Origin of the sequence: Thioclava dalianensis, assembly GCF_000715505.1 — a bacterium.
GTDB classification, from domain to species: domain Bacteria; phylum Pseudomonadota; class Alphaproteobacteria; order Rhodobacterales; family Rhodobacteraceae; genus Thioclava; species Thioclava dalianensis.
The window spans coordinates 1-55,772 of sequence record NZ_JHEH01000003.1; the positions used below are offsets into that span (position 1 = coordinate 1).

At 62.5% G+C, this 55,772-nt stretch carries 58 protein-coding genes (1 of these 58 running past the window's edge); 32 read left to right on the forward strand and 26 right to left on the reverse strand.

Features of this window, described 5'->3' with window-relative positions; genetic code table 11:
* Positions 1-524: 524 nt before the first annotated feature.
* Both pssA and DL1_RS02975 read right to left on the reverse strand, forming a co-directional pair.
* Positions 525-1,256: a CDP-diacylglycerol--serine O-phosphatidyltransferase gene (gene pssA, locus DL1_RS02970; protein WP_038062296.1), complete on the reverse strand. Its 732-nt coding sequence runs from the start codon at positions 1,254-1,256 to the stop codon at positions 525-527.
* A 32-nt stretch (positions 1,257-1,288) separates the two neighbouring features.
* Positions 1,289-1,987 carry a phosphatidylserine decarboxylase gene (locus tag DL1_RS02975; RefSeq protein ID WP_038062299.1) on the reverse strand — a complete coding sequence of 233 codons (699 nt, stop codon included), beginning with the start codon at positions 1,985-1,987 and terminating at the stop codon, positions 1,289-1,291.
* Positions 1,988-2,203: 216 nt separating this feature from the next.
* Here DL1_RS02975 and DL1_RS02980 point away from each other — a divergent pair, with 216 nt between their 5' ends.
* The 3 genes from DL1_RS02980 (at position 2,204) to DL1_RS02990 (ending at position 3,754) form a co-directional block, all read left to right on the forward strand.
* The gene (locus DL1_RS02980; protein ID WP_038062302.1) at positions 2,204-2,473 is read left to right on the forward strand and encodes a (2Fe-2S)-binding protein; all 270 of its coding nucleotides are present in this window, start codon (positions 2,204-2,206) and stop codon (positions 2,471-2,473) included.
* Positions 2,448-2,933, forward strand: coding sequence for a bacterioferritin (gene bfr / locus DL1_RS02985; RefSeq protein WP_038062306.1), 486 nt, complete (start codon positions 2,448-2,450; stop codon positions 2,931-2,933). The genes DL1_RS02980 and bfr overlap by 26 nt, the downstream gene beginning before the upstream one ends.
* Before the next feature lie 248 nt (positions 2,934-3,181).
* Positions 3,182-3,754, forward strand: a complete 573-nt coding sequence (locus tag DL1_RS02990; protein ID WP_038062309.1) for a CHAP domain-containing protein — start codon at positions 3,182-3,184, stop codon at positions 3,752-3,754.
* Positions 3,755-4,022: 268 nt separating this feature from the next.
* Here DL1_RS02990 and DL1_RS21145 read toward each other — a convergent pair whose 3' ends face one another.
* From DL1_RS21145 to DL1_RS03005, 4 genes are all read right to left on the reverse strand, one after another.
* Positions 4,023-4,454, reverse strand: a complete 432-nt coding sequence (locus DL1_RS21145) for a GFA family protein (RefSeq protein ID WP_074854917.1) — start codon at positions 4,452-4,454, stop codon at positions 4,023-4,025.
* 245 nt (positions 4,455-4,699) lie between these two features.
* Positions 4,700-5,200 (reverse strand): 30S ribosomal protein S9, encoded by a 501-nt coding sequence (rpsI, locus tag DL1_RS02995; protein WP_038062311.1) that lies wholly within the window; start codon positions 5,198-5,200, stop codon positions 4,700-4,702.
* A gap of 2 nt (positions 5,201-5,202) precedes the next feature.
* Entirely contained in the window at positions 5,203-5,664 is a 462-nt protein-coding gene (rplM, locus tag DL1_RS03000) for a 50S ribosomal protein L13 (RefSeq protein WP_038062314.1), read from the reverse strand.
* Positions 5,665-5,909: 245 nt separating this feature from the next.
* Positions 5,910-6,347 (reverse strand): PaaI family thioesterase, encoded by a 438-nt coding sequence (locus tag DL1_RS03005; protein WP_038062317.1) that lies wholly within the window; start codon positions 6,345-6,347, stop codon positions 5,910-5,912.
* 63 nt (positions 6,348-6,410) lie between these two features.
* Here DL1_RS03005 and DL1_RS03010 point away from each other — a divergent pair, with 63 nt between their 5' ends.
* From DL1_RS03010 to DL1_RS03055, 10 genes are all read left to right on the forward strand, one after another.
* Positions 6,411-7,202 (forward strand): enoyl-CoA hydratase, encoded by a 792-nt coding sequence (locus DL1_RS03010; RefSeq protein WP_038062320.1) that lies wholly within the window; start codon positions 6,411-6,413, stop codon positions 7,200-7,202.
* Positions 7,203-7,395: 193 nt separating this feature from the next.
* Positions 7,396-7,707: a virulence factor gene (locus DL1_RS03015; RefSeq protein WP_038062323.1), complete on the forward strand. Its 312-nt coding sequence runs from the start codon at positions 7,396-7,398 to the stop codon at positions 7,705-7,707.
* A 13-nt stretch (positions 7,708-7,720) separates the two neighbouring features.
* A complete protein-coding gene (locus DL1_RS03020; RefSeq protein ID WP_038062326.1) occupies positions 7,721-8,602 on the forward strand; it encodes a methylenetetrahydrofolate reductase in 882 nt (293 codons plus the stop codon).
* Positions 8,603-9,586: a methyltetrahydrofolate cobalamin methyltransferase gene (locus tag DL1_RS03025; RefSeq protein WP_038062329.1), complete on the forward strand. Its 984-nt coding sequence runs from the start codon at positions 8,603-8,605 to the stop codon at positions 9,584-9,586.
* 42 nt (positions 9,587-9,628) lie between these two features.
* Positions 9,629-10,774 (forward strand): amidohydrolase, encoded by a 1,146-nt coding sequence (locus DL1_RS03030; RefSeq protein ID WP_038062332.1) that lies wholly within the window; start codon positions 9,629-9,631, stop codon positions 10,772-10,774.
* Positions 10,775-11,492: 718 nt separating this feature from the next.
* Complete coding sequence (locus DL1_RS21870; protein ID WP_038062334.1) at positions 11,493-11,660, forward strand: hypothetical protein; 168 nt, start codon at positions 11,493-11,495, stop codon at positions 11,658-11,660.
* Between the two features lie 10 nt (positions 11,661-11,670).
* A complete protein-coding gene (locus DL1_RS03040; protein ID WP_038062336.1) occupies positions 11,671-12,852 on the forward strand; it encodes a vWA domain-containing protein in 1,182 nt (393 codons plus the stop codon).
* 418 nt (positions 12,853-13,270) lie between these two features.
* Positions 13,271-13,963 carry a M48 family metallopeptidase gene (locus DL1_RS03045; RefSeq protein WP_038062837.1) on the forward strand — a complete coding sequence of 231 codons (693 nt, stop codon included), beginning with the start codon at positions 13,271-13,273 and terminating at the stop codon, positions 13,961-13,963.
* Positions 13,964-14,021: 58 nt separating this feature from the next.
* A complete protein-coding gene (locus DL1_RS03050; protein WP_038062338.1) occupies positions 14,022-15,257 on the forward strand; it encodes a hypothetical protein in 1,236 nt (411 codons plus the stop codon).
* On the forward strand, positions 15,254-16,618 hold the full coding sequence (locus tag DL1_RS03055; RefSeq protein ID WP_038062340.1) for a cytochrome P450: 1,365 nt from the start codon (positions 15,254-15,256) through the stop codon (positions 16,616-16,618). The genes DL1_RS03050 and DL1_RS03055 overlap by 4 nt, the downstream gene beginning before the upstream one ends.
* Before the next feature lie 15 nt (positions 16,619-16,633).
* Here DL1_RS03055 and DL1_RS03060 read toward each other — a convergent pair whose 3' ends face one another.
* Positions 16,634-17,134: an Lrp/AsnC family transcriptional regulator gene (locus tag DL1_RS03060; protein ID WP_038062343.1), complete on the reverse strand. Its 501-nt coding sequence runs from the start codon at positions 17,132-17,134 to the stop codon at positions 16,634-16,636.
* Between the two features lie 171 nt (positions 17,135-17,305).
* On the opposite strand from DL1_RS03060, the gene trxB reads away from it, so the two are divergent.
* The 3 genes from trxB to DL1_RS03075 all read left to right on the forward strand — a co-directional run bounded on the left by trxB (position 17,306) and on the right by DL1_RS03075 (position 20,719).
* Positions 17,306-18,256 (forward strand): thioredoxin-disulfide reductase, encoded by a 951-nt coding sequence (trxB, locus tag DL1_RS03065; RefSeq protein ID WP_081856239.1) that lies wholly within the window; start codon positions 17,306-17,308, stop codon positions 18,254-18,256.
* Positions 18,253-18,732, forward strand: a complete 480-nt coding sequence (locus DL1_RS03070; protein ID WP_074854916.1) for an RES family NAD+ phosphorylase — start codon at positions 18,253-18,255, stop codon at positions 18,730-18,732. Before trxB ends, DL1_RS03070 begins: the two co-directional genes overlap by 4 nt.
* Positions 18,733-19,003: 271 nt before the next feature.
* Complete coding sequence (locus DL1_RS03075) at positions 19,004-20,719, forward strand: bifunctional sulfate adenylyltransferase/adenylylsulfate kinase (protein ID WP_038062349.1); 1,716 nt, start codon at positions 19,004-19,006, stop codon at positions 20,717-20,719.
* A gap of 59 nt (positions 20,720-20,778) precedes the next feature.
* Here the strand turns inward: DL1_RS03075 and DL1_RS03080 are convergent, their stop codons facing one another.
* The 8 genes from DL1_RS03080 to DL1_RS03115 form a co-directional block, all read right to left on the reverse strand.
* Complete coding sequence (locus DL1_RS03080) at positions 20,779-21,390, reverse strand: GNAT family N-acetyltransferase (protein ID WP_143081678.1); 612 nt, start codon at positions 21,388-21,390, stop codon at positions 20,779-20,781.
* Positions 21,391-21,395: 5 nt separating this feature from the next.
* Positions 21,396-22,463, reverse strand: coding sequence for a threonine aldolase family protein (locus DL1_RS03085; protein ID WP_038062352.1), 1,068 nt, complete (start codon positions 22,461-22,463; stop codon positions 21,396-21,398).
* On the reverse strand, positions 22,460-22,909 hold the full coding sequence (locus tag DL1_RS03090; RefSeq protein ID WP_038062355.1) for a YcgN family cysteine cluster protein: 450 nt from the start codon (positions 22,907-22,909) through the stop codon (positions 22,460-22,462). The genes DL1_RS03085 and DL1_RS03090 overlap by 4 nt, the downstream gene beginning before the upstream one ends.
* Before the next feature lie 40 nt (positions 22,910-22,949).
* Entirely contained in the window at positions 22,950-23,888 is a 939-nt protein-coding gene (locus DL1_RS03095; RefSeq protein WP_038062357.1) for a bifunctional riboflavin kinase/FAD synthetase, read from the reverse strand.
* 29 nt (positions 23,889-23,917) lie between these two features.
* Complete coding sequence (locus tag DL1_RS03100) at positions 23,918-24,361, reverse strand: MaoC family dehydratase (protein ID WP_038062844.1); 444 nt, start codon at positions 24,359-24,361, stop codon at positions 23,918-23,920.
* A gap of 128 nt (positions 24,362-24,489) precedes the next feature.
* A complete protein-coding gene (locus tag DL1_RS03105) occupies positions 24,490-25,368 on the reverse strand; it encodes a TIGR01459 family HAD-type hydrolase (RefSeq protein WP_038062360.1) in 879 nt (292 codons plus the stop codon).
* A 252-nt stretch (positions 25,369-25,620) separates the two neighbouring features.
* A complete protein-coding gene (locus tag DL1_RS03110; RefSeq protein WP_038062363.1) occupies positions 25,621-26,541 on the reverse strand; it encodes a manganese-dependent inorganic pyrophosphatase in 921 nt (306 codons plus the stop codon).
* A gap of 76 nt (positions 26,542-26,617) precedes the next feature.
* On the reverse strand, positions 26,618-27,619 hold the full coding sequence (locus tag DL1_RS03115) for a TraB/GumN family protein (RefSeq protein ID WP_051693280.1): 1,002 nt from the start codon (positions 27,617-27,619) through the stop codon (positions 26,618-26,620).
* A gap of 182 nt (positions 27,620-27,801) precedes the next feature.
* Here DL1_RS03115 and groES point away from each other — a divergent pair, with 182 nt between their 5' ends.
* Both groES and groL read left to right on the forward strand, forming a co-directional pair.
* Positions 27,802-28,089: a co-chaperone GroES gene (gene groES, locus DL1_RS03120; protein ID WP_038062366.1), complete on the forward strand. Its 288-nt coding sequence runs from the start codon at positions 27,802-27,804 to the stop codon at positions 28,087-28,089.
* Between the two features lie 64 nt (positions 28,090-28,153).
* The gene (gene groL / locus DL1_RS03125; protein WP_038062369.1) at positions 28,154-29,800 is read left to right on the forward strand and encodes a chaperonin GroEL; all 1,647 of its coding nucleotides are present in this window, start codon (positions 28,154-28,156) and stop codon (positions 29,798-29,800) included.
* Positions 29,801-29,911: 111 nt separating this feature from the next.
* Here groL and DL1_RS03130 read toward each other — a convergent pair whose 3' ends face one another.
* The gene (locus DL1_RS03130; RefSeq protein ID WP_038062372.1) at positions 29,912-30,214 is read right to left on the reverse strand and encodes a YciI family protein; all 303 of its coding nucleotides are present in this window, start codon (positions 30,212-30,214) and stop codon (positions 29,912-29,914) included.
* Positions 30,215-30,319: 105 nt separating this feature from the next.
* Between DL1_RS03130 and DL1_RS03135 the strand changes: the two genes are divergently transcribed.
* The 9 genes from DL1_RS03135 to DL1_RS03175 all read left to right on the forward strand — a co-directional run bounded on the left by DL1_RS03135 (position 30,320) and on the right by DL1_RS03175 (position 39,181).
* A complete protein-coding gene (locus tag DL1_RS03135) occupies positions 30,320-31,075 on the forward strand; it encodes an SDR family NAD(P)-dependent oxidoreductase (protein WP_038062375.1) in 756 nt (251 codons plus the stop codon).
* 1 nt (position 31,076) lies between these two features.
* Entirely contained in the window at positions 31,077-31,745 is a 669-nt protein-coding gene (locus DL1_RS03140; protein ID WP_038062379.1) for an HAD family hydrolase, read from the forward strand.
* On the forward strand, positions 31,742-32,704 hold the full coding sequence (locus DL1_RS03145) for a sugar-binding transcriptional regulator (RefSeq protein ID WP_038062382.1): 963 nt from the start codon (positions 31,742-31,744) through the stop codon (positions 32,702-32,704). The genes DL1_RS03140 and DL1_RS03145 overlap by 4 nt, the downstream gene beginning before the upstream one ends.
* A 132-nt stretch (positions 32,705-32,836) precedes the next feature.
* Positions 32,837-34,156: an ABC transporter substrate-binding protein gene (locus tag DL1_RS03150; protein ID WP_038062385.1), complete on the forward strand. Its 1,320-nt coding sequence runs from the start codon at positions 32,837-32,839 to the stop codon at positions 34,154-34,156.
* An 83-nt stretch (positions 34,157-34,239) separates the two neighbouring features.
* The gene (locus DL1_RS03155; RefSeq protein WP_038062388.1) at positions 34,240-35,112 is read left to right on the forward strand and encodes a carbohydrate ABC transporter permease; all 873 of its coding nucleotides are present in this window, start codon (positions 34,240-34,242) and stop codon (positions 35,110-35,112) included.
* 3 nt (positions 35,113-35,115) lie between these two features.
* Positions 35,116-35,946 (forward strand): carbohydrate ABC transporter permease, encoded by an 831-nt coding sequence (locus tag DL1_RS03160; RefSeq protein WP_038062391.1) that lies wholly within the window; start codon positions 35,116-35,118, stop codon positions 35,944-35,946.
* 10 nt (positions 35,947-35,956) lie between these two features.
* The gene (locus tag DL1_RS03165; protein WP_038062394.1) at positions 35,957-36,952 is read left to right on the forward strand and encodes an ABC transporter ATP-binding protein; all 996 of its coding nucleotides are present in this window, start codon (positions 35,957-35,959) and stop codon (positions 36,950-36,952) included.
* Positions 36,952-37,713, forward strand: coding sequence for an L-iditol 2-dehydrogenase (locus DL1_RS03170; protein ID WP_177195333.1), 762 nt, complete (start codon positions 36,952-36,954; stop codon positions 37,711-37,713). The genes DL1_RS03165 and DL1_RS03170 overlap by 1 nt, the downstream gene beginning before the upstream one ends.
* Position 37,714: 1 nt before the next feature.
* Entirely contained in the window at positions 37,715-39,181 is a 1,467-nt protein-coding gene (locus DL1_RS03175; protein WP_051693281.1) for a mannitol dehydrogenase family protein, read from the forward strand.
* A gap of 57 nt (positions 39,182-39,238) precedes the next feature.
* Here the strand turns inward: DL1_RS03175 and DL1_RS03180 are convergent, their stop codons facing one another.
* Positions 39,239-40,057: a VOC family protein gene (locus DL1_RS03180; RefSeq protein ID WP_038062399.1), complete on the reverse strand. Its 819-nt coding sequence runs from the start codon at positions 40,055-40,057 to the stop codon at positions 39,239-39,241.
* Positions 40,058-40,183: 126 nt separating this feature from the next.
* Here DL1_RS03180 and DL1_RS03185 point away from each other — a divergent pair, with 126 nt between their 5' ends.
* Positions 40,184-41,077 carry a LysR family transcriptional regulator gene (locus DL1_RS03185; protein ID WP_038062401.1) on the forward strand — a complete coding sequence of 298 codons (894 nt, stop codon included), beginning with the start codon at positions 40,184-40,186 and terminating at the stop codon, positions 41,075-41,077.
* 22 nt (positions 41,078-41,099) lie between these two features.
* Here DL1_RS03185 and DL1_RS03190 read toward each other — a convergent pair whose 3' ends face one another.
* The 7 genes from DL1_RS03190 to DL1_RS03220 form a co-directional block, all read right to left on the reverse strand.
* The gene (locus DL1_RS03190; RefSeq protein ID WP_038062404.1) at positions 41,100-41,450 is read right to left on the reverse strand and encodes an H-type lectin domain-containing protein; all 351 of its coding nucleotides are present in this window, start codon (positions 41,448-41,450) and stop codon (positions 41,100-41,102) included.
* A gap of 96 nt (positions 41,451-41,546) precedes the next feature.
* A complete protein-coding gene (locus tag DL1_RS03195) occupies positions 41,547-41,948 on the reverse strand; it encodes a F0F1 ATP synthase subunit epsilon (RefSeq protein WP_038062407.1) in 402 nt (133 codons plus the stop codon).
* 9 nt (positions 41,949-41,957) lie between these two features.
* Positions 41,958-43,376, reverse strand: coding sequence for a F0F1 ATP synthase subunit beta (atpD, locus tag DL1_RS03200; RefSeq protein WP_038062409.1), 1,419 nt, complete (start codon positions 43,374-43,376; stop codon positions 41,958-41,960).
* 20 nt (positions 43,377-43,396) lie between these two features.
* The gene (locus DL1_RS03205) at positions 43,397-44,275 is read right to left on the reverse strand and encodes a F0F1 ATP synthase subunit gamma (RefSeq protein ID WP_038062411.1); all 879 of its coding nucleotides are present in this window, start codon (positions 44,273-44,275) and stop codon (positions 43,397-43,399) included.
* Between the two features lie 21 nt (positions 44,276-44,296).
* The gene (gene atpA / locus DL1_RS03210; protein ID WP_038062412.1) at positions 44,297-45,826 is read right to left on the reverse strand and encodes a F0F1 ATP synthase subunit alpha; all 1,530 of its coding nucleotides are present in this window, start codon (positions 45,824-45,826) and stop codon (positions 44,297-44,299) included.
* Positions 45,827-46,387 (reverse strand): F0F1 ATP synthase subunit delta, encoded by a 561-nt coding sequence (locus DL1_RS03215; protein ID WP_038062413.1) that lies wholly within the window; start codon positions 46,385-46,387, stop codon positions 45,827-45,829. It lies immediately after the preceding gene.
* A 324-nt stretch (positions 46,388-46,711) separates the two neighbouring features.
* Positions 46,712-47,470, reverse strand: a complete 759-nt coding sequence (locus DL1_RS03220; RefSeq protein WP_038062414.1) for a methyltransferase domain-containing protein — start codon at positions 47,468-47,470, stop codon at positions 46,712-46,714.
* 62 nt (positions 47,471-47,532) lie between these two features.
* On the opposite strand from DL1_RS03220, the gene gloB reads away from it, so the two are divergent.
* Positions 47,533-48,303 carry a hydroxyacylglutathione hydrolase gene (gene gloB / locus DL1_RS03225; protein ID WP_038062416.1) on the forward strand — a complete coding sequence of 257 codons (771 nt, stop codon included), beginning with the start codon at positions 47,533-47,535 and terminating at the stop codon, positions 48,301-48,303.
* A 21-nt stretch (positions 48,304-48,324) separates the two neighbouring features.
* Here gloB and DL1_RS03230 read toward each other — a convergent pair whose 3' ends face one another.
* On the reverse strand, positions 48,325-49,416 hold the full coding sequence (locus DL1_RS03230) for a transglutaminase-like domain-containing protein (RefSeq protein ID WP_038062854.1): 1,092 nt from the start codon (positions 49,414-49,416) through the stop codon (positions 48,325-48,327).
* Between the two features lie 204 nt (positions 49,417-49,620).
* Here DL1_RS03230 and DL1_RS03235 point away from each other — a divergent pair, with 204 nt between their 5' ends.
* The 3 genes from DL1_RS03235 (at position 49,621) to DL1_RS03245 (ending at position 54,491) form a co-directional block, all read left to right on the forward strand.
* Positions 49,621-50,868, forward strand: coding sequence for an HPP family protein (locus tag DL1_RS03235; RefSeq protein WP_162178731.1), 1,248 nt, complete (start codon positions 49,621-49,623; stop codon positions 50,866-50,868).
* 324 nt (positions 50,869-51,192) lie between these two features.
* The gene (gene clpA / locus DL1_RS03240; protein ID WP_038062418.1) at positions 51,193-53,517 is read left to right on the forward strand and encodes an ATP-dependent Clp protease ATP-binding subunit ClpA; all 2,325 of its coding nucleotides are present in this window, start codon (positions 51,193-51,195) and stop codon (positions 53,515-53,517) included.
* 8 nt (positions 53,518-53,525) lie between these two features.
* Complete coding sequence (locus DL1_RS03245; protein ID WP_248642580.1) at positions 53,526-54,491, forward strand: M23 family metallopeptidase; 966 nt, start codon at positions 53,526-53,528, stop codon at positions 54,489-54,491.
* 17 nt (positions 54,492-54,508) lie between these two features.
* On the opposite strand, the gene DL1_RS03250 is transcribed toward DL1_RS03245, so the two are convergent.
* On the reverse strand, positions 54,509-55,772 hold the 3' portion of the coding sequence (locus tag DL1_RS03250) for a cation:proton antiporter (protein ID WP_051693283.1). The gene runs 617 nt beyond the window's last position; 1,264 of the gene's 1,881 nt are visible here — the last part of the coding sequence; the start codon falls outside the window, past its right edge; its stop codon occupies positions 54,509-54,511.

The window sequence follows — 55,772 nt, forward strand, 5'->3', positions numbered from 1 at the left end:
CACTTGGGGCGCTACCTGCCAACCTCAGCTCTAGATTGTCCCGCCATCCCAACCCCTCAAGGCCGCTCCGGCGCCCCGTCGCTGCGTTGCCGCCGCTTCGGTAGGGCGGTTTCTACGGATAGTGGCCGGAGCTTGCAACTGCTTTTTTCACCCGAAATGCATTTTTTCTCTCCGCCCCCTACTTTACTGGCCATATCTTTTCGTTTTGCCTGAATTTTACGCATCTGGGATTGGGGGAATAACGTGCATCCAGCCTCCTGACCCTCGGGCAGCGATTCACTTTTGGACAGACTCGCCCGGTTTTTGCCGAAACAAAGCTCTGTTCTAGGACGCGACTCGGCCTTTTGGGGCAGCTCTCGCGACGCGACTCGGTCAATCTGGAATTTCGAAAGTCTGTCGCGGCTCTTTGAGCTGACTCGAAAGACAGTTCAGGCGAGAGGCGCGATGCGTTATCTCGCAATGCAGCGCAGGCATGAAGTGGCCCGCATAGAGATAGAGAGACGGCCCCGGCTGGGGCCGCGCGCTCAGCCGCGCAGGATCATGCCGCGGGCACGCCAGATCGCGGGCACCAGCAACAGCGCATAGATCACCACAAGGATCACCATCAGGAGCCAGATCTTGGTAAAGATCATACCCACCGCGATCACCGTCCCGATCAGCGCGTAGCTTACTGCGCCGCGCGGGATCTTGAGGGCCTTGGGCGAGAAAGTCTTGATCCGCGAGATCATCAGCGCGCCCACAAGCCCCAGCCAGATCGCGACCAAGACCGGCACGGAGCGGGCATCGCCGATTCCGGACAGCGTGATGAAGAGCGGCAGCAAAGCCAGCAGCGCCCCTGCAGGTGCGGGCACCCCGGTAAAGTGACGCATCGAGTCGGGCTCGGAGCGCATCACGTTGAACCGCGCAAGCCGCAGACAGGCCGCCCCTGTATAGATCAGCACGAAAATCCAGCCGAACGCATGGGTCTCGCCCAAGGCAAAGCGGTAGACCAGCAGGCTGGGCGCTACGCCAAAGCACAGGAAGTCCGAGAGGCTGTCCAGCTCGGCCCCGAAATCGGAGGTGGCATGGAGCCTGCGCGCCAGAAGACCATCGAGCCCGTCGATAAGTCCGGCCAACAGGATCAGAACCACCGCGAATTCGTAGCGGTCGCCCATCGCAAAGCGGATCGAGGTCAGCCCCAACCCCATCCCGGCAATCGTGACGAGGTTCGGCACGAGCTGCAAAAACGGCATCCGGTCTTTTTCATGCGGCTCCATATCGCGCTCCCCTGCCCGGTTTGTTGGGCTCTTTACCGAACGCCGCCTTGGCGTTGCTGTTCCGTGCCGTCGAGATCGGCGATCACCGTCTCGCCCGCGCACATCGTCTGGCCGATGCAAACCAAAGGCGCCACGCCCTCGGGCAGATAGATATCGAGCCGCGAGCCGAAGCGGATCAGCCCGAAGCGCTCCCCGCTCATCAGGCTCTGGCCTTCCTTGCTCCAGCACAGGATGCGGCGGGCGACGAGCCCGGCAATCTGCACCACGCCATATTGGCGCCCATCGGGCAAGGTCACGGCCAGACCGTTGCGCTCATTGTCCGAGCTGGCCTTGTCGAGCGCTGCATTAAAGAACTTGCCGGGGCGGTAGGCGACCTTCGAGATCCGCCCCCCGGCGGGAAGCCGGTTCACATGGCAGTTGAAGACCGACATGAAGACCGAGATCCGCATCATCGGCTGATCGCCCAGCCCCAGCTCGACCGGCGGGACGGCAGGCTCTAGCAGCGAGACGACCCCATCGGCGGGCGAGACCATCAGCCCTTCGCGCACCGGCGTGACCCGCTCGGGATCACGGAAGAAGTAATAGCACCAGACCGTGAGCCCCACCCCGATCCAGCCCAGCGGCTCCCAAAGCAGGAACAGGACGAGCGTAATACCCGCAAAGATCGCCACGAATTTGCGCCCCTCGGGGTGCATCGGTTTGACGAAGGTCGAAAGCATGGAGACAGACATGGGGCCTCTTGAGGTTGTTCTCTGCGTGCTTAGCGCAGATGCGGCGCAATGGGAACGGGGCTTGCGCAGACGCGCCTGCGCCCCCGAACCACGGCTTAAATTCCACCCAAAGATACCGTCGCAGAAATTCCCGCGCAGTATTCCCGATTGATTTTGTCGGATTGACATTCCCGACTGTTTCACTCACATAAGGCGCAAGAGCCAGCGAGAGTGCCCATGATCATCTGTCATTGCCAGCGCATCAGTGACCGCGACATCAATGCCGCCATTGACTGGATGCGCGCCTCCGATCCCTCCACGATCATCACGCCCGGCAAGATCTACCGGGCGCTTGGGAAACGTGCGGATTGCGGCGGCTGCATGCCGCTCTTTCTCTCGACGATGAAAGCGAATACGAATCTCAAAGTCCCGGCAGAATTGACCGGACTTCGGACGACGGCACAGATGGAAGGACAGGCTGATGAAGGGCGACGAAAAGGTAATTGAGTACCTCAACGCGGCATTGCGCAGCGAACTGACCGCGATCTCTCAATATTGGGTCCATTTTCGGATGCAGGAAGACTGGGGCCTGGCCAAAATGGCCAAGAAATCGCGCGCCGAGTCGATCGAGGAGATGAATCACGCCGACAAGCTGATCGAGCGGATCCTGTTTCTTGAGGGCCACCCGAATCTGCAACGGCTCGATCCGCTGCGCATCGGTGAAGGGCCGCGCGAGACACTCGAATGTGACCTTGCCGGTGAGCATGATGCGCTGACACTCTATCGCGAGGCGCGCGATCACTGCGAAAGCGTGCGCGATTACGTGTCCAAAAACCTGTTCGAAGCGCTGATCGCGGATGAGGAAGGGCATGTGGATTTCCTCGAGACCCAGCTCGATCTTTACGACCGGATCGGTGCGGAACGCTTTGCCATGCTGAACGCCGCGGCGATGGACGAGGGCGACTAGACCCGCCCTGCCCCCATTGTCACGGAGTTAAGGCGCCCTTCGGGGCGCCTTTTTCTTGGCGTGTTCGAGAGGGCGCAAAACCCCCTCTGTTGTCCGCGCGCAAAAGGTTCCGAAAATCTCTCTGAAACCTTACAAATTGGCAAGAATCCGCCAAGCCCCCGAGTTCGCGAGAAAACAAAGCTTCCCGGACCGCCGCCTTTTTGCGTAAGACAACGCAACGATGGGCAGCAACCAATAGCAAAAATCGCATGATGAGCATCCAAAACAACATCGCGGCACGGGCAGGTCGCATTTCTATTCTCGGTCTCTTCCTCGTCTCTCTCGCCGCCTGTTCCGGGACAACAGGGCTGTCGCAAGACAAAGAGATGAACTTTGCGAATGCGGGCAAGATCGACCCCAAGCGCAAGGAAATGGCGATCTCGGTCGCCAAGGAAATGCGTGAGCGCCGCGAGCGCGTGTGGTGCGTGCCTTTCGCGCGCAACATCTCGGGCATCGACATTCGCGGCAACGCGCGAACCTGGTGGACCAAGGCCAATGGCGTCTATCAGCGCAGCCACACCCCCAAAGTCGGGGCCGTCATGGCCTTCAGTTCGAGCAGCAAGATCCCGTTGGGCCATGTCGCCGTGGTCTCAAGCGTGGAATCGCCGCGCCAGATCAGCATCGATCACGCCAACTGGAAGCGCAATCAGGTCTCGCTCGACATGACGGTTGTGGATGTCTCCAAGAAGAACGACTGGAGCGCCGTGCGCGTGATGAGCCACCCCAACACGCTGGGCAGCGTCTACCCGGTCTCAGGCTTCATTCTGGCCTCGCGCGACTGAGCCGCGAGACGACAGCCACCAAACCCAACGCACCCAAAACGCGGCCCCCTCAGGCGCCGCGTTTTTTATGGGCTCGTCGCACCCTGCCTTGTCGAGTACTCCAGCATGAGACAGGCGCTCCGGTGCCCCCCTCCAAGAGATTGGCATGACGTATCGGAAGAGCCATTGCCTCCGCGATGGGCAAACAGAAAGCCCTCATCCGCCGCGCAGACCGTGAATGACCGCTATGCGGACCAAGCTGATATTACTCAATCCATCGTTTCGAATTTCAAGGCACCTTCAAGAATGCAGTCGCTGTCGCTGCAGGGCGTTCAAGATCATCGTCGATATGGAGCCAAGGGAGGCGTTCCGCCTCGTGTGCATGCACTTCGGGTGACAGGCTTCCAGCTTGGTCGATAACGCCCAGTGAAATGAAGATTTGATTTGGCAGATACTCGTACGCCCCTGCAAGCGACGAACCACATTTGTCACAAAAATATCTTTTAACACCGGGGTTTACGCTGACGCTTTTGCCTCTATTCGGCTTGAATGTAACCGCGTCCACATCAAATGCTGCGAAGGCGGCAACGGGTGCACCCGTTGCACGGCGGCAATCGTCGCAATGACAGTAGGCAACAGCTTGCGGCTCTGATGAGCTACGGAAGGTTATCGTGCCACAGTAGCATCTACCAGTGATCGTATCCGGGTAATAGTTCACCATAACAACATCATTCCCTGCGTTGCTTGGCGTGTCAACTTGGCCTCGAAGCCGACTTGCGGTGAAGCGGCAGGCCGCGCGCTTGGTCACTTGGTGCGCGCGTCGCTCTCGGGCCTTACCCGGCAAAAATGGCAGGCTCAGTTCGCAATTTGGATACGCAAGCACAAAGCCGCCACCCAAGCCCTAGGCACAAACGCAAAACGCGGCCCACAAGGAGCCGCGCATCGCAATCTTGGTATCGCTGAGGATCAGCGCTTGGAGAACTGGAAGCTCCGGCGTGCCTTGCGGCGACCGTATTTCTTCCGCTCCACGACGCGCGAATCGCGGGTCAGGAAGCCAGCAGCTTTGAGCGCTGCGCGCAGGCTGGGATCGTAAAGCTGAAGCGCTTTCGAGATGCCGTGCTTGACCGCACCAGCTTGGCCCGAAAGACCACCGCCTGCGACGGTCGCGTAGACGTCAAACTGACCTTCCACATTTGCGATGCCGAAGGGCTGGTTCACGATGAGCTGCAGCACGGGACGCGCGAAGTATTGCGACATCTCTTTGCCGTTCACTTCGATCTTGCCGGAGCCGGGCTTGATCCAGACGCGGGCGACCGCGTCTTTCCGCTTGCCGGTGGCATAAGCGCGACCGAGCGCATCGCGCACGGGCTCACGGGGAGCTGCGGTTTCGGTTTCAGTCGCGACAGCGGCGTCAGAGCCGGACACGACCGATTTCAGGTCGTCGAGAGTCTTGATATCGTCAGACATAATCAGCTCCGGGTGTTCTTCTTGTTCATCGACTTGACGTCGAGAACTTCAGGCTGTTGCGCTTCATGCGGATGATCGGCACCGACGTAGACGCGCAGGTTCGACATTTGCGCACGGCCAAGACGGTTGCGCGTGATCATACGCTCTACGGCCTTGATCACCACGCGCTCGGGATGCGCGCCTTCGAGGACCTGACGCGCGGTGCGCGATTTGATCCCGCCGGGGTGACCGGTGTGCCAGTAGTAGGTTTTGTCTTCGCGCTTCTTGCCCGTCATCTGCACCTTGTCGGCGTTGATGACGATCACGTTGTCGCCCATATCCATGTGCGGCGTGAAGGTGGCCTTGTGCTTGCCACGCAAGCGCATTGCGACGATCGATGCCAGACGGCCCAGCACGACGCCTTCAGCGTCGATGACGAACCACTTCTTTTCGATCTCCGCGGGTTTTGCGGTATAGGTTTTCATTGTTTCACGGCCCTTTTGGGGGGGTTGTCGAATTCTGATGGCGGCTTTTCGACGATTTTCATGCACAATTCAAGCCCCGGGACCTGAAATTTCCACATATAAAACAACACCTTAAAAAATAGGTATTAAAATACCCCAGATACTTCAGCGCTTGTAGCATGCCAACACGGCTCAAAAATAGAGAGCCGAGGCGCGCGTCGGCCCTCTCGCGCCCGTATGTCCGCGATCGTGATGCCCCTGAGATCTCAGCCCTGCGGCTCGGTCGCCCCGGGCGGAATCGAATAGGTCATGCTGGCGCGCGCGACAGGCCGATCATCGCCTTCGGAGTAGATCAACGCATCGCCCACCGCCAGCACACGGCCAAGCTTGAGGATGCGGATATGGGCCAGCAGATCGACCCCCGATTTCGGTTTGCGCATGAAATCGATCGAGGCATTCGTCGTCACCGCCAGCGGCACCCGCCCGATCCGCGCCAGGATCGCGAAGTAGATCCCGACATCGGCCAGCGCAAAAATATTGGGGCCCGACACCGTGCCGCCCGGGCGCAGATGGCGCTCATCGACTTTGAGCCGCAGCACAAGAAGTTCCTCATCCATCGCCTCGATCGCGAAATCGCCCTTTACCTGCGCGAATGCCTGCTCGACGAATTCCGTCAGCTCCGCGCGGTCCAATACTAGCGCCATGCTCGCCCCTTCCCTCTCATCTGTCTCCGTCCTAGAGTTTTCGAGAAAGAGGAGGGAGTTACAATGACCGAACTGGTAATCCGAGAAGATCGCGGCGCAATTGCCCATCTGACCCTGAATGCGCCGGGCTCGCTCAACGCCCTTTCGGATGCGATGCTCGCGGCGCTGAAGGACAGGCTGAATGCGCTTGCGCAGGACGAGACGATCAAGGTCGTGATCCTCAAGGGCGCGGGCAAGGCGTTTTGCGCAGGCCATGACCTCAAGGAGATGCAGCGCGGACGCGACAGCGCCGATCAGGGCCGCGCCTATTTTGCCGATCTCTTCGCGCGCTGCGCCGAGGTGATGCAGATGATCCCCGCCCTGCCCCAGCCCGTGATCGCACAGGCCCACGGGATCGCGACCGCCGCAGGCTGCCAGTTGGTCGCAAGCTGCGATCTGGCGGTGGCCGCCGAAGGCACCCGCTTTGGCGTGAACGGCGTCAATATCGGGCTGTTTTGCTCGACACCGATGGTGGCGCTCTCGCGCAATGTGCCGCGCAAGGTGGCCTTCGAGATGCTGACCACGGGCGAATTCATCGATGCCACCCGCGCCCGCGAGGTTGGACTGATCAACCGCACAGCCCCCCATGAGGCGCTCGAGGCCGAGACCGAGGCGCTTGGGCAGACCATCGCGGGCAAGCTGGGTGCAGCCGTGCGCATCGGCAAACGGGCGTTTTACGACCAAGCCAATCTCGATCTGGCCGCGGCCTATGACCACACGGCCGCCGTGATGGTCGAGAACATGCTGTGGCGCGACACGAACGAGGGCGTTCAGGCCTTTATCGAAAAGCGCAAACCCGACTGGGCCGAGGACTGATCCCCCAAAACGCCCGCAGCAGTTGAATTCCGCTCATCATCTTACCGCGGATTATTCCAGTGCCGCGATATGGCCCCGGGCCGCCGCGATTGGTAACAAGATGCCATCGCGTCGGTCCGATGCGACCAAATGTCGAAATTGCACCGCGCTCAAACAGATTTTTCGCGCACACTAGGCTCAGGAGAGAGACGTCATGGCACAGATCACCCTCGTTTATTGGCGCGACATCCCAGCCCAAATCATTGCGGGCAAGGGACGGCGCGGGGTCAAAAAGCCCCTGCCCGAGCGCTTTGAGCAGGCGATCGACCGGGCGGCGATGAAAATCGGTGCGCGCGACAGCGATGCCTATCTGGCAGAGTGGCGCAAGGTCCCTTCGGGCGAAGAGCCCGGCGAGGATGCCGAAGCCGCCGAGGCCGCGCTGGCACGTATTCTCTCAGACTATGACGACGCGCGGTTGCGCGCCTTGATTGCCAATGACGGGTGGAACGCTCCGCCCGCATCCTGAGGGAGACACGCGAATGGCTTTGGTGAATTTCCGCCGTGACGTGGCGCGCGCGCCGGTTGACGCCCGGATGGCGGCCCTGCTTGAAGGCTGCTCGATGGAGGTGATGCCGCGCACCGCCGCCAAGATCGAGAGCTTCCGCGCGCTGATGCCCAAAGGGACCCGCGTCTATATCGCCCATATCGAGGGCACGCCCTTTGAAGACATGCTTGCAACCGCCAAACGCCTGCGCGCCGAGGGCATGGAGCCGATGCCGCATTTCCCCGCCCGGATCTTGCGCGACGCAGCCCAGCTCAACGACTGGGTGACCCGCTACAAGGGCGAGGCTGGCGTCACGCAGGCGCTGTTGCTGGGCGGCGGCGTCTCCAAACCGCATGGCGATTTCCACTGCGCGATGCAGATGATCGAAACCGGCGCCTTTGACGGCTTTGCGCGCCTTCACGTCGCAGGCCATCCCGAGGGCAACCGCGATATCGACCCGCAGGGCGGCGAGGCCGAGGTGATGGCAGCGCTCCGCCTCAAACAGGATTTCGCAAATCGCACCGATGCCGATATGGCGATTGCCACGCAATTTGCCTTCGAGGCCGGCCCGATCCGCGACTGGGCGGCGCGTCTGGAGGCCAATGGCATCGACATGCCGATCCATCTGGGCGTGGCGGGCCCCGCCAAACTACAAACGCTGATCAAATTCTCCATTGCCTGCGGCGTCGGCCCCTCGCTCAAAGTGTTGCAAAAGCGCGCCCGCGATGTGACCAAGCTGCTGCTGCCCTTCGAGCCCACCGAGATCCTGAGCGATCTGGCCGCCAATCGGCCCGCCAATATCGAAGCCGTGCATTTCTTCCCTCTGGGCGGTATCACCGCCTCAGCGACCTGGATCAACGAACAAAAAGGCCCGTAAATGACCCGCACCGTCCTTGAATCGAAATCCAAGACCGTCACCATCGGCTTTGACGAGCCCTTCTGCGTGATCGGTGAGCGGATCAATCCCACGGGCCGCAAGAAGCTCGCCGCTGAACTCGAACTGGACGATTACTCGACCATTGAGCGCGACGCGATCGAGCAGGTTGCGTGCGGGGCTACGGTTCTCGATATCAATTCGGGGGCGGTCTTCACCAATCGCATGGCCTCCGATCCGCGCTATGCGGACAACAATTTCGTCGAACCGCCGCTGATGCGTGAGCTGTGCGCCCGCGTTCAGGCGCTGGTCGATGTGCCTTTGTGCATCGACAGCTCGGTGCCCGAGGCGCTTAAGGCCGGGCTTGAGGCCTGTCAGGGCCGCCCGCTGGTCAATTCGGTCACAGGCGAGGAAGAGCGTCTTGAGACAGTGCTGCCGCTGATCGCCAAATATAACGTCCCGGTTGTCGCGATCTCGAACGACGATACGGGCATTTCCGACGATCCCGAGGTGCGCTTTGCCGTGGCCAAGAAGATCGTCGAGCGCGCAGCCGATTACGGCATCAAGCCGCATGACATCGTGGTCGATCCGCTGGTCATGCCGATCGGCGCCAAAGCCACTGCCGGGCGTCAGGTGTTCGAGCTGGTCGCCAAGCTGCGCGACGAGCTGGGCGTGAACACGACCTGCGGCGCCTCCAACATCTCTTTCGGTTTGCCGGGGCGGCATGGCATCAACGCGGCCTTCCTGCCGATGGCCATCGGTGCGGGTATGACAAGTGCGATCATGAACCCGGTGCGTCCGGCTGAGATGGAGGCCGTGCGCGCCGCCAACCTGCTGATGAACCACGACGAAAACGGCTCTGACTGGATCCGCTTCGCGCGCATCCTTGAGGCGATGAAGGAAGGTGCGACGCTGGCCGAGGCCTCGCAGGCCGCAGGCGCAAGCACCCGCGGGGGCCGCTCGGGCCGTCGCCGCGCCCGCGTTTGAGCCCCTCTTGCGCGCCGTTGCGACGGCGCGCATCATACCCCCATGCTGACCTCTTCCGATATTGCTGAACTCACCGCTTTGCGGCGCGATCTGCATCGCCGCCCGGATCTGTCGGGGCGCGAGGCTGCGACCGCCGAGGTGATCTTGGCCGCCCTGCGCGCGCTGTCGCCCAATCTCGTGCTCACGGGTCTGGGCGGTCACGGTCTGGCGGCGCTGTTTGACAGCGGCACGCCCGGTCCAACGGTGCTGTTTCGCGCCGAGTTGGACGGGCTGCCGATCCCCGAGCGCTCGGACAACGCGTGGCGCTCGCAGATCGACGGGGCGGGGCATCTCTGCGGCCATGACGGGCATATGGCGATGCTGCTGGGCCTTGGGCGCGTGCTCTCGCGCAAGCCTCCGGCCACCGGGCGCGTGGCCCTCCTCTTCCAGCCCGCAGAAGAAATAGGCACCGGCGCGCGCGCCGTGGTCGATGATCCGGCCTTCACCCGTATCGCTCCGGATTTCGCCTTTGCGATCCATAACTTGCCGGGCCTGCCGCGTGGCCATGTCGCGACCCGGACGGGGCTGATGAATTGCGCCTCGATGGGGCTTGCGATCCATCTTGAGGGCAAGACCGCCCATGCCGCGATGCCACAAGACGGGGTCTCGCCCGGCCCTGCGGTCGCCGCCCTGATCAATGCTCTGCCCGCGCTGGGTCCGGGTGGGGTGCTTGACGATAGGTTCCGGCTCGCGACCCTCACCCATGCCCAACTTGGCGCGCCCACGTTCGGCGTGGCCCCCGGTGCGGGGCTCGTGCATGTGACCCTGCGCGCGGCGCGCGATGCGGCATTGGCAGACCTAGAGGCGCAGGCCCGCGCCTTGGCCGCGCGGGAGGCAGAGCGCTTCGGGCTGCAGCTTCGGATCGAGACCTGCGACCCGTTCGCCGCCTCAGTCAATGCAGCCGAAGCGGTGGAAATTGCCCGCAGCGCGCTTGATCACCTCAAGATCCCGCATTCGGAGACGGGTGTGCCGATGTATGCCTCGGAGGATTTCGGGCTGTTTGGCCGCGATGCGGTCTCGGCGATGCTCTGCCTTGGTGCCGGAGAAACCCAGCCCGCGCTGCACAATCCCGATTACGATTTTCCCGACGCCCTGATTCCGGTGGGCGTTGCGATCTTCGCACAGATCGCGCGGGACATTCTGGGCTGACGCGGGTGCGCGCCGCGCCTGCCCCTGCGTCGTTCGCCCCCGTGATTCTCACGCGATGCCAAGCAGCGTTGAGCGGGGCGCAGGCAGGGGCCGCACGCGCCCGCCCCACGCCCCAAAGCTGCGCGATGCGCAAGCCTCAGAGGCAGAATTTTCCGGCCTGAGACGCACATTCCACAGCTCGGATTTTGACCGCTCTATAAAGCGTGTTTTTTCAAGGGCCGAGCTACCATATCTTGGATCAAGTCGAAAATTTAGACTTTTAGGACAATCCTCTACTGGCCCTTCTTAACGTGGATGGCGTAAAGTCCGGGTCTGAACCTGGGAAAGCGCACTGCCATGCGCTTCAACTGTCTGCCGGACGAGGCGGGCTTTGTGACTGCCATCACGGAGCCTGCCCGTCCTTGACCTCTCCGGGAAGCCTACCCTCAGAAAATAATCTATAATTAGCGATATTTATCAGTACCTTGTTGTTCAAAGTTAATTCACCTCTCCGCCCCCAAACACGCTCCACCCCCAGTCAGTTTTCGCGCACCTCACGTGGCGCGACCTAAGCCCGCAGGGCCGCGTGCCCGGCTCGACATGCCGGGATGGGCACGTTATGAATTTGGCTCGGACGCGGCGGTCTTGCACTGCTCTTTGTAAAATGGCGGCTCAGCCTAAGGCGGGGCTGCGCCAAACAGACCGGGCGTGGGCCCGGCACGGGCCGGGAGGGGCGCGCATGTATGTTCTCGCAGGGATCGTGATCGGCGCCATCTGGGGCGACTGGCGCGCGCGCAAGCGGCAGGGCAACGGGCTTGATCGGGCGCAATATGCCGCCGTTCACGCCATTGGCCTTGCGCTGATCGGGCTCTTGGTCACCATCTTGATCAACCGCGCCTACGCGTGAGGGCGGGGCAATGTTCCTGCCCTTCTTCCACGCTCTGCGCCAAGCCGGTATCCCCGTCAGCCTGCGCGAATATCTAACCTTTCTCGAAGGGTTGGCCGCAGGGCTCTGTCGCTACGACATCGAATCCTTCTACATTTTCGCGCGCACCAGCATGGTCAAGGACGAGCGCTTTCTCGACCGGTTTGACCGCGCGTTTTCGCAAGCCTTCTCGGGGCTTGAGGCGATCAGCACCGAGGATATGCTTGAGGCCGTCGACCTTCCCGACGATTGGCTGCGCGACGCGCTGGAAAAGCACCTCAGCCCCGAGGAAAAGGCCCAGATCGAGGCTTTGGGCGGGTTCGACGCGTTGATGGATACGCTTCGCAAACGGCTCGAAGAGCAGAAAGGTCGCCATCAGGGCGGCTCGAAATGGGTGGGAACGGGCGGCACCTCGCCCTTCGGCGCCTATGGCTACAACCCCGAGGGCGTGCGGATCGGCCAGCACGAAAGCCGCCACCAGCGCGCGGTGAAGGTCTGGGACAAGCGCGAATTTCGCGATTTCGACGAGAGCGTGGAGCTTGGCACGCGCAACATCAAGCTCGCGCTCAAGCGACTGCGGCAGTGGGCGCGCCACGGCGCGGCGGAGGAGCTGGACCTGCCCGGCACGATCCGTGCCAGCGCGGAGGCAGGCTATATCGACGTCAAGACCCGTCCCGAGCGGCGCAACGCGGTGAAGGTAGTGCTGTTTCTCGATGTCGGCGGCTCGATGGATGCCCATGTGAAACTGGTCGAAGAGCTGTTTTCCGCAGCCCGGGCCGAGTTCAAACATCTCGAGCACTGGTATTTCCACAACTGCCTCTATGAGGGCGTATGGAAATCGAACCGCAGGCGTTGGGATGATGTGACGCCGACTTGGGACGTACTCCATCGTTACGGCGCTGATTACAAATGCATTTTTGTGGGCGACGCTTCCATGAGCCCCTATGAGATCACCCATCGCGGCGGCGCTAATGAGCATTGGAATGAGGAGCCGGGCCATCTCTGGCTGACCCGCGCCCGCGAGCATTGGCCCGATCACACATGGCTCAATCCGCTGCCCGAGCGGGTCTGGGATTACACCTCCTCCATCGGCCTGATCCGCGAGATTTTCGAGAACCGGATGCATCCGCTCACGCTGGAAGGGATCACGGCTGCAATGAAGGAATTGGGATGAGCCGCTGGCGCTTGGGCCGACCCTGTTCTTCACGACGCGGTTCACGCTCTGCGCGACGGGACGCCCGGTCTCGGCGCTGATCGCGGCTCTCAAGGCGGGCCTGCCCACGCGCGGATCCGCGCCCGCGCCCAAGCCCCTCCGCGCAATGACCGAGAGCGAGATCACCGACGCCCTTCTCGCGCTCGTGCCGGTTTACGGCCCTTGGCTGTTGGGGTTCACCACCTTCCTGAGCTATCTTGCGATCCCGGTGCCCCGGTCGCGGATGATGATCGCCTCGGGCGCCGTCGTCGCCCCGGGCGATCTGTCGCTTGGGTCCGTGGCGGGGGCCCCGCGCTGGCGCTCGGCTGGTGTCTCTGGACGGTATCGCATCCCGCAGCCAAATCTTGATCACGCCCCCGAGAGAGCGCATATCCTCTTCATGATCCGATTTCTTCCCATCTTGCTTTTGGTGCTCTACGGCTTTGCGATGTGGCACTTTTCCAGCTGGCAGCTCCGGCGTCAGCTGAATGGCAATTCGCGCCGCCTCAATGACACAAGGCTTGCCCCCTATCTCGACCGACTGGCGGCAGCGCTCGAAGTGGCGGAAGTGCCGGTGCATGTCTATCAGATCGCGCCGGTCAACGGGCTGGCCGCCCCCGATGGCCGGGTCTTCATCACCGAAGGCTTCATGGAGAAATACCGCTCGGGCGAGGTCAGCCCCGAAGAGCTGGTCTCGGTGATCGCCCATGAGCTGGGCCATGTGGCGCTTGGCCATGCGCGCCGCCGGATGATCGATTTCTCGGGGCAAAACGCGTTGCGCGCGGTTCTGGCCACGGTGCTCGGGCGCTTCATCCCCTTTATCGGCGTCTGGATCGCCAATCTGGTGACCACGGCACTGGCCGCGCGCCTGAGCCAGCGCGACGAGTTCGAGGCCGATGAGTTCGCCTCGGCGCTGCTGATCAAGGCCGGGATCGGCACGCGCCCGCAAATCACCCTGTTTGAAAAGCTCGACGCGCTCACCAATGCGCCGGGCGGTGCGGTTCCGGCTTGGCTGCTGACCCATCCCAAAGGCCCAAAGCGGATCGCGGCGATCAAGGCCAATACCGCGCGCTGGACCGCTGCTGAGCACTGATTTTCCTTACTTTCGCCCAGCTTGCGGTCTATCCTGCGCGAGAAGACCGAGGGTGCAGATGCAAGATCAACAGGCCAATCGCGTGCGCAGACGACGGGTGTTCTACATCCCCGGCTATGACCCGATTCATCCGCGCCGCTACCGCGAGCTGTACCGCAAGGAAGGGGCAGAGCAGGCCCAAATCTCGGGCTATGAGATCGCCCTTGCGCCCAAGAAAAGCGGCAGCGGCCCATACGGCTGGCATGTGCGCTCCGTTCAGGACGGGACGGAAGCGGAGGCCGATATCGAGGTGCTCGTGTGGTCCGATATCGTGCGCGCTTCGATGGGCAAGTCGATTGCGGCCACCTACGGACAGCTCGTGCGCACTGCCGCCACCTATATTGTCTCGGGCGCGCTCTTTGGGCTGATGCGGCTTCGCAAGGGGCCGGTGATCGCGGCGCTCTATCCGATTGTCGCGCTGAGTGTGCAGGCGCTTTTGGGGCTGGGGCTTGGCTGGGGGCTGGCCGCCCTGCTGCTGGCCTTGCTGCCTGATTTTCCGTTGGATTGGGTGCTGGGGCTGGCGGTGGGTCTGGGCGTGATGACTGGCGCGCTGCGCTGGTTTCGCCGCCATGACAACCGCTTTTTCGCCTATTATCTGATGCATGACTACGCCTTCACCGCGCGCTGGGGCGGGGCCAATCCGCCCGAGCTGGAGGCGCGGATGGCCAGCTTTGCCGCCCGGATCGAAGCGGCGATGGCCGAGGATTGGGACGAGGTGCTGATTGTCGGGCATTCCTCGGGCGCCCATCTCGCGGTCTCGATCCTCGCTGATCTGCTGCGCGAGGAACGGATCGGAACAGGGCCGAGCCGACCCGCGCTGTCTTTCCTGTCGCTCGGTCAGGTCGTGCCGATGGTGAGCTACCTGCCCCGCGCCACGCGGCTGCGCGCCGATCTGGCCTATCTGAGCACGGCCCGCGCGCTGTTCTGGCTTGATGTCACAGCGCCGGGCGATGGCTGCGCCTTCGCGCTTTGCGACCCGGTGGCGGTGAGCGGTGTTGCCCCCGCGGACCAGATCCACCCGCTGGTGATCTCGGCGGCTTTCACCCAGACGCTGAGCCCGGAACGCTGGAAGGCGTTGCGCTGGCGCTTTTTCCGGCTGCATTTCCAATATCTCTGCGCCTTCGATAAGGTGGGCGATTACGACTATTTCCGCATCACCGCCGGGTCGCTTTCGCTGGCGTCGCGCTTTGCCGGGCGGGCACCCTCGAAAAGCCGGATCACGACGCAGGCCAACCGCCACACGGGCATAGCATGACCCGGCCCCCGAAGCCCGAACCGCGGCCCGACCGCGTCTCGCTCTGGCGCTATGTGCGGCTGTTCAAAAGCGATATTCTCTCGGCCCAGCCCGCGCGGCTCTACCGCGCCTGGATGGCCGAGTTTCGCACGCCGTTTTTCCGCTCGTACCTGTGCAACGATCCCGAGCTGGTGGATCTCGTGCTCAAGCAGCGCCCGATGGATTTTCCGAAATCCGACCGGATCCGCGAAGGGCTCAGGCCGCTGTTGCGCGAGAGCGTGTTTCTGACCAATGGCGCGCAATGGAAGCGCCAGCGCCGGATCATCGATCCGGCCTTCGAGGGCGGCAAGCTGCGCGAGACCTTCCCCGCAATGTGGGCGGCGGGTCAGGCCTGCCTCACCCGCCTCAAGATGAAGACCGGCCCAGAAGCATTTGATATCGAACAAGAAACCTCACATGTCGCGGCGGATATCATCTTTCGCACGCTGTTCTCCATCCCGATTGAGAACGAGACCGCCGCCAGCACATTCGCCGCCTTCAAGACGCATCAGCGCACGGCCCCCGTCGTCAATCTCGGCGCCCTCTTGCCGCTGCCGCGCTGGGTGCCGCGCCTGCGCGCGCGTCAGACCCGGCAGACCGCCAAACGCATCCGCGCGATGATCGAGACACTGACGGCGGCACGGGCCGATCAGATCGCGGATGGCAGCGCACCCGATGATCTGGCGACCAAGATCATGACGACGCCCGACCCGCTCACCGGGGCGTGTTTCGGCACTGACGAGATGGTCGATCAGGTGGCGATCTTCTTTCTGGCGGGCCACGAGACCTCGGCCTCGGCGCTCGCGTGGTCGCTCTATCTGCTCGCAACCCATCCCGAATGGCAGGCCCGCGTGAGCGCGGAGGCGGCGCAGGTGCTCAGCGATGAGGAACCGGAGTTCTCCGCACTCGCACAGCTCAAGCTCAGCCGCGCGGTGTTTCGCGAGGCGCTGCGGCTCTATCCGCCCGTGCCGATGTTCGTGCGTGAGACCACCTGCCCCGAGCAGTTTCGTGACCGCGCGGTCGCACCGGGCGCGCAGGTGGTGATCAGCCCATGGCATCTGCATCGCCATGAGCGGCTTTGGGACGATCCCGACGGGTTCGACCCCGGCCGCTGGGACACGCCCAATGGCAAGCAATGCCAGCGCACAGCCTATATCCCGTTTTCGAGCGGACCGAGGGTCTGTCCGGGGGCCGGATTCGCGATGGCCGAAGGGCCGCTCTTGCTGTCGATGATTGCGCGCGCCTTCGAGATCACGCCGGTCGAGGGGCGCGTGCCAGTGCCGGTCGCGCATCTCACGGTGCGGGGGCGCGACGGGATCTGGCTGCGGCTGCGGGCGCGCTGAGCCGGGGCTTGCGGCTCAGGCGCGCTTGGCCAGCCGCGCCTCGAGCACGTCGAAAGGCACGCCCGGCTCATCCTTGGCGCAGCGGATCACGAGGCTGGTCTTCACACTTGCGACATTCTCCGCCGAGGTGAGATCGCCGGTCAGAAACGTCTGGAAACTCGACAGATCGGGCGCCACGCATTTGAGCACGAAATCAATCTCACCGTTGAGCATATGGCACTCACGCACCAGCGGCCATTCGCGGCAGCGCATCTCGAACGCCGACAGATCCGCCTCGGCCTGACTTTGCAGCCGCACCATCGCAAAGACCTGCACTTCGAAGCCCAGCTCACGCGGGTTCACATCCGCATGATAGCCATCGATAAAGCCCGCCTCTTCCAGCGTGCGCACCCGGCGCAGACAGGGAGGGGCGGAAATTCCTACACGCCGGGCCAGCTCCACATTGGTCATGCGGCCATCGGCTTGTAGCTCTGCCAGAATCTTGCGGTCGATATCGTCCAGCCGAGTCGTGGCCATGTTAAAATAATCCTTCGTCACTTGTTTCGGAACTTACCTCTGAGGGCGGAGGTGCGCAATAAAATTTCGCTCAATCGCCCGCAAGCCCTAATCGTAACGAAGCGCCCGCAGGGGGTTTTCGCCGCCCTCTGTGCCGACTATATGCGAGCGGGACATCAGATGGAGGCCGCAATGGGCGAGACCAAGACAACCAAGGTTCTGATCATCGGCTCGGGGCCTGCGGGCTACACCGCAGCCGTCTATGCCGCGCGCGCCATGCTCGAGCCGGTTCTGGTGCAAGGTATTCAGCCCGGCGGTCAGCTTACGATCACCACAGATGTCGAGAACTGGCCCGGCGAGACCGAGATCCAAGGCCCCGATTTGATGGTGAAGATGGAAGAGCATGCCCGTGCGATGGGCGCCGAGGTGATCACCGACATCATCACCGATCTCGATCTGACCAAGCGTCCTTTCATCGCCCAAAGCGATTCGGGGACCACCTACGAGGCCTCCGCCGTGATCCTCGCGACCGGCGCGCAGGCGAAGTGGCTGGGGCTGCCTTCGGAAGAGAAGTTCAAGGGCTTTGGGGTCTCGGCCTGCGCGACCTGCGACGGGTTTTTCTATCGCGGCAAGGAAGTCGTGGTGATCGGTGGCGGCAATACGGCCGTTGAAGAGGCACTGTTCCTGACCAATTTCGCCTCGAAGGTCACGCTGATCCACCGCCGTGACACGCTGCGCGCCGAGAAGATCCTGCAAGAGCGCCTGTTCAAGAACCCCAAGGTCGAGCTGCTTTGGAACCACTCCGTCGAAGAGGTGCTGGGCGATGAGACTCCGCTGGGCGTGACCGGGGTGCGGGTCAAATCCACCACCGATGGCGCTGAGCATGTCGTGCCCTGCGATGGGTTCTTCGTGGCGATCGGTCACTCCCCGGCCTCGGAGCTGGTGAAAGACAGCCTCAAGCTGCACGATGGCGGCTATGTCTGGGTCGATCCGGGCTCCACGCGCACCTCCGTTCCCGGCGTCTTTGCGGCGGGCGATCTGACCGATCACACCTACCGTCAGGCTGTGACCTCGGCGGGGATGGGCTGCATGGCCGCGCTCGATGCCGAGAAGTGGCTGGCCGAGCAGGGCGAAGCCGAGTGATCTCGTTTCACGGCCCGGTCTGGCGGATCTTGTCGACCGGGCCGGACCTTGACGCCCGCGCCGCTGTGCGCGCGCCCGAAGGCCGGTTTCACCATTCCGGCCAGACCGCGCTTTACGCCTCGCTCAGCGCCGAAGGGGCCGGAGTGGCCCTGCGGCGCTACGTTAAAGCCGGGGACGCGCCCCGTATCATCGTCAAATTGACGATCTGTGCCGAGCGGATCTTCGACCTGCGCGGTACCGACGCGGCCAAGGCCGCCTCCGTCGTCTGGCAAGACATCCGCGGCAGCGGTGCCCCTGCCCCCACTTGGACGTTCTCGGACCGGGCGCGGGCTGCGGGCGCGCAGGGCATGCTCTATGCCTCGCGCTCACGCCCCGATCTGAGCCATCTGGTGCTGTTCGACCTCTCCCCCGGCATCGTGCAAAATGTAGGCCCCGCAGAGCCGTGGCTCCCGCCCTACCCGGTTCCTAAAGGCTGAGAGCGCTCAACAGGCGGGCCGCACGCTGGATCTAACCGTCCGGGCGGTGGGCTGGCGCGACCACCTGCGAGGTGCAAATCGGATAAATGACCAATTGCTATGCATCGGTGCGAACAGCTATTCGCTTTGTGGCAATATTCACGAACACATGTCTTTTTTGCCGAAATCCGCCCGCCTTTGCTTGAAGACCCCCTAAAAACCGCGCTATTGGCCCGATCAATAACGGGCCTCTGAGGCCTCACGATGATCGCCATTTAGGACAGTGCAGAACATGAGCCAGACGCCCAATCACGCCCCGATCTCCGAACTCTATGTGTCCTATGAATCGGCGCAGAAGCTAAAAGTCGAAGCGGCTGAACTGCCGAGCTGGGATCTGACCCCGCGCCAGATCTGCGATCTGGAGCTGCTGATGAATGGCGGGTTCAACCCGCTCAAAGGTTTCCTGTCCGAGGCCGATTACGACGGTGTCGTGGAAAACATGCGCCTGAGCGACGGTCAGCTCTGGCCGATGCCGATCACGCTCGATGTGTCCGAGAAATTCGCCGAGACCGTCGCGGACGGTCAGGACATCGCGCTGCGCGATCAGGAAGGTGTGATCCTCGCGATCCTGTCGATCACCGATAAATGGGTGCCCAACAAGGCGCGCGAGGCCGAGAAAGTGTTCGGCGCCGACGATCCGGCGCATCCGGCGGTGAACTACCTGCATAACCAAGCCGGCCCCGTCTATCTGGGTGGCCCGATCACCGGCATCCAGCAGCCCGTGCATTACGATTTCAAAGGCCGCCGCGATACGCCCAATGAATTGCGCGCCTATTTCCGCAAGATGGGCTGGCGCAAGGTCGTGGCCTTCCAGACCCGCAACCCGCTGCACCGCGCGCATCAGGAACTGACCTTCCGCGCAGCCAAAGAGGCGCAGGCCAACCTGCTGATCCATCCGGTCGTGGGTCTCACCAAACCCGGCGATGTGGATCACTTCACCCGCGTGCGCTGCTACGAGGCGGTGCTCGACAAATATCCGCAATCGACCACCACGATGAGCCTTTTGAACCTTGCAATGCGCATGGCAGGCCCGCGTGAGGCGGTCTGGCACGGCATCATCCGCCGCAACCACGGTTGCACCCATATGATCGTGGGTCGCGACCATGCAGGCCCCGGCAAGAACTCGGCGGGCGAAGATTTCTACGGCCCCTATGACGCGCAGGAGCTGTTCCGCGAGAACCAGGCCGATATCGGCTGCGAAATGGTCGATTTCAAACACATGGTCTATGTGCAGGAACGCGCCCAATACGAGCCCAATGACGAGATCGAAGATCGCGACAACGTCACCATCCTGAACATCTCGGGCACCGAGTTACGGCGCCGCCTGCGTGAGGGGCTTGAGATCCCCGAATGGTTCTCCTTCCCCGAGGTGGTGACCGAGCTGCGCCGCACCTCGCCGCCGCGCGCCAAGCAGGGCTTCACGGTGTTCTTCACCGGGCTGTCGGGCTCGGGCAAATCGACGATTGCCAACGCGCTCATGGTCAAGCTGATGGAGATGGGCGGTCGCCCGGTCACGCTGCTGGATGGCGATGTTGTGCGCAAGCATCTGTCCTCCGAGCTGGGCTTCAGCAAAGAGCACCGCGATATCAACATCCAGCGGATCGGCTATGTCGCCTCCGAGATCACCAAGAACGGCGGTATCGCAATCTGCGCCCCGATCGCGCCCTATACCGCGACCCGGCGCTCGGTACGTGAGATGATCGAGGCCTATGGCGCCTTCGTCGAGGTCCATGTGGCCACCTCGCTCGAGGAATGCGAAGCGCGCGACCGCAAGGGTCTCTACAAGCTCGCACGTGAGGGCAAGATCAAGGAATTCACCGGCATTTCCGATCCCTACGAGGCGCCGACGAATGCCGAGCTGATCGTTGATACCAAGGATGTGGATGTCGATCACTGCGCCCATCAGGTGATCCTCAAGCTCGAAAGCCTTGGCCTGATCAAAGGCTAAGCCCAAGTCTGACGCCTAGATAAACGCGCCGCAGATCGCTCTGCGGCGCGTTTTCATGTCTATGCGGCGGATAATCGCGGCGGGGCATGCAGGCACCGGCCCAGTTCGGACAGTGTGACCTCGGTTATCCTGCAGCATGCTCTGTCAGTGAACCCCGACCCCTCAGATGCGCCGAAAGCCGACGCTTGTGCGAGCCTTGCGCTGCCGATATTGGGTTCAGCATGGCCGGTTGTGACAAGGCGCGCGTCCAAGGCCTGAAAGGACAACACCACGATCGCGCCTGCAGCCTCCAGACCGTATCCCTTTCGCTGGGCCGTGGGTCGGATCCAATAGGTCAGCTTGAACTGGCCCCGGCGCCAGATCGGCAAAAGCCCAACCATGCCGATCAGCGTGTCGCCCTCTAGAACGTAATAGGAGAGCGACTTTCGCGCTTCGAAATCGCGGATCTGGCGGGCAAGGCGCGCCTCTTGCCTGCCCGCCTCCGCCTCTTGGGTTTTCGATCCCATTTCGGCATGAAACCAAGGATATAGCGACGAATACCCCTCCCCCCGTGCGTCCGCCAACGCCCGCGCCATTGAAGACGCGGGTTTGCGCAAGCGGAGCCGCGCCGTTCTGACGTCGCTGGGCACCGCAGTGAGCCTAGGATCTCTCGCACGCGCTTTGGGCGACATGAGGATCAACCGGGTGTCGACCCGCCGTTCAAATAGCCCAGAAAGACGTCGATCTCATCCGGCGTCGTGGCCCAGCTACAGACAAGCCGCGCGGCCAGAAGCTCTTCGGGCGCGCCTTCCAGCGATTGATCGAACGGCCAGAGGTAGTAATAGGCCCCGGCCCCTTGAGCACGCCGATGCGCCCCGCGCGGCAGGCTTGCGAAGACCGCATTGGCCTGCGTCGGATGCACCAGTTTCGCCCCCGGCGCCTCGACAATCCCGCTGGAGAGTTTCGCTGCCATTTCATTGGCATGCGTGGCGAGGCTCAACCAAAGATCACCTTCAAGATAGGCCTGCATCTGGGCTGCGAGAAAGCGGTGCTTCGAGAAGAGATGCCCGCCGCGCTTGCGCCGCAGCTCAAATTCCCAGGCACGTTTGGGATCAAAGATCACCACCGCCTCGACGCCCATACAGCCGTTTTTCGTCCCCCCGAACGAGAGCACATCGACCCCTGCTTTCCAGGTCATCTCGGCCGGCGTACAGCCCGCCGCGATCAGCGCATTGGCAAAGCGCGCGCCGTCCATATGCACGGGCAGTTCGAATTGCCGCGCAATCGCGCTGAGCGCGCTTACCTCGGCAGGCGTGTAGACCGCCCCTGCCTCGGTCGCGTTGGTAATCGAGACCATGCCACGCTGCACATTATGAATGCCGCCGCGCCCGGTATGAGCGATGGTGCGCTGCAGCGCGCCCGGATCCATCTTGGCATCCGCGCCATCGACCAGAACCAACTTGGAACCGCCGGTGTAGAATTCCGGCGCACCGCATTCGTCTTCCTCGATATGCGCGTTGCGATGGCAGAAGATCGCGCCCCAAGGGTCGGTCAGCACCGCGCAGGAGAGCGCATTGGCCGCCGACCCGGTCGCTACGAGATAGACCCGCGCCTCGGGAGCCTCGAATATCTCGCGCAGGCGCGCCTCGACCGCCTGCGTGCGCGGGTCGGCGCCGTAAGAGGGCACATGGCCCTCATTGGCCGCAGCCAGCGCTTCCATGATCCGCGGATGGGCGCCAGAGGTGTTGTCGGAGGCAAAATTCATGAGAGATCCTCGATCGTGTAATCGTCCCAGTCTTCTTCTGGAATTTCAAATTCCGGCACTGTCCAGCCGCGCACGGATTGGCCCGCCTCATGCACGGTCTCATAGGAGCCGGACACAAGATAATGCCAATTTTCCAAAGGCTTGCCCTCGAAGCGCAACCGATAGGCGCAGGTCTTGGGCATCCAATAGGCGATGTCGGCAATGCTCGCGGGTTTGAGGGTTACGCATTCGGGCACGAACTGGTGGCGAATGTCATATTGCGTGCACCGGCAGGTCTCACCATCGAGCAGCCGACACGCCACACGGGTGAAGACCAGCTCGCCCGTATCCTCATATTCCAGCTTGTTGAGACAGCATTTTCCGCAGCCATCGCAGAGCGCTTCCCATTCCGCCTTGTTGAGCGTCTTGAGTGGTTTCTTCCAGAAGTCGGGACGCAGTTTTTCCATGCGCGGGACCGTGCCGGAAAGGCGCGGAAATGAAAAGGGGTCAGAGCGCGCTGAGCACTTCACGCGCCTGTGCGCAATCGGCGGCCATCTGCGCCTTCAGCCCTTCGAGCCCGTCAAATTTCATCTCGGGCCGCAGATATTCGACCAGCGCAACCGACACGTGCTGATCATAGATATTGCCTTCGAAATCAAAGATATAGGTCTCAAGGTTGGGCATGTTCTCGCCAAACATTGGACGCACGCCAAGGCTTGCCGCCCCCAAGTAAGCGCCCGCATGCGGCCCGGTGAGCACGTCGAACTTCACGGCATAGACGCCAAGCTTGGGCAGATGCAGACCCGCCACCGACATATTCGCCGTCGGATAGCCCAGATCGCGGCCGCGCTTGTCGCCATGCAGCACAGCGCCCTCGATCCGGTGCCAATGCCCAAGCATCTCGGCGGCATCGCGTGCGCGCCCCTCGGCGAGCGCATTTCGAATCGCAGTCGAGGACGCCTCGATCCCGCCCACATGCAACAGCGGCGCGATGGTCACGTCAAAGCCCAGCTCGCGCCCGAGCGCCTGCAGCGTGTCGGCATCCCCTGCCCGGCCTTTGCCGAAGCGGAAATCTCCGCCCACCGCGACATGGGAAATTCCAAGCCCGTCGCACAGCACCTCACGCGCGAAATTCTGCGCGCTCATATCGGCCAGCTCGGCATTGAAGGGCAGCTCATAGAGGCAATCCACCCCCAGCTTGGCGAGCCGATTGGCGCGCGCCTCGGGGTTCATCAGGCGAAAGGGCGGGATCTCCTTGCCCGCGCGGGCTGCGAAAAACTCGCGGGGATGCGGCTCGAAGGTGATCACGCCCAAAGGTGCCGAGCGCCCGCGCGCCTGATCGATCACCGATTGATGGCCGAGATGGATCCCGTCGAAATTCCCCATCGCGACAGAGGCACCCCGGGCCGGATCATCCAGCGACTTCCAATCTGAAAACTCTCGCATCACCCCGCCTTCCGGCGCGGGAGGCCGGATCAGTCGAACTTGCGCGAGGGCGCCAGAACCAGCGCCTCGCCCTTCACGACCACCGTATCGCCCACTGTGCAGCGGGTTTCAAGCGTCACCCGACGCCGCGCATGATCGATGGCGGTGACTGTCACCTCCGCGCGGACCACATCGCCGGGCCGCACGGGCGCCATGAACTTGAGCGATTGGCCCAGATAGACCGTGCCGTGACCGGGCAATTGCTCTCCGATCACCGCTGAAATCAATCCGGCGCTAAGCATGCCATGCGCGATCCGTCCCTCGAAAATCGTATCCTGCGCATAGGCATCATCAAGGTGAACCGGATTCCGGTCGGTCGAGACTTCGGCAAACATCTCGATATCGCGAGATGTGACTTCCTTGCGCAGAAAGCGCTGCATCCCAATCTCGAGATCCTCGATGCAGATGGTGCCACGGGGCAGATTATCGAGCATATCCATTCGTCCCTACCGGAAGGTCATGTTGCGGTGCAGCATAACAGATCACGCGCCACACGCAATATGGGCGCGTAATTTATTTCCGGGAAAAGGGCTGCGGTCGTAATAAAATTACGACGACAATCTCAGCGCAGCATGCCAATCGTATAGAGCGGATCCTTCATACGAGTCTCAAGCCAAGCTGTGACAAGCTTGGCCTCCGGTGCCTGACGATCCGGGCCGAACTGGTCATGGGCCAAACCGCCGGTGACGAAGAGACAATCAATTCCCTCTCCGGCAGCGCCTGCCACATCGGTGTTGATCCCGTCGCCAACCGCAAGGATCCGGCCGTCGCTGGCTCCGCCAATCGCGGCCAGCTTGCGCCGCGCCATGTCATAGATCGGCGGGTGGGGCTTGCCAAAATACAGCGCCTCGCCCCCCATCTCCTCGTAGAAGGCCGCAAGCGCGCCCGCGCAATAGATCCGCCGGTCGCCCAGATCCACGACGATATCGGGATTGGCGCAGAGCATCGGCAGACCGCGCGTCTTGGCGAGCAGGAATTTCGCGCGATAATCATCGGGCGCCTCGGTCTGCTCATCGAACGGGCCGGTGCAGATGATCCCTTCCGCATCGTCGAAATCCACACGCTCGACCCCGGGCTGGCCCTGCCATTCGTCCGGGATTTCCGTGAAGAACCCGTCATCCTTCTCCGGCCCAAGATGCCAGACCTTGCGCCCGACAGCCCCTGCCAGCATCGCATCTTGTGCCGCATCGCCAGAGGAGACGATCAGGTCATAGGCATCGCGCGGGCAGCCCATCCGATCCAGCGAGGCCTGCACGAATTTTGCCGGACGCGGGGCATTGGTCAAAAGCACGACCTTGCCGCCGCGCGCGCGGAAATCCTGCAAGGCGACAACGGCTTCGGCAAAGGGCTCGACGCCATTGTGCAGACATCCCCAGAGATCGCAAAACAGCGCGTCATAGGGTTCGGAAATCTCAGAGAGCGACTGGATGATCGTGGTCATGTTCGGCCTTTCATGATTGCAGGACTGCCTTAGGCCGCGCCTGTGGCAGGCAGATGACGGGATCCAACGCGCAGGCAGGGTCCGAGGTTTCCGGGGGCTCCGCCCCCGCCTGCCCAAGGCAGGCTCCCCCGGGATATTTCCGACACGAGGAAGACAGGACCGGTGCCCCTTCCTCTTGATCCAAATATCCCGGCGGTGAGCGGCCAAATCCCGCAGGGTTTGGCCGTGAGGGGGCAGCGCCCCCTCGCCCGATTACAGTTTAAGGGCCGGGATGATCTGCTTCTTGCGGCTCATCACTCCGGGCAGCACGACCGTGTCGCCTTCGACGTTTGCGTCGAAGCTTTTCTCGGCCACGGTTTTGACGAGATCATTGGGGATCAGCATCGTCGCTTCTTCGTTGAGGATATCGACCACGAAGAGCAACACCTGATCCACGCCGTCCTCTTTGGCCACATCCGCCATCGAGGCCATCAGGCTGGCCTTGCGGTCGAGCACCATCTTGGGGGCCGTGGTCTCAAGGACGGAGACGCGGAACTTGGTGCCCTCGACCGCGTATTCCTTGGAATCCATGCGCAACAGCTCGGCATCGGAGAAGGCCGACACGTCGGATTTCGCCTCGAACATCTTCGCGGCCAGATCGCCGATATCGACGCCCAGATCGGCTGCGAGCGCGTCGCAGACCGCGCGGTCGTGATCGGTTGTGGTGGGCGAGCGGAATTCGAGCGTGTCCGACAGGATGCAGCTCAGCATAGCCCCTTTCACGCCTTTCGGCGCCTTCGCGATATCCTCGCCCATCAGGTCATAAAGGATGGTGGCGGTGCAGGCGAGCGGGCGCATCGTGATATCGATCGGGCCTTTGGTCTCGAGCCCACCGGTCAGTTTGTGGTGGTCGATGATCTGCACGATATCGGCGCTGTTGATGCTCGCGGGCAGCTCGGCGGGGTTGTTGGTGTCGACGATCACCACCTTGTCGCCCTCGGCAACATCCGAGATGATCTCGGGCGTCTCAAGACCCCAATGGCTGATCACGAACAAAGCCTCTGTATTGGGCTGGCCCAGCAGGCAGGGCTTGGCGTCGATGCCTTTCACCTCGCGCAGATACCATGCCCAGGCGATGGGCGAGCCGGTGGAATCGGTATCGGGGGCCTTGTGGCCGAAAACCTTGGTGGTCATAGGGTATCCTTCGGACAGACTGATATTTCGCGCGCGTTATAGGCCGTGCCGCGGGGCTTGTCACCCATGCGCCGTCTCAACCGTCGAGGCGCGAAATCTTCCAGCCATCCGCGCGCAGCAGCGCCAGCAGCCCGGCCTTGCCTGACAGGTGCAGCGCGCCCACCGCGACCACCACGGGACCGGCCTTGGCCGCCGCCTCGATCTCGGGCAGCCAGTTGCGGTTTCGCCCCACCATCAGCAGATCCTCGGAGAGCTTCATCTGGGCGTCCACCTCTTTGGCGCTCATGCCGCCATCGATTGCCTGTGCCCGCGCCAGCTCCCAGATCAGACGGGGCTCGCCGCGAAAATATAAATCCGCCATGGTGACGCCCATATCATCGGCCAGCGGCGCGCCGATCACCGCCGCGCGCAGCATCTCGAGCGACTCGCGCTGGCTGATCGCGTTGAAAAGCGCAAAGACCGTATCCCAAGGCTCCAGCGCGTGCACCGGCACGCCCTCCGTCTTGGCATCTTGCATCAAGACCTTATCGAGCCCCATCTCGCCCGAGCCCATCTCGCGCACCGCACAGGGCGGTAGCGAAAGCGTCATCGCAACGAAAGCCGGGCGCATCTTGGCGGCGAGAAAGGCGGGCATGCCATGGGCCGAAAGCGCGTCCTTGGTACGGGCCCAATCCTCGGGCGAGAGCAGCTCGGGCAAGGTCGGACCGCTCGAGAACATCAGCTTGGGATCGGAGGTCATCGCCTCTTGCAGCCGCGCCTCTTCCTTGGGGCCCGCCTCGACCAGCAACTGCTTGGCCCCCTTGAGCGCATCGGCCACCTTGCGCGAGAGCTTGGCATGGCGCGGATCGGGGAGATGATAGGTGCCCGCCAGCGTGATCATCATCCCGTCCTTGCGCGCCTCGAACAGCAGCCCTTGCGCGAACGGCGCGGAATGGGCGGCCAGCGTCAGCCGCGTGCGCTCGGAGGCAGGCATCGCATCAAAGAGGTTTGTGCCGGTGCATTGCGCGGAAGCCGGGAGCGCCAGCGCAACCAGCCAGACAGAGGCCGCGAGGCGGCGCAGGAAGGGGGTGATTTTCATGGCCGCAATGTGCCATGCCGCCCCGCCCGCGCAAAGAGAGAAAGCGCCCAGAGGGAGGTGCAATTTTTTCCAATTTCGGGAGTTGACAGCATGGGGGGGCAGTGACTAACTCCTGCATCGTTAGCACTCACGATAGGCGAGTGCTAAAAGATTTGAACCTGGAACCTTAGGGAGTGAGCCAGATGGCATTCAAACCGCTGCATGACCGCGTGCTGGTCAAACGCGTCGAGAGCGAAGAAAAAACCAAGGGTGGTCTGATCATCCCCGATAGCGCCAAAGAAAAGCCCGCCGAGGGCGAGATTGTGGCAGTCGGTGAAGGCGCACGCAAGGACTCGGGCGAGCTGATCGCACCTTCCGTGAAAGCCGGTGACAAAATCCTGTTCGGCAAATGGTCGGGCACCGAGGTCACGCTCGATGGTGAGGAACTGCTCATCATGAAAGAAGGCGACATCATGGGCATCATCTCGTAAAGCGCCCGCGCTTCGCTGATCCTACTGATTTCCAACAATATCTACAGTCAAGGAGCCAACAGACATGGCAGCCAAGGACGTCAAATTCTCCACCGACGCACGTGACCGGATGCTCAAGGGCGTCAACGTTCTCGCAGACGCGGTGAAAGTTACGCTGGGCCCGAAAGGCCGTAACGTCGTCATCGAAAAGAGCTTCGGCTCGCCGCGCATCACCAAAGACGGTGTGTCGGTCGCCAAAGAGATCGAACTGAGCGACAAGTTCGAGAACATGGGCGCACAGATGGTCAAAGAAGTGGCCTCGCGCACCAATGACGAAGCAGGCGACGGCACCACCACCGCCACCGTGCTCGCACAAGCCATCGTCAAGGACGGCCTCAAGTCGGTCGCAGCCGGCATGAACCCGATGGATCTCAAGCGCGGCATCGACCTGGCAACCGCCAAAGTCGTCGAAGCGATCAAAGCTGCTGCCCGCCCCGTTTCGGGTCAGGAAGAAGTCGCACAGGTCGGCACCATCTCGGCCAACGGCGAAGAAGCCATCGGCAAGATGATCGCAGACGCGATGCAGAAAGTCGGCAATGACGGCGTGATCACCGTGGAAGAAGCCCGCGGCATGGAGACCGAAGTCGAAACCGTCGAAGGCATGCAGTTCGACCGCGGCTACCTCTCGCCCTACTTCGTCACCAATCCCGACAAGATGATCGCGGATCTCGACGACTGCCTGATCTTGCTGCACGAAAAGAAACTCTCGTCGCTTCAGCCGATGGTTCCGCTGCTTGAGCAAGTGATCCAGAGCCAGAAGCCGCTGCTGATCATCGCGGAAGATGTCGAAGGCGAAGCACTTGCGACCCTCGTCGTGAACAAACTGCGCGGCGGCCTGAAAATCGCAGCCGTCAAAGCACCGGGCTTCGGCGATCGCCGCAAAGCCATGCTGCAGGACATCGCTGTTCTGACCGGCGGTCAGGTGATCTCGGAAGATCTTGGCATGAAGCTTGAGAATGTCGGTATGGACATGCTCGGCACCGCCAAGAAAGTCCAAATCACCAAAGAAGCCACGACCATCGTGGACGGCGCAGGTGACAAGGCCGAGATCGAATCCCGCGTGGCTCAGATCCGCACCCAGATCGAGGAAACCACCTCGGATTACGACCGTGAGAAACTGCAAGAGCGCGTGGCCAAACTGGCCGGTGGTGTTGCTGTCATCCGCGTCGGCGGCATGACCGAAACGGAAGTGAAAGAGCGTAAAGACCGCGTCGATGACGCGCTCAACGCAACCCGCGCCGCTGTCCAAGAGGGCATCGTTGTCGGTGGTGGTGTGGCTCTGGTTCAGGGCGCGAAAGTGCTCCACGACCTCGCAGGTGCCAACTCCGATCAGGAAGCCGGTATCGCCATCGTGCGCCGTGCGCTCGAAGCGCCGCTGCGTCAGATCGCTGAGAACGCAGGCGTCGACGGTGCTGTCGTCGCAGGCAAGATCCGCGAAAGCAACGATCTGAACTTCGGCTTCAACGCGCAAACCGAAGAATATGGCGACATGTTCAAGTTCGGCGTTATCGACCCGGCCAAAGTGACCCGCACCGCGCTTGAGGATGCCTCCTCGATCGCAGGCCTGCTGATCACCACCGAAGCCATGGTTGCCGAGAAGCCCGAGCCGAAAGGCAATGGCGGCGGCGCACCCGACATGGGTGGCATGGGCGGCATGGGCGGCATGATGTAATCATCCGCTCCCGTTCAGGGACTAGGGAAAGGGCGCCTCTCGGGGCGCCCTTTTTCATATCGTGAGAGCTGGGACAGGCGCGCTGGGATTAGGCCCGGCCCCCCGCATGGCTCAGCGCAGGCCGTCGGCCACCATGGTCGGGTTGAACTCGATCACCCGGTATTGCGCCACGCCCGAGGTGTAGAACGGGTCGAGCCGAAACAGCGCCTCGATCTCCTCGATATCCGTACCGATCGCGATTATTACGCCGCCGTCGCGCGGGACCTTCGCGCCCGATGCCAGAAAATGCCCCGCCGCATATTGATCCTTGAGAAAGGCGCGATGCGGGCCGATCAGCGCGTCGACCTCCTCCATCGGCGCGAGATAGCTCAGCTCTGCCACGAAAAGATGCTGCCCTTCGGAAAGTAGTGCCATGTCATGTGTTCCTTGCAAATTGCCCCCTCAAGATAGCGTGGCCCTCTGCGCTGTCGACTTCCCCCGATCGCCGCGCTAGCGTCTGGCGAAAATGAGGAGGACCAGATGATCGAACTTGCATTGGTAACGGGCGCGGCCCGCGGAATCGGACTGGCCACGACGCAGGTCTTTTTGGAGATGGGCTGGCAGGTCGTGATGCTGGATTGCGATGGCGAGGCGCTTGAGGCGGCGAGCGCCGAGCTCAACGGCGTGCACCCGATCCTGTGCGATGTCTCCGATCCGGAGTCGGTCGCTATGATGGCCGAAGAGGTCGGGCACATCGCGCAATATGGTCTCAAGGCGCTGGTCAACAATGCCGGTGTCGCGATGTTCGGGCCGATTGGTGACACCGATTTTGCGGATTGGCGGCGCGTGATGTCGACCAATCTCGACGGGATGTTTCTGGTCACGCAGGCACTGACGCCGCATCTCGCGAAAGCGCGCGGCGCCATTGTGAACATCTCCTCGATCTCGGGTCTGCGCGCCTCGACGCTGCGGGTCGCCTATGGCACCTCGAAAGCGGCGGTGAATGCGCTCACGCAGCAACAGGCGGTGGAGCTTGGCGAGCTGGGTATCCGCGCCAACGCGGTGGCGCCCGGCCCTGTGCGCACAAAGCTTGCGATGGCCGTCCACAGCCAAGATATCATCGACGCCTATCACGACGCGATCCCGCTCAACCGCTACGGATCTGAGCGCGAAATCGCCGAGGTCATAGGCTTTCTCGCCTCGGATAAGGCCAGCTATGTGACCGGGCAGGTTCTGGCGGTCGATGGTGGGTTTGGTGCAACTGGCATCGGGCTTCCGGCGCTCAGAAAGACCTAAAATGTTCGATTTGTGCATTTTTGACTGCGACGGCGTGCTGATCGATTCTGAGATTATCTCGGCTCGGATGCTGATCGAGGAACTGGACGGGCTCGGCGTCCAGATCGATCTGGACTATGTGACGCGGAACTTTCTGGGCCGCTCCTACCCCACCGTCATGCAGCAGATCCGACGCGAATTCGGGCTCGATCTGCCAGGCGATTTCGAGGCCCGCTATCGCGAGCGGCTACTCACAGCCTTCGAGGATGACCTGACAATCATCCCCGGCGTGCAAGATGTGCTGGAACGGCTCGCGAAACCTTGGTGCGTGGCCACCTCCTCAAGCCCTGCCCGCGCGCGGCGCTCGCTGGAGATCGTGGGCTTGGGCGCGCTCACCCGCGACCGGATTTTCACCGCAAGCGAGGTGGCCAATGGCAAGCCCGCCCCGGATCTGTTCTTGCACGCAGCCCGGCAGATGGGTGCCGACCCCGCCCGCTGCCTCGTGATCGAGGACAGTCTGACGGGCGTTCGCGCAGGTCGCGCGGCGGGAATGACGGTCTGGCGCTTTACCGGCGGCTCGCATCTGCAGGGCCGCCGCCTGCTGCGCCCCGAGGATGCCACACCGACAAAGGAATTTGCCTCTTTCGCGGAATTCTTCCAGATTGGACCGGGAATGGAGAGCACGCAATGAACCGGACACTCGAGGTCGACACCACCCGCGAGGATGAAGCCGCCCGCGCCGGCTGGCTGTATTACGTGGGCGGCATGACGCAAGATCAGATCGCCGCCGAGATGGGGGTGTCGCGCCAGCGCGCGCAGCGCCTTGTGAGCCGGGCCGTGTCGGACGGGTTGGTGCGGGTGCGTATTGAGCATAAGATCGGTGCCTGTCTGGAACTCGAAGCGCAACTTCTCCGCAACTTCGATCTGCAAACCGTGCGCGTAGCCCCCTCGCTGGGCGAGCGCGGCGACAGCGCGCGCGCCACCGCCCCTCTGGCCGCGACCCTGCTGGAGCGGATCCTCGCACGCCCCGATCCGCAGGTGATCGCCTTCGGCACCGGACGCGCGCTCTCGGCCATGGTGGGCGAGGTGATGCAGCGCCCGGCCACCCAGCACAAGATCGTCTCGCTGATCGGCAACATTGCACCCGATGGCTCGGCGACCTTCTTCGACGTCATCATGCGGATGGCCGACAAGCTGCGCATGCCGCATTACCCGATGCTGCTGCCGGTTGTGACCGAAACCGCCGAGGAGCGGGTGCTATTTGCCCGGCTCAAGCCCGTGCAGGCGGTGCGCAAGCTGGCCGAGGCGGCCGATGCCACCTTCGTCGGCATCGGCCAGATGGGCCCGGATGCGCCGCTCTACAAGGACGGGTTCATCACCGAAGACGAGTTGGACGAGCTGCAGCAAGCCGGTGCCGTGGGCGAGATCGTCGGCACGCCTTACGATGCGTCGGGGCAATATATCCGCACCCCGGTCTGCGCCCGGATCGGCGGTTATCCGATCAGCCCGGGCCGCGCGGCGCCGGTGATCGGGCTCGCGGCCGGACAGGCAAAAGTGGACGCGATTCGCGGTGCGATCACGGGACGGCTGATCAACGGGCTTGTCACCGACGAAATGACCGCCCGCGCGATTTTGTCGCCAACCATCTGAAACAAAAAGAGAAAAATCCCAGACCTGTAGAATTCGCGTTCTTGTGAGCAGATCAAGATTGACAGACACGCGCCAGTGATTGAGTATTTTCCCACTGACTGGGCATTTGCTCAGAATATCTGGGAGGATATCATGACATTGACACTTCGGGCGCTCCTCGGCGCCTGCGCCCTCGGCGCGCTTGCAACTGCCGCCGCGGCCGAAACCACCATCACCGTCGCAACCGTGAACAACGGTGACATGGTCCGCATGCAGGGCCTGATGGATGACTTCTACAAGCAGCATCCCGACATCAAAGTTGAATGGGTGACGCTCGAAGAGAACGTTCTGCGCCAGAAGGTCACCACGGACATCGCCACCAAAGGCGGTCAGTTCGACGTGCTCACCATCGGCACCTATGAAGTACCGATCTGGGGCAAGCAGGGTTGGCTCGTGCCGCTCGACAATCTGCCCGCAAGCTACGATGTGGACGACATCCTGCCCAAGATCCGCTCGGGTCTGACGGTGGATGATCATCTTTACGCGCTGCCGTTCTACGGCGAGAGCTCGTTTACGATGTATCGCAAGGACCTGATGAAGAAAGCCGGGCTGGAAATGCCCGAAAAGCCGACTTGGGCCTTCATCAAGAAAGCCGCCGCCGCGATGACCGACAAGGATGCGGGCATCTACGGCATCTGCCTGCGTGGCAAAGCCGGTTGGGGCGAGAACATGGCCTTCCTGAGCGCCATGGACAACTCCATGGGTGGCTCGTGGTTCAACATGGACTGGAAGCCGCAATTCGACACGGCACCGTGGAAAGAGACGCTCACCACCTATCTCGACCTGATGAACAATTACGGTCCTCCGGGCGCGTCCTCCAATGGTTTCAACGAGAACCTCGCGCTGTTCCAGCAGGGCAAATGCGGCATGTGGATGGATGCCACGGTGGCTGCGTCCTTCGTGACCAACCCCAAGGACTCGACGGTTGCCAAAGATGTCGGCTTCGCGATGGCGCCGCATAAGGAAGGCGTGGACAAGAACGCCAACTGGCTGTGGTCGTGGACGCTCGCCATCCCGGCTGGCACCAAGAAGGAAGAGGCCGCCAAGACCTTCATCGAATGGGCAACGTCCAAGGAGTACACCGATCTGGTCGCCTCCAAAGAGGGTTGGGCAAACGTTCCTCCGGGCACGCGCACCTCGCTCTACAATAACCCCAAATACACCGAAGCAGCTCCGTTCGCAGATCTGACGCTCAAGTCGATCGACGCGGCTGACCCCAAGAACCCCTCGGTGAGCAAGGTTCCCTATACGGGCGTGCAATTCGTCGCCATCCCCGAGTTCCAGGCCATCGGTACCGCCGTGGGCCAGCAGTTCTCGGCGGCCCTCGCAGGCCAGATGTCGGCTGACCAAGCCCTTCAAAGCGCGCAAAGCCTGACTGAGCGCGAAATGAAGAAGGCCGGTTACATCAAGTAATCAGCCTCCTCCCGTCGGGGCGACCATTTTTGGGTCTGGTCGCCCTGACACCCCTGCCCCCTTTCATTGCCGGAGCCGGACCGATGTCCACACAAGCCTCGCGCTCAGCCGCGCGTCTTATGATTTCCCCATCCGTCATCCTTCTTTTCCTGTGGATGGCCGTGCCGCTGGGCATGACGATCTGGTTCTCGTTCCAGCGCTACAATCTTCTGATGCCGGGCCAAACCGGGTTCGTCGGCTTTCAGAACTACGAGTATTTCCTCACCGATCCGGCCTTTTTTACCGCCCTTTGGAACACGCTGGCGCTGGTCGGAGGGGTGCTGTTGATCACCGTCATCGGTGGCATGTTGCTGGCGCTCTTGCTCGATCAGCCGGTCTTTGGACAAGGCATCGTTCGGATCCTCGTGATCGCGCCCTTCTTCGTGATGCCAACCGTCTCGGCACTGGTGTGGAAGAACATGTTCTACAATCCGGTGAACGGGATATTTGGCTATATCTCCGAGTTCTTCGGCTTCCAGCCCTATGATTACCTCGCGCATGCGCCGCTTTTGTCGATCACGATCATCGTGGCCTGGCAATGGCTGCCCTTTGCCACACTGATCTTGCTCACCGCGCTGCAATCGCTCGATTCCGAGCAGCTTGAGGCCGCCGAGATGGACGGGGCCAGCATCTGGTCGCGCTTCATCTACATCATGGTGCCGCATCTGTCGCGCGCCGCCACCGTGGTGATCCTGATCCAGACGATCTTTCTGCTCTCGACCTTCGCCGAGATCCTCGTGACCACCAATGGCGGTCCGGGCAATGCATCCACCACCCTGACCTATCTCGTCTATGTCCAGTCGCTGCTGCAATTCGACGTGGGCGGCGGTGCGGCCGGCGGCGTGGTTGCGGTGATCCTTGCCAATATCGTTGCGATCTTCCTGATGCGGATGATCGGCAAGAACCTGGAGGCCTGATCCATGGCACGCAAAGTCTCAAACCGCCGTCGCGTGATCATGTCGATCATCGCATGGGTGATGGCCTTCCTGATCTTCTTCCCGATCCTCTGGACGATCATCTTGTCGTTCAAGACCGAGGGCGATGCGATCCGGGCCCCGCTTCAGGTCCTCACCTCAGGCTGGACGCTCGAGAGCTACCACACTGTCTTTGAGCGCTCGAACTACTTCCGTCACTTCATGAACTCGGTGGTGATCTCGTTTGGCTCGGTGTTCCTTGCCCTTGTCATCGCGATCCCCGCCGCCTGGGCCATGGCCTTCGTGCCGGGCAAGCGCACCAAGGACGTGCTGATGTGGATGCTGTCGACCAAGATGATGCCTGCCGTGGGCGTTCTGGTGCCGATCTACCTGATGTTCCGCGACTGGGGGCTTCTCGACACGCGGATCGGTTTGATCATCGTGCTGTGCCTGATGAACCTGCCGATCGTGATCTGGATGCTGTTCACCTATTTCAAGGAAATCCCGAACGACATCCTCGAGGCCGCCCGCATGGACGGGGCCACGCTTGGCTCGGAAATCATCTATGTGCTCACGCCAATGGCCATTCCGGGCATCGCCTCGACCCTGCTTTTGAACGTCATCCTCGCATGGAACGAGGCCTTCTGGACGCTCAACCTGACCGCGGCCAAAGCCGCTCCGCTCACCGCTTTCATCGCGGCTTATTCAAGCCCCGAAGGGCTGTTCTACGCGAAACTGTCTGCCGCCTCGACGCTGGCCATCGCACCGATCTTGATCCTCGGCTGGTTCAGCCAGAAGCAACTGGTGCGCGGTCTGACCTTCGGCGCTGTGAAATAAGGAGATCCCCATGGGACAGATTGAACTCAAGGGCGTCACGAAGCGATTTGGCGACGTGGAAGTCATCCCGCCTCTGGACCTGATGATCGACGAGGGCGAGTTTGTCGTCTTCGTCGGCCCCTCGGGCTGCGGCAAATCCACCCTGCTGCGGCTGATCGCCGGGCTTGAGGATGTGTCGGGCGGGCATATCGAGATCGACGGCGCGGATGCCACCGATCTGCCGCCCGCCAAGCGCAGCCTCGCGATGGTGTTCCAATCCTATGCGCTCTATCCGCATATGTCGGTGCGCAAGAACATCGCCTTTCCGCTCAAGATGGCCAAGATCGACCCGGCTGTCGCCAAGGAGAAGGTCGAGAATGCCGCGCGCGTCCTCAATCTCGGGGACTATCTGGAACGCCGTCCGGGCCAGCTTTCGGGCGGTCAGCGTCAGCGGGTCGCTATCGGGCGGGCCATCGTGCGCGAACCGGCAGCCTTCCTCTTCGATGAACCGCTCTCGAACCTCGATGCCGCGTTGCGGGTGAATATGCGGCTCGAAATCTCCGAGCTGCACCAGAAGCTCAAGACCACGATGGTTTATGTGACCCACGATCAGGTCGAGGCGATGACCATGGCCGACAAGATTGTCGTGCTGCGCGCGGGCCATATCGAACAGGTGGGCTCTCCGCTGGAGCTTTACCGCTCGCCGCGCAATCTCTTCGTCGCAGGCTTCATCGGTTCGCCCAAGATGAACTTCATCGAAGGCGCCGAGGCGGCCAAACACGATGCCCACACCATCGGCATCCGCCCCGAACACACGCTTGTCTCCGCGACCGAAGGGCGCTGGAAGGGCAAGGTGACGGTCTCCGAGCACCTCGGGTCGGACACCTTCTTGCATGTCGAGACCGAGCACGGGCTGATCAATGTGCGCGGCGATGGCGAGGTCTCACTGCATGCGGGCGACACCGCTTACCTTTCGCCCGACGAGTCCCAACTTCATCGCTTTGACGCACAAGGGATGGCAATCTGATGCGACTTAAAGGAAAACGCGCGCTCATCACCGGTGCCGCCCGCGGTATCGGACGGGCCTTTGCGGAGAAATATAACTCCGAGGGCGCGGATGTGGTGATCGGAGATATCGACATCGCCCGTGCCGAACAGACTGCCGAAGAGATCGGCGCCGTTGCGGTCCGGCTGGACGTGACCGATCCCGAGAGCATCGAGGCTGCAATGGCCGCGCTGCGCGTCTCAGGCGGGATCGACATCCTGATCAACAACGCCGCGATCTTCACCGCCGCCCCTCTCGTCGAGATCAGCCGCGAAGATTACGCGCGTGTCTTCAAGATCAATGTCGAGGGCACCTTGTTCATGATGCAAGCCTGCGCCCGCGAGATGATCGCGCAAGGTCGTGGCGGTCGCATCATCAACATGGCCAGCCAAGCCGGGCGGCGGGGCGAGGCTCTGGTTGCAGTCTATTGCGCCTCTAAGGCCGCCGTCATCAGCCTCACCCAATCGGCGGGGCTGAACCTGATCGAGCATGGCATCAACGTGAACGCCATCGCCCCCGGTGTCGTCGATGGCGAGCATTGGGACGGCGTCGATGCGTTCTTTGCCAAATATGAAAACAAGCCATTGGGCCAGAAGAAGACAGAGGTCGGCGCCGCGGTGCCCTTCGGACGTATGGGGACGGCGGAAGACCTCACCGGCATGGCCGTCTTCCTCGCCTCGCAGGAGGCCGATTACATCGTGGCCCAGACGTTCAACGTCGATGGCGGAAACTGGATGAGCTGATATGACACTTTCGAACGCAACGCTGAACGCGCTTCCCCCCGATGTCGCCCGCCCCGGCTATGACCGCGCGGGGCTTACGCCAGGGATCGTCCATATTGGCTGCGGCAATTTCCACCGCGCCCATCAGGCGGTTTATCTCGATGATCTCTTCGCGCTTGGGGAGGGCCATGACTGGGCGCTTCTGGGCGCGGGGGTGCGCGCGGGTGACGCCAAGATGCGTGAAACCCTGCTCGCCCAAGACGGGCTTTCGAGCGTGATTGAGCTGGACCCGGCGGCCAAATCGGCCCGCGTGATCGGGGCGATGACCGGGTTTGTGGCCGTCGAGGCGGGCAATGCGGCGCTCATCGCTGCAATGAGCGATCCCGCGATCCGCATCGTCTCGCTCACTGTGACCGAGGGCGGCTATTACATCGACCCCAAGACCGACACGTTCAGCCCGTCCCATCCCGACATTCAGGCCGATGCCGCCAATCCAGAGGCGCCCAACACCGCCTTTGGCGCGATCATCGCGGCGCTGAAAGCGCGACGCGCCGCTGGTCTGCACCCGTTCACCGTGATGTGTTGCGACAACGTCCCCCATAACGGCCATGTCACGCGCGATGCGGTCTGCGGGCTGGCGCAGCTCTCGGACCCGGAGATGGCCGAGTGGATCAAGGCCAATGTCGCCTTCCCCAATTCGATGGTCGACCGCATCACCCCCGCCACCGGCCCGCATGAGCGCGCGCTGGCGAAAGGCTTCGGCCTTGAGGACGCGGCCCCCGTCACCTGCGAGCCGTTCCGGCAATGGGTGATGGAGGACAACTTCCCCGCAGGCCGTCCCGCGCTTGAGAAAGTGGGCGTCACCTTCACCGATCAGGTGGACCGTTTCGAGACGATGAAGATCCGCATTCTCAATGGCGGCCATGCGATTATCGCTTATGCGGCCGGGCTGCGCGATATTGAGTTCGCCCATGAGGCGATGGCCGATGAACAGATCCGCGCCTTCCTCGACAAGATCGAGACCGACGAGATCCTGCCCATCGTACCGCCCGTCCCCGACACCGATCTTGAGGCCTATAAACAGCTCATCATCGAGCGCTTCTCGAACCCGGAAGTGGCCGACACGATCCGCAGGCTGTGTCTCGACGGCTCGAACCGTCAGCCCAAGTTTATCATCCGCTCGATCCGCGACCGGCTGGCGAAAGGGCTCGATTGTTCGGGTCTGATCCTCGAGAGCGCTTTGTGGTGCCGCTACTGTTTCGGGACGACCGAAAGCGGCGCCGAGATCGCGCCCAACGACCCAAGCTGGGACCGGCTTCAGGCGCAGGCCATCCTCGCTCAAGACCGCCCCGCCGCGTGGCTCGAAATGCCCGAGATCTATGGCGATCTTGCGCAGAATGAGGCGTTGGTCGCGCAGTTCAGCCAGACGCTGCAAGATGTCTGGAACCGGGGCTCGCAGGCGGTCATCGCCGATTATCTCGCGCGATGATCTGACCGGCCCGGTCTGACGCGACCGGGCCTGCCGAGCCGACTTGCGGCCCCTTGCTCAGGCGGGGGCCGTTTCTTTTTCGCGCAAGGCAAAGGGCAGCCCCCAAGGATCGACCGGATTTGCGCCTGCGCGCGCCACAAGGGCCTCCAGCGCCTCGGGCGTGCCGCGCAGACCAACCTCGGCCAGCCCGGTGCGCGGGGAAGTTTTCGGTGCCGCCCCCTTGCTGTGCCAGATGTTGGTCGCGATATGGTGGTGATAGCCGTCCCAGCCGTGGAAATTCGCCCACCGATAGCGGGTCGTGACCGGCAGGCCCAGGATATCACGGTAGAACAGCTCCGCCGGATCAAGCGCGCCCACCCGCAGATGAACATGTCCGATCACCGTGCCTGCGGGCGCGCCGCGCCACTCGGCCTGAGCGGCGCGAGCCACGTCTTGCAGATCAATCGGATCGGTCGTCATCGCGATCTCGCCGTTCTTGAGCGGCCATTCAGCGCGCGGGCGGTCGCGATAGATCTCCACCCCGTTGCCTTCGGGATCGGACAGGTAGAGCGCCTCACTGACCTTGTGATCGGAGGCCCCCTCAAGGCTCTGCCCCATCTTCGACAGATGGGACAGAAATGCACCCAGATCGGAGCGCTCGGGCAGAAGAAAAGCGGTATGAAACAGCCCCGCCTCGCGCGGGCTGGTGCGTGCAGCCTGCGCATCGCGGCGCAAGCGCACCATCACCTGGCCCTCGACACCCAAGGCAATCTCGGACGCATCTGCAGAGATCCGCTCCAAACCGATGATTTTCTCATAGAATTGGGCCACTGCGGGAAGATCATGCACGATCAGCGTGACATCCCCGATCTGTAGGCTTGCATCACTGGTTGCCATCTCGCTCTCCTGATTGGTGTGGGGCCGTGGCCCGGTATCTTCTGGTCCTCTGATATATCGGCCTTTTCATTTGCCAATAAAATGGTGAATATAGCGAATAACTATCCACATAATGTGCGTAATTTCATGGATCTCACCGATCAGCTTCGCGCCTTTGTCGCGACCGCCCAGACGGGCTCCTTCACGGCGGCCGCCGAGCGGATGGGCATCTCGAACCGCCTGAGTTCGAAATATGTGGCCGAGCTGGAGGCACGGCTGGGCACACGTCTGTTACAGCGCACGACGCGGCGGGTCGGGCTGACCCCGGCGGGGGAGCGGTTGCTGGCCCAAGCGCCGGATTGGCTCGACGGGCTCGATGCGATGCTGGGGGACGTGACCGAGCAGACGCGCGGCTACTCAGGGCTTTTGCGGATCTCGGCCCCCGTCACCTTCGGCGAAAGCCATATCGCGGCGATGCTCGCACGGTTCGTGCAGGCGCATCCAGCACTTGAGATCGATCTGCGGCTCTCGGACAGCCATGTCGATCTGGCCAGCGAAGGGATCGACCTCGCGTTTCGGATCGGGCGGCTGCAAGACAGCGCGCTCAAATCCCGCAGGCTCGCGCGGTTTGGCATGAAGATCGCGGCCTCGCCTGCCTATCTGGCGCGCGCAGGCGTGCCCTCACGTCCCGAAGAGCTGACCGATCACGCCTGTATCCACGACACCAATCACGGGCAACGCGCGCTCTGGACCATCGGCACGGCAGAGGCGCCGCGCGAGATCCGGATCCGGCCTGCGCTGCGGGTGAACTCGGCGCGCGCGGCGCGCGAGCTGGCGCTGGCCGGTCACGGTATCACTTTTGGGCCGGATTTTGTGCTGGGGCCGGATATCGCGGCGGGGCGGCTTCAGGCGTTGATGCCGGGGCTCGCGCTGCCCGAGCGCACGCTGCATGCGGTCTATCTCGACGGTCCCGCCCTGCCCCGAAAACTGCGCGCGCTGATCGAATTTGCAGCCCAAGATCTGCGCGGCCTCTCGGCGTAAACTCAAAAGATGCGCGCGCGGCTCACTGGATGTCCCAGTCGTCGTCGTGACCGACCGCGCCAATTGCCAGCCAATCGGCACGCACCCGCGCGACCCGGCTGTCGCCCCAGGTCCGAAACACAACGACAAAGCCCTCGGACGTCACCATCTCGGCGGAAATATCCATCCGTCCATTATGCTTCTGGTCGATATCCCACATCGAGAGCGCGACATGCACCATCGGTGTTTCGCGAAATGCGGTGGGAAATTCGACCAGCTTGCGCAGCTCACGCGGGCCGTCTCCGGTCCACATTGCGCCGCCATCCTGATAATCGGAAAACAGAACCATGGAGCCCTGCTGCAACCCGACCCGATGGCTTTCGATGGTAATCATGGCTGAGACTCCCTGAACTGGCCCCAGACTAGCTGCCCGTGACGCAAGAAAAAAGCCCCGGAAAAACCGAGGCTTCTTGGATGATGTTCATGTCGCTCAGAGCGTCATATGGGTGCCCATGGCCTCCATATCCGCCAAAAGCTTGGCGGTGAGATCGGCCACCGAAGGATGTGCCTCTTCGTGGACGCGCCGGGCTTCCTCGATGAGATGGTCGTGCACTTCCTTGGTGAATTCCTCAGCGGGCAGCGAGCGCTCGGCCAGCACGGTCACCCCCTCGGGGGTGATCTCTGCAAAGCCGCCGGTCACAGCGTAGCTATAGGTTTCCGTCCGGGTCACGAGCGTCAGCTTGCCGGGCCGCAGCGTGGTGAGCATCGGCGCGTGGCCGGGCATCACCGTCAGGTCGCCATCGGCGCCCGGAACCATGACCTCGATCGCTTCCTCGACAGAGGCGAGCTTGCGCTCGGGCGCGACGAGATCGAATTGCATGCTATCGGCCATAACGCCTCCTTACGCCGCAGCGGCGAGTTTTTCGGCTTTCGCTTTCACATCCTCAATGCCGCCGACCATGTAGAAGGCGCCCTCGGGGAGGTGATCGTATTCGCCAGCCACGACAGCCTTGAACGAGGCGATGGTGTCTTCGAGCGGCACCTGAACGCCGTCCGAGCCGGTGAAGACTTTTGCAACGTCGAAGGGCTGGCTCAGGAAGCGCTGGATCTTACGCGCACGCGACACGGTCAGCTTGTCCTCTTCCGAAAGCTCGTCCATGCCGAGGATCGCGATGATGTCCTGAAGGGCCTTGTAACGCTGCAAGATCTCCTGAACGTCGCGCGCCACGCGGTAATGCTCTTCACCGAGGATCAGCGGATCCATCAGACGCGAGGTCGAGTCGAGCGGGTCCACAGCCGGGTAGATACCCAGCTCCGAAATCGCGCGGTTGAGAACCGTCGTTGCGTCAAGGTGGGCGAAGGTCGTGGCCGGTGCCGGGTCGGTCAAGTCATCTGCAGGCACGTAGACCGCCTGAATCGAGGTGATCGAGCCGTTCTTGGTCGAGGTGATGCGTTCCTGCATCGCACCCATGTCGGTGGCCAGCGTCGGCTGGTAACCCACAGCCGACGGGATCCGGCCCAGAAGTGCCGACATCTCCGAGCCCGCCTGCGTGAAGCGGAAGATGTTGTCGACGAAGAACAGGACGTCGGTGCCGGTTGCATCGCGGAACTGCTCGGCCAAGGTCAGGCCGGTCAGCGCGATCCGCGCACGTGCGCCCGGAGGCTCGTTCATCTGGCCGAAAACCAGCGCGATTTTGGAGTCGGGCAGGTTGTCGGGGGTCAGAACGCCCGATTCAATCATCTCGTGATAGAGGTCGTTGCCCTCACGAGTCCGCTCCCCCACACCGGCGAACACGGACAGACCCGAGTGCACTTTCGCGATGTTGTTGATCAGCTCTTGGATCAGAACCGTCTTGCCAACACCTGCGCCGCCGAACAGGCCGATCTTGCCGCCTTTGGAGTACGGGGCGAGCAGGTCGATCACCTTGATGCCGGTGACGAGGATCTGCGCCTCGGTCGCCTGATCGGCGAAATCGGGGGCGGGTGCGTGGATCGGACGGTACTCATCCGCCTCGACCGGGCCCTTCTCGTCCACCGGCTCACCGATGACGTTGAGGATGCGGCCCAGCGTGGCCGTGCCAACCGGCACCGAGATCGGCTTGCCGGTGTCTTTGACAGCCGCGCCGCGCACGAGGCCTTCGGTTGCGTCCATTGCGATCGCACGCACCGAGCTTTCGCCCAGGTGTTGCGCCACTTCGAGCACCAGCCGCTTGCCGTTGTTTTCCGTTTCCAGCGCGTTGAGGATCGCGGGCAGCTCGCCGTCGAACTGCACGTCCACGACGGCGCCGATGACCTGGGTTACCTTGCCATTGCTTGCCATGAGGGTTTTCTCCGGTTCCGTCAGAGCGCCTCAGCGCCCGAAATGATTTCGATGAGTTCCTTGGTGATCGCGGCCTGGCGCGAGCGGTTGTATTCGATCGTCAGCTTGTCGATCATTTCGCCCGCGTTTCGCGTGGCGCTGTCCATAGCCGACATACGTGCGCCCTGCTCCGAGGCCCCGTTCTCCAACAGGGCGGTGAAGATCTGCGTCGCAACCCCGCGCGGCAGCAGATCGGCGAGGATCTGCGTCTCGGAGGGTTCGTAATCGTAGTTCACCGACGGCGCTTCCTCCCCGTCTTCCGCCTCAAACGAGGCCGGGATGATCTGCTTGGCCGTTGGCGTCTGCGCGATCACGCTCTGGAAGGTCGAGAAGAAGATCGTCGCCACGTCGAACTCACCTGCGTCGAAGCGGCTGGTCAGATCGCGCGCGATGGATTGCGCGTCATCATAGCTCAACCGTTTGACGTCGCTGAGATCGACATGCCCCACGAAATACTGGCCGAAATCCCGGCGCAGCGAGTCGCGGCCCTTCTTACCGACGGTGAGGATTTTCACCTCTTTCCCCTCGGCGAGAAGTTTGTTGGCACGCTGGCGTGCGAGCTTGGCGATATTGGCGTTGAAGCCACCGCACAGGCCCCGCTCGGCGGTCATCACCACAAGCATGTGGATCTTGTCCGAGCCCGTCCCATTGAGCAGGCGCGGCGCATTGTCCGACCCTTTCACCGAGCCTGCCAGCCCCGCCATCACGGCATTCATCCGTTCGGCATAGGGGCGTGCAGCTTCGGCGGCCTCTTGGGCACGGCGCAGCTTGGCTGCGGCGACCATTTGCATCGCCTTGGTGATCTTCCGCGTGTTCTTGACGCTTCCGATCCGGTTTTTAAGGTCCTTAAGGCTGGGCATGTCCCTGTCCTTTCAGGCCAATCACGCGAAGGTCTTGGCGAATTCGTCGAGAGCGGCTTTGAGCTTGTCTGCAGCATCACCCTTGATCTTGGGATCGTCCTGGGTCAGCCAATCGAGGATGTCCTTGCGCGAGTTGCGCAGGTAATCAAGCAGCCCTTTTTCGAAATGGCGCACCTGATCCACCGGGATATCGTCAAGATAGCCCTGCGTACCCGCAAAGATCACAGCCACGATTTCCGCGTTGGTGAGCGGCGAATACTGTGATTGTTTCATCAGCTCGGTCAGACGCGCACCGCGGTTCAGAAGCTTTTGCGTTGCCGCATCAAGATCCGAACCGAACTGTGCGAAGGCCGCCATCTCGCGATACTGGGCAAGCTCCAGTTTCACAGGACCAGCCACAGCTTTCATCGAGTTGGTCTGGGCCGAGGAGCCGACGCGCGACACCGACAGACCGGTGTTCACAGCCGGACGCACGCCCTGATAGAACAGTTCCGTCTCGAGGAAGATCTGACCGTCGGTGATCGAGATCACGTTGGTCGGGATATAGGCCGACACGTCGCCCGCTTGGGTTTCGATAACCGGAAGTGCGGTGAGCGAGCCCGAACCGAATTCCTCGTTCATCTTCGCCGAACGCTCGAGCAGGCGCGAATGGAGATAGAACACGTCGCCCGGATAGGCTTCACGACCCGGCGGACGGCGCAGCAGGAGCGACATCTGGCGATAGGCCACAGCCTGCTTGGACAGATCGTCATAGATGATCAGCGCATGCATGCCGTTGTCGCGGAAATATTCCGCCATCGCGGTCGCGGTATAGGGGGCGAGATATTGCATCGGAGCGGGGTCCGAGGCGGTCGCGGCGATCACGGTCGTGTATTCGATCGCGCCGGTCTCTTCGAGCTTCTTCACAAGCTGTGCCACGGTCGAGCGTTTCTGCCCGATTGCCACGTAGAAGCAGTGCATCTTGTTGGCCGGATCGGCGTCGTTATACGATTTCTGGTTGAGGATCGTATCGAGCGCGATTGCGGTCTTGCCGGTCTGACGGTCACCGATGATCAGCTCGCGCTGGCCACGGCCGATCGGAATCATCGCGTCGACCGATTTCAGGCCGGTGGCCATCGGCTCATGCACCGATTTACGCGGGATGATGCCCGGCGCTTTGACGTCGGCCACACGGCGCTCTTTGCTCTCGATGGCGCCTTTGCCGTCGATTGCATAACCCAGACCGTCCACGACGCGCCCCAGCAGGGCCTCGCCCACCGGCACGTCCACGATGGAGTTCGTGCGCTTGACGGTGTCGCCTTCTTTGATGTCCTGGTCGGAGCCGAAGATCACGATACCGACGTTGTCGGATTCGAGGTTCAGCGCCATCCCGCGGATACCACCGGGGAATTCCACCATCTCACCGGCCTGGACGTTGTCGAGGCCATAGACGCGCGCAATACCGTCACCAACCGACAGCACACGACCGACTTCAGCGACTTGGGCGTCCTGCCCGAAATTCTTGATCTGGTCCTTGAGGATCGCAGAAATCTCAGCTGCTTGGATGCCCATTTATCCGACCTCTTTCATGGCGTTCTTGAGAGAAGCGAGTTTCGATTTGATCGACGTGTCGATCATACGCGAGCCAAGCTTCACGATCATGCCACCGATGAGGCTTTCATCGACAGCGGTGTTGAGTTTCACGGTCTTGCCCGTCTGTTTCTTCAGCGTCGCGGCCAAGGATTTCGCCTGAGCTGCCGACAGTTCAGAGGCCGAGACCACATCAGCGGTCACCTCGCCCTTCTCTTCGGCGATCAGCGCGTTCAGCCTCCGCAAGAGTTGCGGCAGCGTGAACAGGCGCCGTTTGGCCGCCATCAGTTGCAGCCCGTTGCCCATCGGCGCCGACAGCCCCATTTTCTGGGCAAGTGCTGCAATCGCACCCGACTGCTGGTCGCGCGTGTAGATCGGCGAGGCGATCACTTCACGCAGCTCATCCGAGCCCTCGAGTGCCGCGCTCAGCGCGTCGACATCAGCCTCGAGCGCTTTGACGTCATTGGCCTCACGCGACAAATCAAAAATTGCGAGCGCATAGCGCCCGGCGATGCTTGCGGAAATCGAAGCTGGTTCGGACACGTCCACCCTTCCGATGCTTGTTGCCCCCGCCCGTAACCTTATTGGTCCCGGAGAGAGAGCGCTCCCCCGGCACTGGAATTTCGCTCCTGCGCCGCATATCGGAGAGGTGAGTAGCAGAGCAATTCCCCCCTCGCAACCGTCTTAAGCACGAGAATGTGAGCAGAAGCTCCCCAATTCGACCTTCGTCGCGATAAGGTGACAGCCTTGATGCTGATTTATTCAGGAACAGTCACGTTTTGCGCTGTTTGTGACCGCAGTTCGAAAATCACCTCTTGAGTGATTCACGCCCCGCCTTGCCGCATGGGAAGCCATGGCAGAGCGCTTTTATGCCGGGTCGCTCACCGGTTTGACCGCCCCTTCGAGGATCGAAAGCGGCTTGCGCATCCGCGCGCCCACGCCGTTATTGGGGCGGGCATGGACCTGTTTTGAGACCTCAAGCAAGATCACCCCAGCCGCCAGCACCCCCGAGACGCGGGTGCCAAGCTGCTCCCACATCGCCGAGGAGCGCAGCCAGAAGCGGCGATGGCTGGGCGGAATATAGAGCGCGGCCATCTGGCGTTCCGGCACAAAGCCCGAGCGCCTTGCTAGCTGATCGAACTGGCCCGGCGTGAAGGGCTTGCCAAAGCCGAAGGGCGTCGTCTCACGCGGGGCCCAGAGGCCTGCGCGGTTGGGCACGATGAACAGCGCGCGCCCCCCCGGCCCCAGCACCCGCCAGCATTCCGCCATCAGCGCATCGGTATTGTCCGAGGTCTCGATCCCATGCATCACGATCAGCCGGTCGACGCGGCCCGTCTCAAGCGGCCAGCGGGTCTCCTCGCAGAGCACCGAGACATTGGGCTGGCCTGCGGGCCATGGCATCACCCCCTGCCCCGCCGGCATCAGCCCGATCACCCGGCGCGCGGGCTCCAGATAGGGGCGCAAAAGCGGCACCGCAAAGCCGAACCCCGCCACCGTCTGCCCCGCGAGCGAGGGCGCCGTTGCGGGCCACATCGTCTCCACCTTGTCGCGGATCGCGCGCTGCGCGGCGCGTCCAAGTTGCGTTCGGTAATAGAAATTCCGCAGGTCGAGCACATCGAGATGCATTGCGCCGGGTGCCTCCTTGAGCGTAGCTTGCCCTTAAAATAGCCAAAGTTCTGGAAAACGCCATGACAGTCGACCTTCTTATTGTGCCATGCCTCTCCGACAACTACGCCTATATTGTGCATGAGGCCGCGACCGACACCACCACGGTGATCGATGTTCCCGAGGCCGCCCCGATCCTGCAAGCGCTCAACGAACGTGGGCTCAAAGCCAATCTGATCTTGCTCACCCATCATCATTCCGATCACATCGACGGGGCTGCGGCCTTGGCGGCGGCGACCGGGGCCAAGCTGATCGGGGGGGCGCGCGATGCGCATCGGTTGCCGCAGCTCGATCAGGCCGTGAGCCCGGGCGAGACATTGCCCATTGGGATGGAGCATGTCGCGGTTCTCGACGCGCCGGGTCACACGGTCGGTCACATCGCCTTTTACTTCCCCGAGGCGGGGCTGCTATTTTCCGGTGACAGTCTGATGAGCTGGGGCTGCGGGCGACTGTTTGAGGGCTCGCCTGCGCAGATGCACGAGACCTTGCAGCAATTCTGCGACCTGCCCGATGAGACGCTGATCTGCTCGGGCCATGAATGTACCGAAGCCAATGGCCGTTTCGCGCTCAGCCTTGAGCCCGACAATCCCGAACTGCTGGCGCGGATGGAGGAGGTGCGCGAGGCGCGCGCCCGAATGCGCCCCACAGTGCCGATTGAGCTGGCCCGCGAAAAGCGCACCAACCCGTTCCTGCGCGGCGATGATCCGGCGCTGCGTGCCGCGCTTGATCTGCCCGAGGGGGCCAGCGCGCTTGAGGTCTTCACCGAGGCGCGGATGCGCAAGGACCGGTTCTAAGCGGTCCTTGCGAAGGGGGGCTCAGGCGCTCAGCTCGCGCGCTTCGATCTTGTAGGTGAAGCTTTCGGGATCGAGCGAATCCTGCCGCACGCCGTCAATCTCGGCCTGCGGATACATCAGATAGGGCAGCTTAGGACCATTCGAGCCGGGCAACGACACGTCATGGGCGAAGTTATAGGCCACCCAGTTGCCCTCCCATGCCCCAAAGAGCGCGCGGCGCACATCGACCACTTTCGGATCGTCGAGCGAGAGATGGCCCTTGCCCTCTTGCAGCATGACCTTGCGTACATCCGCCGGATCGACCGCGATCCAGCCGAAATCGGACAGGAACACCTCGGCGCGGCAGTGCTGCGCCTTTGAGACGTCGGGATCATTCGCGCCAAGGCTTTTGTAGCCAAATTTCGACGGGGCCACGCGGATGCCATATACATCGCGAGCCGGAAGACCGGCAGCGCGGGCAAGCCCGACATATAGCGCGTTGAGATCGGCGCATTTTCCCGTCAGATCGCCCATTGCCAACATCGAGCCCACATCGCCCAGACCACAGCCCCGCGTCTTGGGATTGCGCGCGGTGTTCTCGACGATCCACTCATAGATCCGGCGCGCCTTGTCGAGATCGCCAGTCGCGCCCTTGGTGATCTGGTCGGAGGTCTGTTTGACCAGACCATCGGTTGGGATCAGATCGGTGGGCGCGGTGTAGCGGGCCTGCTCGGCTGCGCTCAGGGACGCGTGGGCGCGCGGCTTGCTCAGATCCACGGCGCGGCTCTGGGTCGAAGCGGTCGTCTTGAGCACCATTGTGCGCGGCGTCTTCGCGCCGTCCCAGCGGGCCTGCACGAATTTCACGCCCTTGACGGGATCGGTCTCAAGGCTGGCGCTGTCGGCGCTCGTGGTCCAGCTCGCATCGCCCGCTTTCATCCAATCGCCCGCCGTCACCGCAGGCACCGGCAGCCAAAGCTGCGCGCTCTCGGGGCTGGCAGGCAGGGTGACCGTGGTGGTCAGCTCAAAGCTCCGCCAGCCATCGGGTGCGGGAGAAAACGCCGCCTGCGCACCGCGCGGCAACAGGGTTCCAACCGAAGCCGCGGCACCGATCTGGATCAGGGTTCGTCTGGTCATCCGCATCGGATCTCTCCCTTGGTCAGCTACGCAGATGTCTCTAACGTCGCGCCACACTCAAAACAAGTTCCAACATGGGCGGGCCAATCCTTGCGCGCCCTCGCTATGCGGGGCGCAACGACGCGATCACACTCACCGGGGACGCGCTTGCATCCACGTTGCGAAAGCGCGATACCTGACGCGCTCATTTATCGCCCGGACATCATGCTTTTACCCCGTATCCCTTACGAGTTCCGTCGCCAGTTGCGCCGCTTTGGCCCCTCGATGGGCCGCCGCCCCGGCGTTGACATCCTGCGCGGCGCTTTCGGTGCGGGTGTGGCGATCTTGCTGATGACAATGGTCGTCGTGTCGATGCCGCATTCGCAACAGACCGGTTTCTATCTGGTCTCCTCCTTTGCCTCGACCGCAGTGCTGCTATTCGTGCTGCCCAATTCGCCGCTGGCGCAGCCTTGGGCCACGATGGTGGGGATGCTGATCTCGGCGCTGGTCCCGATTGCGGTGCTCAAGATGATCCCGCCACCCTACGCCGATGGTCTGGCCGTCGGGGCGGCGATTGCCGCGATGATGGCGGCGCGGGCTCTGCATCCGCCGGGGGCTGCGATCGCACTTTTGGTGGTGCTCGAAGATGCCGCCGGACGCCATCTGGGCGTGGGCTTTGCGCTGTTTCCAATTGCCACGATCACGCTGCTGCTGATCGTCATCGCGATGCTGTACAATCGGCTGTTCGGCATCTCCTACCCGACCCGTCCGTTGGGCCGTCGCCACCGGCAGGGCATTCGCGCAAGCGGCCCGGCCCGCTCGCTCAGCCAGCGCGACCTGTCGGATCTGCTCGTCGAGTTCAACCAATCGGCCAACATGGCTCCCGCCGATCTGGCGCGGTTGATTTCAGCGGCCGAGCACCGCGCAGCCGAGGCCTTGCTGGCGGGCACCTGCGTGCGCGATCTGATGACGCGCAACCCGGTGACCGTGGGCCCCGAGGCCCCGCTCACCGAGATTGTGCGCAAGATGACCGCGCTTGATGTGCACACCCTGCCGGTCGTTGACAGCGCAGGCCATTATCTGGGCGTGGTCGATCAGCATGACGCGCTCGAAGAGCTGTTCAAGGAATTCGACATCCTGCGCCGCCCGTTCCGCTTTCGCACCGCCCCGCCCGAGGCCGAGGCCCGCGCGATCTTTCACACCGATGTCGAGACGGTGGATGGCGATACGCCCGTGGGCGCATTGCTGGAGCGGCTCGCCCGGCGCGAGGCACGCGTCGTGCCGGTGACCGAAGCGGGCCGGATCGTGGGCATCCTCACACGCACCGATATCATGGGGCTGCTCCTAGACCACTCTCCCGCAGCCCATGGCGAAGACGAGGGCGGTGACGCGCCCACAGATCCGCAGGGCTCTGCCGGGGCGGATCAGCCGCAGCCCGCAGAGAGAGACGCCCCACCTGCCCGTCCGCAGTGACAGCACATAAAGCCATCACGTCCTCATGTCGCACCGATCCGTTCATGAGTCGCGTAAGGATCAGGCAGAGCCCTTGAAACCCACCGGGCGCTCCCCCATCTGGAGGCAGACCCCGAGATATTCCCAAGATATAGATGTCGTTTCGTGCGCTAGCGCACCATCGCGATGATTTGGCGGCTGTTTTTTTGGCACGAATCACCACTTGGAAGTTTTTTGGGCATAAAAGACTTGAAGCGCGGGCAATTCCACCGAACTTTAAGACTATGAGGCCAGGATCAGCGACGGGCGCGCCCACGCCGAATCCCAAAGGACAAGGAGCAGATCATGCCATCGTTTTCCAATACGCTCGAACAGGCGATCCACGGCGCACTCGCATTGGCCAACGCGCGACGTCACGAACTGGCCACGCTTGAACATCTCTTGCTCGCTTTGACCGATGAACCCGATGCCGCGCGCGTCATGAATGCCTGCGCCGTCGACCTCGACGAGCTGCGCCAGACGCTGGTCGAATTCATCGATGACGATCTCTCAACGCTCGAAACCGAGGTCGAGGGCTCGGAGGCTGTGCCGACCGCCGCCTTCCAGCGGGTGATCCAGCGCGCCGCAATCCATGTCCAATCCTCGGGCCGCTCGGAAGTGACCGGGGCCAATGTGCTGGTCGCGATCTTTGCCGAACGCGAAAGCAACGCCGCCTATTTCCTGCAAGAGCAGGATATGACGCGCTATGACGCGGTGAATTTCATCGCCCATGGCGTGGCCAAAGACCCCGAATTCGGCGAGGCCCGCCCTGTGACCGGCGCCGAGGACGAAGCGAAAGCCGAGGCACAAGCCACGCAGGCTGAAGCCAAGGAATCCGCGCTCGACAAATATTGCGTCAATCTCAACAAGAAATCCGAGAAGGGCGATGTTGACCCGCTGATCGGGCGCGAGCACGAGGTGGAGCGCTGTATTCAGGTGCTGTGCCGCCGGCGCAAGAACAACCCGCTTCTGGTGGGCGATCCCGGCGTGGGCAAGACCGCCATCGCCGAGGGGCTTGCGCTCAAGATCACCCGCGGCGAGACGCCCGAAATCCTGTCGAAATCGACGATCTATTCGCTCGATATGGGCGCGCTTCTGGCGGGCACCCGCTATCGCGGTGACTTTGAGGAGCGTCTGAAGGCGGTCGTCAAGGAGCTGGAAGACCATGAAGACGCGATTCTGTTCATCGACGAGATCCACACCGTGATCGGTGCGGGCGCGACCTCGGGCGGTGCAATGGACGCCTCGAACCTGCTCAAGCCCGCGCTTGCGGGCGGCAAGCTGCGCACGATGGGCTCGACCACCTATAAAGAGTTCCGTCAGCATTTCGAGAAAGACCGCGCCCTGTCGCGCCGGTTCCAGAAGATCGACGTGAACGAGCCTTCGGTGCCGGATTCGATCAAGATCCTGATGGGTCTCAAGCCCTATTTCGAGAAGCATCACGACATCCGCTACACCAACGAGGCGATCAAAACTGCCGTGGAGCTGTCGGCGCGCTACGTGCACGACCGCAAACTGCCCGACAAGGCGATTGACGTGATCGACGAGGCGGGCGCGGCCCAGCACCTGCTGGCCGAAAGCAAGAAGCGCAAGACCATCGGCCCGAAGGAGATCGAATCCGTCGTCGCCAAGATCGCGCGCATCCCGGCGAAATCGGTCACCAAAAGCGATGCAGAGGTGCTCAAGGATCTCGAGAAGACGCTCAAGCGCGTTGTGTTCGGTCAGGACAAGGCCATCGAGGCGCTGGCCTCGGCCATCAAACTGGCCCGTGCCGGCCTGCGCGAGCCTGAAAAGCCCATCGGCAACTACCTGTTTGCAGGCCCGACCGGCGTCGGCAAGACCGAGGTCGCCAACCAGCTCGCCGACAGTCTTGGCGTAGAACTTCTGCGGTTCGACATGTCGGAATATATGGAGAAACACGCGGTCTCGCGTCTGATCGGTGCGCCTCCGGGCTATGTCGGCTTCGATCAGGGCGGCATGCTGACCGATGGCGTCGATCAGCACCCGCATTGCGTGCTGCTGCTTGACGAGATCGAAAAGGCGCACCCGGATGTCTACAACATCCTGCTGCAAGTGATGGATCACGGCAAACTCACCGACCATAACGGTCGCACGGTGGATTTCCGCAATGTGATCTTGATCATGACCTCGAATGCGGGCGCCTCCGAGCAGGCGAAATCCGCGATTGGCTTTGGGCGCGACCGGCGCGAGGGCGAGGATACCGCCGCAATCGAGCGGACCTTCACGCCCGAGTTCCGCAACCGTCTTGATGCGGTGGTGAGTTTTGCACCGCTGTCGCGCGATGTGATCTTGCAGGTGGTCGACAAATTCGTCCTCCAGCTCGAGGCGCAGCTGATCGATCGCAACGTCCATATCGAGCTGACCCCGGCTGCCGCCAATTGGCTCGCCGAGAAAGGCTATGACGACAAGATGGGCGCACGTCCGCTGGGCCGCGTGATCCAAGAGCATATCAAGAAGCCGCTCGCTGAAGAGCTGCTCTTTGGCAAGCTGACCAAGGGCGGCGTGGCGAAGGTCTCGGTCAAAGACAATGAGATCGTCGTCAATGTCGAGGAGCCGGGCAAGAAACGTCTCTCCGGCTCGTCCAAGCCGCCGCTTCTCACGGCGGAGTAATTCCGGCCGTGTGGCGCGCCACACTCGTCTGCTTTCTCGTCCCGGCCCTGCCCTGCATGGCCGGGACGATTTCGTTGAACCTGCCGGTCGAGTGCACTCTGGGCAAAAGCTGCTACATCCAGAATTACGTCGACCGCGATCCCGGCCCCGGCACACGCGATGTGGGCTGTGGCACGCTCAGCTATAACGGCCATAAGGGCACGGATTTCGCGCTGCCAACGGTCGCGGCGATGCGCGCGGGCGTGAAGGTGCGCGCCGCCGCCCCCGGCACGGTCCGGGCGGTGCGCGACGGAGAGCCCGACCGCGCCTTCGTAGACGGCGCCTCGGTCGCCGGGCGCGAATGCGGCAACGGCGTCGTGATCGAGGATGGCGATGGCTGGGAGACCCAATATTGCCACATGCGCGACGGCTCGATTTCGGTCAAGCCGGGGCAGGTCGTCGCTGCGGGCGACGTGCTGGGGCTTGTTGGGCAATCGGGCAAGGCGGAGTTCCCGCATCTGCATCTCAGCCTGCGCCATGACGGCAAAACGGTGGACCCGTTCGATCCCGATATGCGGCAGGCCTGCGCCACTGACATCGCCGCGCAAGAGCTTTGGGCCGAACCGATTGCCTATATCCCAACGGGTGTGTTGCAGCTGGGGTTTGCCTCTCAACCGCCCAGCTATGATGCGGTCAAGCAAGGCCTTGCGCCCGAGGCTACCCTGCCCGCTGACGGCCCCGCGCTGGTCGTGTGGCTCTATGGGTTTGGCGCGCAGACCGGCGACCAGATCAAGACCCGGATCACTGGCCCCGACGGGCTGAGCTTGGCGCATGATGCCGAGCTGAAGAAAACCCAAGCACTGTTTTTCCAATTCTTTGGGCGCAAAACCCCGGCCGACGGCTGGCCCGCGGGCCGCTACCGCGCGCAGGTCGAGATCTTGCGCGCAGGCGATGTAATCGCGCAGCGCACGCTTGAGGTCACGCTGACACGATAGCGCCCAAGCGCGCCGACTTACGGGATCGGCGCTGCCGGACCGGGCTGACCCGAAGGGCGCTCGGCGCGTTTGGATCGGGCTGCGGTTTCCTCCTCACTCACCTCGGGCGGCAAAAGCGAGACGATCCGCCCGCCCGGATCGACCTTCATCGCTTTGGCATCCACCACAAAGCGCAGCTCGCCCTTGGGCGAGAGGACCATTACCGGTACCGCGCGCGGGCGCTTCTCGCGCCAATCGGAGAGCTTGTATTCCTCGGTGATGCGGGTGATGCGAAAGCGCCAGCCCTCGGCCAGAAGCGTCTCATACCCCTCAAGCGTGCGCCCCTCGCCAAAGCGGCGCCCGCCGATCTGGGTGGGCAGCGCGTGGCGCTCGCGGTCATCCTTGACGCGCGGCACCTGCCAAACCTTGTCGCGGCCCAGCTCGGGTCCAAGATCGGTGGCAATCAGGCTGTTATACGCGTCGTTATCGGTGGCCGCGAGCAGCGTGGAATAGGACATCAGCTCGACCTTGTCTTCGGCGGCCTCACCGATGATATCGCCGTAGAAGGTCTTGATACCACTGGCACGCGGGCGGATCAGATGGGCGTGGTTCGGATCGGTGATGAGTACCGGAACCTCGGCTTTCATCAGCGCCTCTGCAAGCTGCGTGGTAAAGCGCGAGCCCCCCGCAATCAGCAGCCCCGGACGGTCGGTATTGGCCAGCCCCAGCCGCCGCGCAAGCGGTGCGAGCGTAAAGCCATGCACAAGCACCGTGGCCACCACCAGCACGAAAGCCAGCGGCCCGATCCGCGCGCCGTCAGTGATCCCGGCTTCGGCAAGGCGCTGACCAAAGAGCCCCGCCACCGCCACCAGAACCACCCCGCGCGGGCCGGTCAGAGCGATCAACATCCGCTCATTGCGCGGCAGATCCGAGCCCGCCAGCGAGATCAGCACCGTGGCCGGACGCGCCACCAGAACCACAAGCGCCACGAACAAAGCCGCGTGCCAATCCAGCGCCATAAGCTGATCGATCTGAATATTTGCAGCCAGCAAAATAAACACGCCCGAGACCAGCAGCACGGTCGCATGTTCCTTGAAACGGCGCAGCTCCTCGTAGGAGGGCAGATCGGCATTGCCGATCACCAGCCCCATCACGGTGACCGCCAGCAGCCCGCTTTCATGCAGCACCGAATCGGTCACACCAAAGGTCACCAGAAGCGCCGCGAAAAGCACGGGCACTTTCATGAATTCCGGCACCCAGCCGCGCGCAAAGGCGCGGGCTATGAAAAACCCCACCGCGCCG

Coding starts and splice junctions, on each gene's coding strand:
- DL1_RS03140 (WP_038062379.1), top strand. CDS start 31,077: ATGTTCGATTTGTGCATTTTTGACTGCGACGGCGTGCTGATCGATTCT.
- DL1_RS03075 (WP_038062349.1), top strand. CDS start 19,004: ATGAGCCAGACGCCCAATCACGCCCCGATCTCCGAACTCTATGTGTCC.
- DL1_RS03095 (WP_038062357.1), bottom strand. CDS start 23,888: ATGCGAGAGTTTTCAGATTGGAAGTCGCTGGATGATCCGGCCCGGGGT.
- DL1_RS03165 (WP_038062394.1), top strand. CDS start 35,957: ATGGGACAGATTGAACTCAAGGGCGTCACGAAGCGATTTGGCGACGTG.
- DL1_RS03080 (WP_143081678.1), bottom strand. CDS start 21,390: ATGTCGCCCAAAGCGCGTGCGAGAGATCCTAGGCTCACTGCGGTGCCC.
- DL1_RS03170 (WP_177195333.1), top strand. CDS start 36,952: ATGCGACTTAAAGGAAAACGCGCGCTCATCACCGGTGCCGCCCGCGGT.
- DL1_RS03130 (WP_038062372.1), bottom strand. CDS start 30,214: ATGGCACTACTTTCCGAAGGGCAGCATCTTTTCGTGGCAGAGCTGAGC.
- DL1_RS03220 (WP_038062414.1), bottom strand. CDS start 47,470: ATGCATCTCGATGTGCTCGACCTGCGGAATTTCTATTACCGAACGCAA.
- pssA (WP_038062296.1), bottom strand. CDS start 1,256: ATGGAGCCGCATGAAAAAGACCGGATGCCGTTTTTGCAGCTCGTGCCG.
- DL1_RS03235 (WP_162178731.1), top strand. CDS start 49,621: ATGCTTTTACCCCGTATCCCTTACGAGTTCCGTCGCCAGTTGCGCCGC.
- DL1_RS03205 (WP_038062411.1), bottom strand. CDS start 44,275: ATGCCCAGCCTTAAGGACCTTAAAAACCGGATCGGAAGCGTCAAGAAC.
- DL1_RS02990 (WP_038062309.1), top strand. CDS start 3,182: ATGATGAGCATCCAAAACAACATCGCGGCACGGGCAGGTCGCATTTCT.
- DL1_RS03010 (WP_038062320.1), top strand. CDS start 6,411: ATGACCGAACTGGTAATCCGAGAAGATCGCGGCGCAATTGCCCATCTG.
- DL1_RS03175 (WP_051693281.1), top strand. CDS start 37,715: ATGACACTTTCGAACGCAACGCTGAACGCGCTTCCCCCCGATGTCGCC.
- DL1_RS03015 (WP_038062323.1), top strand. CDS start 7,396: ATGGCACAGATCACCCTCGTTTATTGGCGCGACATCCCAGCCCAAATC.
- groL (WP_038062369.1), top strand. CDS start 28,154: ATGGCAGCCAAGGACGTCAAATTCTCCACCGACGCACGTGACCGGATG.
- DL1_RS03135 (WP_038062375.1), top strand. CDS start 30,320: ATGATCGAACTTGCATTGGTAACGGGCGCGGCCCGCGGAATCGGACTG.
- DL1_RS03180 (WP_038062399.1), bottom strand. CDS start 40,057: ATGGCAACCAGTGATGCAAGCCTACAGATCGGGGATGTCACGCTGATC.
- DL1_RS03040 (WP_038062336.1), top strand. CDS start 11,671: ATGTTCCTGCCCTTCTTCCACGCTCTGCGCCAAGCCGGTATCCCCGTC.
- DL1_RS03150 (WP_038062385.1), top strand. CDS start 32,837: ATGACATTGACACTTCGGGCGCTCCTCGGCGCCTGCGCCCTCGGCGCG.
- DL1_RS03145 (WP_038062382.1), top strand. CDS start 31,742: ATGAACCGGACACTCGAGGTCGACACCACCCGCGAGGATGAAGCCGCC.
- atpD (WP_038062409.1), bottom strand. CDS start 43,376: ATGGCAAGCAATGGCAAGGTAACCCAGGTCATCGGCGCCGTCGTGGAC.
- rpsI (WP_038062311.1), bottom strand. CDS start 5,200: ATGTCTGACGATATCAAGACTCTCGACGACCTGAAATCGGTCGTGTCC.
- DL1_RS02975 (WP_038062299.1), bottom strand. CDS start 1,987: ATGTCTGTCTCCATGCTTTCGACCTTCGTCAAACCGATGCACCCCGAG.
- DL1_RS21870 (WP_038062334.1), top strand. CDS start 11,493: ATGTATGTTCTCGCAGGGATCGTGATCGGCGCCATCTGGGGCGACTGG.
- DL1_RS03105 (WP_038062360.1), bottom strand. CDS start 25,368: ATGACCACGATCATCCAGTCGCTCTCTGAGATTTCCGAACCCTATGAC.
- DL1_RS03085 (WP_038062352.1), bottom strand. CDS start 22,463: ATGAATTTTGCCTCCGACAACACCTCTGGCGCCCATCCGCGGATCATG.
- gloB (WP_038062416.1), top strand. CDS start 47,533: ATGACAGTCGACCTTCTTATTGTGCCATGCCTCTCCGACAACTACGCC.
- DL1_RS03045 (WP_038062837.1), top strand. CDS start 13,271: ATGATCCGATTTCTTCCCATCTTGCTTTTGGTGCTCTACGGCTTTGCG.
- clpA (WP_038062418.1), top strand. CDS start 51,193: ATGCCATCGTTTTCCAATACGCTCGAACAGGCGATCCACGGCGCACTC.
- DL1_RS03230 (WP_038062854.1), bottom strand. CDS start 49,416: ATGACCAGACGAACCCTGATCCAGATCGGTGCCGCGGCTTCGGTTGGA.
- DL1_RS03060 (WP_038062343.1), bottom strand. CDS start 17,134: ATGGCCACGACTCGGCTGGACGATATCGACCGCAAGATTCTGGCAGAG.
- bfr (WP_038062306.1), top strand. CDS start 2,448: ATGAAGGGCGACGAAAAGGTAATTGAGTACCTCAACGCGGCATTGCGC.
- DL1_RS03155 (WP_038062388.1), top strand. CDS start 34,240: ATGTCCACACAAGCCTCGCGCTCAGCCGCGCGTCTTATGATTTCCCCA.
- DL1_RS03020 (WP_038062326.1), top strand. CDS start 7,721: ATGGCTTTGGTGAATTTCCGCCGTGACGTGGCGCGCGCGCCGGTTGAC.
- DL1_RS03090 (WP_038062355.1), bottom strand. CDS start 22,909: ATGGAAAAACTGCGTCCCGACTTCTGGAAGAAACCACTCAAGACGCTC.
- DL1_RS21145 (WP_074854917.1), bottom strand. CDS start 4,454: ATGGTGAACTATTACCCGGATACGATCACTGGTAGATGCTACTGTGGC.
- DL1_RS03025 (WP_038062329.1), top strand. CDS start 8,603: ATGACCCGCACCGTCCTTGAATCGAAATCCAAGACCGTCACCATCGGC.
- DL1_RS03100 (WP_038062844.1), bottom strand. CDS start 24,361: ATGCTCGATAATCTGCCCCGTGGCACCATCTGCATCGAGGATCTCGAG.
- DL1_RS03160 (WP_038062391.1), top strand. CDS start 35,116: ATGGCACGCAAAGTCTCAAACCGCCGTCGCGTGATCATGTCGATCATC.
- DL1_RS03055 (WP_038062340.1), top strand. CDS start 15,254: ATGACCCGGCCCCCGAAGCCCGAACCGCGGCCCGACCGCGTCTCGCTC.
- DL1_RS02980 (WP_038062302.1), top strand. CDS start 2,204: ATGATCATCTGTCATTGCCAGCGCATCAGTGACCGCGACATCAATGCC.
- atpA (WP_038062412.1), bottom strand. CDS start 45,826: ATGGGCATCCAAGCAGCTGAGATTTCTGCGATCCTCAAGGACCAGATC.
- rplM (WP_038062314.1), bottom strand. CDS start 5,664: ATGAAAACCTATACCGCAAAACCCGCGGAGATCGAAAAGAAGTGGTTC.
- DL1_RS03185 (WP_038062401.1), top strand. CDS start 40,184: ATGGATCTCACCGATCAGCTTCGCGCCTTTGTCGCGACCGCCCAGACG.
- groES (WP_038062366.1), top strand. CDS start 27,802: ATGGCATTCAAACCGCTGCATGACCGCGTGCTGGTCAAACGCGTCGAG.
- trxB (WP_081856239.1), top strand. CDS start 17,306: ATGGGCGAGACCAAGACAACCAAGGTTCTGATCATCGGCTCGGGGCCT.
- DL1_RS03005 (WP_038062317.1), bottom strand. CDS start 6,347: ATGGCGCTAGTATTGGACCGCGCGGAGCTGACGGAATTCGTCGAGCAG.
- DL1_RS03195 (WP_038062407.1), bottom strand. CDS start 41,948: ATGGCCGATAGCATGCAATTCGATCTCGTCGCGCCCGAGCGCAAGCTC.
- DL1_RS03050 (WP_038062338.1), top strand. CDS start 14,022: ATGCAAGATCAACAGGCCAATCGCGTGCGCAGACGACGGGTGTTCTAC.
- DL1_RS03190 (WP_038062404.1), bottom strand. CDS start 41,450: ATGATTACCATCGAAAGCCATCGGGTCGGGTTGCAGCAGGGCTCCATG.
- DL1_RS03110 (WP_038062363.1), bottom strand. CDS start 26,541: ATGACCACCAAGGTTTTCGGCCACAAGGCCCCCGATACCGATTCCACC.
- DL1_RS03115 (WP_051693280.1), bottom strand. CDS start 27,619: ATGAAAATCACCCCCTTCCTGCGCCGCCTCGCGGCCTCTGTCTGGCTG.
- DL1_RS03030 (WP_038062332.1), top strand. CDS start 9,629: ATGCTGACCTCTTCCGATATTGCTGAACTCACCGCTTTGCGGCGCGAT.